This is a genomic window from Microaerobacter geothermalis (genome assembly GCF_021608135.1).
Taxonomy (GTDB): Bacteria; Bacillota; Bacilli; order DSM-22679; family DSM-22679; genus Microaerobacter; species Microaerobacter geothermalis.
The window spans coordinates 1-57386 of record NZ_JAKIHL010000016.1 but is presented as its reverse complement, the minus strand read 5'-3'; the positions used below and the strand labels follow the sequence as shown (position 1 = coordinate 57386).

The following is a 57386-nucleotide window of genomic DNA, read 5'->3' as shown; positions in this document are numbered from 1 at the left end:
GGACCTTCTTACCGAAAGGCGGCGGACACACTAGAAACCCTTCTGGGTTATCGCGTCATCAGCCATGAAGCCATTCGCCAACACCTGTTAAACGTAGAAGCCATCCCAAAAGAGCGACAACCACTAACCCAACCAGTTTTGTTTGTCGAAGTGGACGGGCTGTATCTGAAACGACAAGAAAAAGGGAGAAAGGGGAAAGAAGAGAAAATAGCAGCCGTCCATCAAGGCTGGGAAGTCAACGGAAAACGAGTACATCTGAAGGATAAGCGTCATTACATCCATCGGGGAAAGGAGCCATTTTGGGAGGGATTTGAGACCTTTCTCATGGAAACGTATGACTATGATCCCATGGTGCATCGTCTTGTCATAAATGGGGATGGGGCACCCTGGATTACGGCGTGCCGAGATTACTTTAAGGACCGTGCTTTCTTCTCCATAGATCGATTTCATGTCGCGAGGGATATTCGGAGCATATTTCGCGATCACCCCCGCTATCGGAAGATAAGGAAAGCCCTTGCTGCCTACGATGGAAAGAAACTCATTTTAGAATTGAACAGTGCCGTAGGAACACTGGATACCGAGGCAAAAGAGAAGCGTTTGGAAGAACTCATTAAGCAACTGGAGCAGTATCCCGAAGCGTTGGGAGACTATAGAAAATGGCTCATGGAGAGGGGGGTGGATACGGCGGGAATGCGCCCCATGGGGAGTGCAGAAGCCACCATGAGTGTATTTGCAAAGCGCCTAAAGAATGGGAGGAGCTGGGTGGATAAAGGGGCAAGTGCCATGATGACAGCTATGGTGGCTTTCATTGACAAACTAGCCCTCAAAACGTTATTTGGAAGAGTAGAGAAATGGTCAGTACCGAAAGAAAGTAAACCCCCAAAGTATTATGTGGAAAAGGTTACCAGCACCATAGGTGAAGCTACCAGGGACAACCTCTTGTATCTAAAGCAGAAAATCCATATTCCGATTCATCAAGCTTTAAAGGCGTTGAAAGGTTTTTAAAAAAGATAAATGACTCGAACAAGGAGCACCCTAAAGCATTGAATGCGCTTACAAAATAATGGGAGGAAAATTTCTCCCACAAATACTTGACTCAAACCTCTAAGTACAGCAGAATGAAGTAAAATGGTACGAGGGGGTGAGTTTTTATGAAAAAATTTGTTGCATGTGCTAAAGAGAATTCAATCTGGGTTTACGTTGGTGCGGCAGTTACGGCGTTTATCCTGTTCCTGAAATAGGTAAGATGTTTTTAATATTATGACGGTTCGACAAATTTAATCGCTTCTCAAGGGTGTTTTTTCACCCAAAGATCTTACGAGCCGACCACTTGATGAGTCGCGTATCGGTCAGCGACATACCTGCGTACCGACCATTTATTCGTCGCATGTCGGTCAGCGACAAACTTACCTTACCCATCATTATAACCAAAAACTGGACAGTTTCAAATGGATGCCGACAAAGCCTAATCAGGGGTTGTCCAAGGTTCGAGAACGCAACAATTTTTGAACCAGCGGGAGTAGCAATTCATGTGCGGATGAGATGAGCTTTCTGTTTAATCCATCATAGTTGCCTTGTCTCATTTGAAGATAAATCACTTCTATGCACGCCAGTATACCATGAGCAACATTATCGTCTATTAACCTCGGGCCACTGACGTTTTGCATAGCCGACTGCAACCTGGATGACTGATTCAATTGGGTACGAAAATCTGTGAGATCAGCGTCGCATAGCACCTGAATAAGTTCCAGCAACCTTTTTTCGTGCTGATTTTCATACCGCTCCAGCAACGCTTCCACATATTTTTCTAAAACATGATCATCCCAGCGGGGACACAGCTCTTCAAAGAACAATGCCGCCAAAGTGCGAAAATGATGCGGCACGTCTACCCTTGTTGACGCTTGGATGGCTTGAAACTCGGCGGATGATTGGGGTTCGAAAAACAAAGACTTGACTTTGCCTATTTGGTCATTCATCATCTTGCCATCAATCGTCGGCACTGGCGGATAGCCCCACAAAACATCGCCGCCCTTATCCAATTCAAAATGTTCCACACGGCAATTCACCCCGAACAGGGAAAACAGCCTAAGAAAAAAGACGGTCAGGTCTTCTGCAATCAGGAAATTTTTGTTTTGATCTTCACTGCAAATTGTTCCCGTAACCACGACTGTATTGTCCCGTTCCCCAACCGAGCAATTGACATTACGGACGTAACGACTATGAACAGTATCAATCGGCCGAAAATCAGACACAAGTTTAATGCCCGAGATAATCAGCTTAAATTTGGTTTGAACCCAGTCCACGAAAAGCCCCTTCCCATTCCTTTAAAATGTTTATGTGGTTGAAATAAGGTTTCCAATCATTCTATAATATAATTTATGATAACGCTTTTACATTTGTCATCACACAAATCCTATGAAAAAAGCACCTCCGCCCAACAGAGTCGGTCAGGTGCTTTCAGTATTTTTCTGGAGTAATTTATTTTTTACAAACTTCAGTAACCGTAATATAACCAAGGACAATCCATATTCATCGAACAATTGGCAATGGGAATCCATTCTTCTAGAAACTAGGACGAATTAATTATGTCATGCTCCAACACCATGAACAAATTGATTGACCTCTGGGACAAAATAATATCCGTATTTTTTAAGCTCATTTTTCATTTCTTCCGCATCCAGAAACATATCATCCGCCAGTTCTTCCAATGTATTAAAACGACCTTGTTTCAACTCTGTATTTATAAATTTAACCCTTTTTTCAACGGGAAACCGATAGAACTGATGGCCGTACATCAAACCCCTCCTGTTTTTTATGATGTATACTATCTTTTTAGAATGAGGGGCTTATATTGAATACTCCGTTTTGGTTCGATGATGTCCGAGCTTTATCACACTAAATGAATGAAATCATGCTGAAGGACAGAAAGGTGGATTTGATGGAAAAAGACCACTTGGAGAGCGATTCAAACAAGAAAAGAGGGGTTATCCCTCAATTAAAGGCGGAGGACGTACAAAGCAATTGGGAATCCATCATGGATCAAGTCCAAAACCTCTATCCAATTATCATAGAACGAAGAAAGCAAAATGAATCTCGCACCTTTCTGTTAAATGAAAAACTGGTGCAACAGTTGCTTCAGAGCTATTCATTCACAATGGTGGCATTTCCTGAAGAAGATGATTCAATCACAGTCGGTGTGGACGAACTTGAACTATACGCAAACGGCAAAAATAAAGAAACGGCGGTGGAAAATCTAATAGAGGACATATTTGAATACGCAATAGATTTTTTTGGTCATCCTGAGCGTTATCTTAAGGCTCCGAACCGCCGTCATCATTTTTCTTACCTGTTAAAGGTGTTAATGTGCAAAAATAGCGATCAGATCAAGCAAATGCTCATGGGAGAAGCAAAGTAACACCGCGAACGTCTGAGAAAAAACCTGGGAGAGGATAGTATGTGCAACGGCAAGGAAGAAAAAAACAACATTGCAAAACCAATCGGCTATAAAAAACCTGATTTCTCAAAAATGTCCAAAGAAGACCGCATGCGGTTCATCCGTGAACAAACAAACCGCATTTGTGACCGAAACGATGAAGCTTTAAGGAGGCTTAGCAAAAATTGAACATTGCGTATAGTTATTTTTTGCTTCTGAGTAAATCTCTCTAACCTCTTGGTCAGTGAATTTACCCAGTTCAATGAGCTCACGTATCCATTCGCTCGATTTATTATGTCTTATTGCTAAAATCAACTTTTGACGAATATCCGATCTCACCGTTGCTACGCCTTCTGCAAACTGCTTATACATTTTTCTTTGGACGGCATCCAAATTTTTCAATTCACATATTTCTTCGATTTCTTTTTCCGATAAATTTCCAAACTTGATGAGTATTTTAAAAAGCCTTTCAAATCCATCTTCGTTGGTAGCGTCCATAAGTTCCTCACGTATTCTCGCTGTCAGTGACGCAATGCCCTCCGCAAATCCTTCTGCAAATTTAAAGTTCATTTCTTGACGTATAATATTCATACCTTATACCCATATCTTTGGAAACTGTTTCATCCCTTTTTCCCAAACTTGTTGTCATACATGTTTCGATCCGCTTCCTCGAATAATCGCTCCATGTTTCCTTTGGACGAGCGGGAAAAAGCGTAGCCATAGGACATCTTCATCGGCCAATCCCTGTTATTGTAGCCATTGATGGCTTCATCCATTTTTTCAACCAGCTTTTTCACTTCCGATAATTCCATTTCGATGACCAGGATGGCAAACTCGTCGCCGCCAATTCTCGAAACAAGCACTTTTTCCGACTGAAAATTCATCAGTATTTTGGCGGCTTCCTTGATAAGCCGATCCCCTTCCCTGTGCCCGAAGTGATCATTCACCGTTTTCAGTTCGTCCAGGTCGCATAGGATGATCGCCATAGGAACGTCTACTTCATCGTCGTATCGTTTCATCATCCTCTCAAAAAAATTCCTGCTAAAAGCCCCCGTCAAAGCGTCATGCGAGATCCGATACTCCAGATCTTTTTGAAGCTGGATCCACTCATCGATGTTTCGGAGAATGCCATGCATCGCAATCAGCTCTCCGTTTTCGTAAACTGGCGTGGCCAGCTCTTCAAACCACCGTTCTCGTCCATTTTCATCCAGCCAACATTGAATGATGGGCTTGTCATAGTCGAAATCCCCGCTCCATTTTTTCTGGATGATGTCACGGAAATCAGGGTGCAAACGGCGGTAAAAGTATTCGGGTTGCTCATAGCATTGTTTTACTGAGCCTGGACCGAAATACTGTTCCAAAGCCGCATTGACAAACAACACTTGCGGCTTTGGCTTGACAAGGCAGTAATAAATGATGTCTTTCGATTGCATCACGACCTCTTTAAACTTCGATGTTTCGAAATGATGTTCGGCAGTTTCTTTATCCATTTCCTGAACCTCCTGAATTCGGAAGGGTTGCAAATATCGACCCTTCGTCACATATTGTTTCGAATATCGCACTGTTTTCTTCCAAAGCTCATTCATCTCTTGCTGTAAATCCACTTTCATGAACGGTCGGTTCGTTGGCCCTGTCACCTTGGCATTCCTTTCTCACTCTGTCGGTTTCTGCTGTTCTCCCGCCATGTCTTCGAGACCGATCACTTTCTCCACGATTTGCTCAATCACCACTTTGCCGCCTTCCTGCCTGTAACCGACAATAAGCCGTTCTCCACCAAGAATGGCAAAGGGCTCACCGTCTTCCAGGTCATGCAGTTGATCCTTGACCGTTTGCTTGATTTTTTCTCTCAGCTCTTCAGATACCTGAATATTAAAAACGATCATTTCCCTTTCCCTCCCAATCCACCATGTTCAAGCCCTAAAACAGCAACGACTTGAAAAAAGAGCCAATCACAATGCTAGCACAAAGCATGAGAAAACACGCCAACATTTCCATGCAGACATCTTGAAGCCAATGTTTATCCTGCAGATTCTCCATCATCTTTTTCATTTGCAATCACTCCTTCCAGACCTCATTCTGTTTCAAAGAAAACACAATTAAAAACGCCCAGTCTTTCGACTGAGCGTTGGTTTGGAATTTTATGGTTTTTGTAAAAAATGAACAATTTCATTTTAACTTCTTTCCTTTTTCCAAACATCCAATGGGATGAGATCATCATAACAAATTCTTGCCGCTTTCTCAATGAAAATCGAATCAAGTTGCCTAAGCAATTCCATTGGAGCATGTTCCTTGCGAATGCCCGCTTTTCTGAGCACTTTCCATTCCTGCAATGGTTCGCCTTGCCGTTTCAACTCCTCAATAGCCCACTGAATTTTTCGCCATCGAAACTGTTCTTCACTTTCAACCATTTGCTCCAGATATTGTTTGGTTTCGGGCAGGCGATCCAAATGTTTCTCCAGTAAAGGTCTGACACCAGCAATTGCCCCGATTCTGCTCACTGTCAATCTTTTGGGCTTTCCGTTGGATTCAAGAATTTGACTTGCGGCATGCTGAATTTTCGCCAGCACTTCAAGATCGCGTTGATTCCAATCGACCCGAACGTTCCTGGTCTTCTTATTGTTGGTTTCAGGGGAATGCTTATCGAGCCAAATCCGATCATTTCGATACAAACGGGCGTACAGTGCAGGATTCAGTTTCCGAAGCTCGGTTTTGGATAAATTCGGATGCTGTTGTTGAAGGGACAGCCACTCGATTCGATCCCGTTCCCGTTGTGAATTTCGCCGTCCATCCTTTACTTCCTTTCCCCTGATATGCTTCTTAACGGTCTTGGGATCCGCATGAAGCCGCCGCCCAATTTCTCGCAAACTGAATCCTTCGTTAGCCAACCGCAGGCATTCGCGTTCCCATGTCTCCCCATATTGTTTCACTCTGGATATTTTGTTCGGATCTCTATCTCCAGCTCTTCTTGTATAAACAAAACCACAGGAACAAGAAAATGTCCCAATCACCTCCCTGGTCTTTTCACATGTGCTAAGAACCAAATCTGTGACAACCGCTTGTTGATAATGCTCCGCCGCAGGATTCAAGCAAACCCACGGTCCATCCCCAAACGGCTTGCACTGCTCATCCTGATAAAACATTTCATCAAGCGTGACACCCAAAAAATTCATCAAAAGCAGATGCCGCAAAGGATGAAAGGATTTCCGATGCTTTCTGGCCATCATCGCCAGCCAATTGCTTTCTCCCCGCAAGCTGGACTGTAATCGTTCCAAAAACTCCTTTCTGTAGTATTGAACAAAATCCCGTTGAAGCATTGCTTGATCCACTTTCCCGCTGACAAGGGAAGCATAATGCTTTTGCCGAAGCCTGGCTTCATAATGCCTCTGAAACCAATCGAGCGGCCGATGAGGAAAACGTTGCGTGAGCAAGGCTTCAATGCCGTTGCCTATGGAACGGTAATGCGAAAGCAGTTCCGAATCCGTTATGTACGCAACCTGATCCAAAGGACAAACTTCTTCCGTCGGTTCCGCAAACACATGTTTGTTCATTTGCCACAGGGCAACCTTGCTGTTGTTCAGCCACGTTCCATGTTTGACGCACACATCCCAGCCAGGAATGTGATGCATGCGATGCCAATACAATTCACCGTACCGCTTCAAATCCTCCTGAAAACAAAGGGGGCAGTAGCGAAAGGTTGGCGAGGTGCGAATCGAACTCGCCATGACTCCCGCCTGGGCATAAATCCGTTTGCCGCTTCCGCTGACCATCGCCTCCAAAACCGATCTTGCTTGCTTCGGAGGAAGAAAAGCGGAATAAAAAGGATACATCGTGTGATCCATGACCAATCGTTCCGCCGTTATTTTGGAACCGACGGGAAGCCGAGCGACCAATGCCCCGATATGGGACGGCAAATCCACGGAAGCCAGGACGTTGTTCTTGCCGAACAAATCCTGAAGCAGGTTCTTGGGACTTGAATCTCCTGTCAGCTTGCGATAACGGGCACAGACGGAATACAGGAGTTCATCGGGATAGGGGGCAGGAAAAAATACGAGCACTCGCCTTCACCCCGCACACCACTTGTCGATTCGGATCACGCCTGCCTGTTTCAGAGCATCATAAGCGGTCATTCCCTCATCCTTGCCCTTTTTCACGATCAACCGCAAGTCACGTTCGTCTTCCGCAGGGTTTACCTTCCCGCCCTGTCTGTCCTGTTTCTTTTGAATCGATAATTGAAAAGCCGCCTTGACGACTTCATTGACATCGGAAGCACTCGGTTGCTCGGTTAACACGGCTCTCACCAGTTCCGAAGCTTGTCGTTCGGAAATCCCCAATAACTGCAGTCGAATGATGGCTTCGTCTTTCACCCGCACAATTTGTTCCTGCCTGGATTCGGTTCGTTTTCGGGTTTCCTGGATAAAAGTTTGCACATCGATTTGAATTCGCTCCCTTTGAATAAATTCTTCCACATCGGGAACGACAATGTCCTCATAATCCAGCAACTGCGTTTTTCGTCCATCCTGCAGGGCATCGAGCATGGGGCGGATGATTTTGAATTGTTCCTTCGCCACTTTGCGAATCAACTCGGCGGTGATCTTCTCTTTTCCAGCGACGATTGCCCGCACTTGCGTCATCACGAAAAGTTTCAAGGACAAATCTAGGATCCCTTGTGTCTCCTCGTACATGACATCGGACAATTCCTGTGTCAGCCCCTCCACGTGTCTCGTCCACTGGTATTGCCACAATCCTGACAGAAACAATGCCCAGTTTTCATCTTTTTTCAAACGATCCCACAGAAAACCGCCATGCCCGCTTAAGCTTCGTCGTGCCTGGCGAAATTCCGAGGTAAGCACCTTCAAACTTTTCGGTGTGCCCACCAACAGAACGGGGATTTGGGCTGAGTTGATCAGGGTCGTGAAAAAATTGAGCACTTGGGCGGAACCGCCGCTTCTGAAAAGACTGAGATGTTGAATTTCATCAACGACCAGTATGCCCGCCCCCATATTTTGCAATAATCTGGACAAAATTGGGATCATCACGTTCGTTGACCATTTCCCGTTTCCGTATCTCTCCAGATACTGCGTTCCCAAAAGCGTATCGATGGCGGAAAACAATTGCAAGCATAAAGCCTTTAGGCTCCCGTCATATGGGCCTCCAAACGAATATGCGTGACCTGGTATCTGGGAAAGTCTTGTCCCTGATACTCGGAATGAACGATCACTTGCGGGAAGAGGGCAAGGATTCGGTTCAGCGAGCTGGTTTTCCCCGAACCCGAAATGCCAATCAACGCCATGCTTTTGGCAGTCGAATGCGGCGGATATACATTGCCCCTTTGCCTGTTCTCCATTTGAGATAATCGCCTGATGACGCTCGGCGAAAACGGATTGCGTTCGACATATCCGCCCCGAATCATCGACGAAATCGCGTCATAAAGCACCAGATGTTGTTCCAAAGGTTGAAAGTATTGGGAAAGCCGTTGCGGGATCAGGTGAATGCGAAGATGCGGTTCCAACTGTCTTTCCAACGGATCCATCGGCGGGTAACTGGACAATGCTTCGATCACCTGTTCAGGCGATAAAATGTCGGGCAACGCCTCGATCCACGGATTGCCCGCAAAATCGGGAATGACCTGCTTTCGGTATGTCGCAACAACCGCTTCCGTTCCGTTTGGCAATCTAACGATCTCCATAAAACACATCCTCCTGCTTTTGTTTCAAGATTCTCAAATAGCTTCGTTCTTCCTGAACTTCCTCATCCCGCCGTTCCGAACGTTCACTTGCCGAAGATCTCACCAACGAAAAACTTTCCTGTTTTCTGTTCACTTCTTTCTCTTGCCGCCTGTTCTCCCTTATGTCCCTCAGTTTTTGGGTTTTGGACAGAGAAAGAGATTCAGCACGGGTTTTCCTCCTGGCTTCCTCGACAATCGCTTCAATTTCCGCCGCAAGCGATATCCGCTCTTTCAATTCCAGGTCTTGCGATTCCGCCTGATTCTGCTTCTCCCATGCAAGCAGATAGTTCACATCCTCCAGACTTTGATTCCGATACCGAGCCTGGGACTCCAGTAAATTGCACACATCATATTGGGTTCTGCCCAATCGCAAATAGATTTGGCTGACATTTCTCGGATCATAGGAAACAGCGACTTTAAATATGCCATGCGTACGGGCATGAACAAACCATTTCTCCTTCAACGCTGTAGGGCAACTGTAATAAATGCCTTGAAAACGGATTCCGCCAGGCGTCACCGTCGCCTCCTCCGTCGGCAACAGATTGAAACGCAAAATATCTTCCGACACCTTGCGGAGTCTTCCCGAACGGTGCTGGATGCCAAAGTTCCAAAGTTGAATGGGGATCGGCTGAACATTTTCCGCAATCTGATCAGCATCCCGCTGGTATCCTGTCAAATAATGTCGATTATTGTAGTACAACACGCATTTGATGAGGATTTGCGTGAACTCTGGGATGGTGAGAGCGGCGTTCAGCCGATAATCTTTAGCTCCCCGTTCCTGAAAGTCCTCTTGAATCGCTCCAGGCAAAAACGGTTTTACGTGCGTTTGAATGAGGTCAAAATGTTTTTCCACCACCGCTTTCCAGTCGGGGCGATACGGGGAAGTGTTTTTCACTGCAATTTGCAAATGCTCGATGATGGACAACGCCTTGTCGGAAAGCAGTTCCCCTCTGTCCGCCAGAATCGATTCGGGCAGATATACGCATGGTCAATCTTCTTCGCGGATCTCGATTCCAAATTGACGGCACCAATCCACCTTCGATTCGCACGCATTTTTCAACGCCATCATCGCTCCTTGCCAGCTTGGGCCCTCCAGCCCAACGTATAGACCTGCGATCATTCGGCTGTACCCATCCATCACCAGGTACAGCACAGGACGCCCTATGATCCTTCTTCGGTCAAACGAACTGACGAGATAAACGTCTGCTACTGTAGCGTCTATCTGATAAACCGATCCAGGACCAAACACGTCTTGCTGGGTGGAACCCAAAACAGGTCGGTACCGCTGATGGAACTTTTTCGCACTTTCCCGCAGGGAGATTTCCTTTTTCAAATCCCGCCATTTGCGAAACCAGTAACGGAATTGCGAAAAGGAAGGAATCGCCGTACCGCTTTCCATGACGGGAAGCTCGACTCCGTTGTCCAGCTTGCGATCCACAGCAAAATATTCTTTCAGCATCTGCTCATACGCCCAGCGGAGGGAGGGGCGATTGGCTTTATAGTAATACTTGTCCAAGGCAATCCGAAAAATCTTTTTGACCTCTTCGCCCACGTTCATTTCCGCATAGATGGAATCAAACCGTTTTGGTCTGCCCCGCTTCCTTGCCGCCTGACTCCGTTCTTTTCCCTTGCCGCCACGGTTGGCGAAATCGGGCAACACCTCCAGCTTGGTTTTGCCGCGGCTCCAATACCTTTTGAGGATTCTCCCGATCTGCTTTTCCGACAGCCCAAACCTCTCCGCCGCCTGGCGAACGAGCTTCGACCGTTCGGTTGAAACGAAGATTTGCGGTTCAAAATTTTTGGAAGCAATCGCCTGGACGATCTGCCAATCCGTTTCCCACTTCTCTTTTTCCTTTTCCGACAGCATGTCGGGATCCACAATGCAGGCCCACGGATCGGATTCTTCAATTCCAATCAAGCCTTGCTCGATTCCGTATCGGATTTCCTCCAGCCAACGGCTTTGGGGAAATTGGTTGCCATTGATGTCAATGACAAAGCATGCTTTTTGTTCCGCATCCATCCAAAGGATGCGTTCAAGCGGTTGTTCGCCGACATAGTTGATCACGGTATTAACGCACAGCTCCAAATCTCCTCTCCCCTCCCTGGAGCATATTGACCTTTAGCCCAAGGTCCATGGGTGTCGCAGACAGCTGAATGTCTACGTCCATGTTGACCTGGATGAGTCGGGAAGCGATCAAGTACCTGAACACCAAAAGCCCTGTGCCCGCATCCTCTTTCATCTCCCTTTCAAAGGAAGCCAGGATGGCACGGAGACTTTGGTCAGAGGACAACAGTTGCTCCTGTAGGATCGAGGCATATGTCTGGATTTGCGATATCGAAAATCCGTAATCCTGAACGTTCAAAGCAGACAATACCCATTCAATGTTGCGGCTTCGCTGATATGGAATTTCGTGCTGGGTCACAACGGCAAAATCCACCTGACAGGCTTCCCAAAACCGCCGCTGAATTTCCAACCTCTCCAAAGCTGCCTTTTTCTCCAGTTCGGCGGCATCTTTGATGGCACGGGCATACTGGATTTCTCTGCCTTCATGATCCTTTGCCGTAATCACGAACGTTGTAGTAATCACATGAGGCACTTCCGTTTTGGGATCCTTGAGCCGCTTTAAGAGCGACTCGTCCATTTGATCCACGATGGTCTCTGCATCAAGAAGCGGAAACTGTTCCTTGATATCCAGTATCGATTCATCCCATTCCAGCAGGTAAAAGTATCGAAGTTGCGTATCGGTGAGCAGATGCACCACACGGTTGCACTTTCTTGAAAACACTCGGCTTGCCCTGCCGCGACTGGGAATATCCATTACCGTCAGCCAAGGACGATAGCTTTCGCGTTCACCTTGCCCCCGACCCTCCGCCAAAAATCGTTTCAGCTTTGCTTCTGTCCAGTCTGAGCTTCTTGCCAATTGATTCGCCTCCATTGCCTGAAAAGAAAAAGTGCCAATGCGTCGCACATAGACAACAGCATCCGTTTTTTTTTGAAACGGCTCTGTGCCTGCAACGACTCATGGCACTTGCACTTTTTATATTAAAGTAAGATTGTATGGTTTCATGGGATCAGATTTGCAACCCGTCAACCGCTCTTTGCTTGTCTTCCGCACTGGAGTTCACGTAGAATCGATAAACCAGATCCACCGAACTGTGCCCTGTCAAAAGGCAAACCGTCTTGGGATCGACGCCGCTTTTGATCAGTTGGGAACAAAAGGTGTGACGAGCCGCATGCGGATTAATTTTTATCGATAACTGGGCTTTCCTGCTATATTTCTCCAAAATCTTATTGATGGCCAATCGTGTAAGAGGCCCCCGCTGTCCAATGAGCAATTTATTCGAATCCGTGTTAGGACGCACATTCAAGTATTCCTTAACTGCATTCACCGTTACGGCATTCAGATTCACTTTTCGCGACTTATTCCCTTTGCCGTTGCGAATGAGGATATAGCTGTAATTGTTCTTGCCGTTACGTTCAGTCAGAACAATGTCATCCAGTTCAATATTCACCAACTCCGAACACCTGATTCCCGTTCCAAAGAGCAAATAATATACGCAAATGTCACGCTTGTTATTTTCCGCCTCAATCGTCCTTTTCAACCGATACAAATCCGTTTTTTCCACGACTTTAATTTCTCGATCCAGCTCCGTTGTGTGTTTCAGCAAAACCTTGGACGGATTGATTTCCTCTTTGCAAACGCCTTTTTTCACCAGGAAACGCTGGTATGACATGATGCTTTTCAGTTTCCGATTGATGCTGGTCGGTTTGAGCTTCTTGTGCATATTCAGGTATTGTCTGTACTCTCGCACATCGGTTTCCGTAATGGATTCGCTCTCGTACCCCAGCGTATCCTGAAGCCATGACTGAAATTGTTTGATATCGGTTAAATAGGCTTCTACCGTGAGCCAACTCTTTCCTTCCCGCAACAATTCTTCGCGAAATTGATCCAGATACAAATTCCTCTCCCCTTCTTTGCCAGACAACAAAAAAAGTGCTGTTTCAAATGGGCAACGTTCCGCCTTTTTTTAAAGTCGAAACATCATCCACATGAAAAAGCACTTTTTCGATGGTTATGTGATTAAGGACTATTATATTGAACATATCTCCGCCTTTCAAGCGTCCTCGTCATATTTACGACATGATATAATGAGGAAAATTGCCGATAAATCTCTGGAGGAGAGAAAAAGGAAAGTGGATTTAAATGGTCTGATTTCTACGATTATCACAGCGACAGCCGCACTTGTTGCGATCATTGGCGGATTTCTGGTTAGCAGAGTAATTACTCTTGCAGGTGAAAAGCAATCTATCGAACGAAGATTACAAGAAATAGATAACGATCTAACTATCAAGAAAGAAATGCTGGAAAACATTGAGAAAGTCATTTTCGAAGAAGATATCGATGATTTTATTCAAAACCACTGCGAAGAATTGATTATTGAAGGTAAATCCCTTGAGGAAATCCTTCGTGATGATGATTCTTGCAATTTCAGCGAAGAGGATCTAAAACCATATGTTGAAGAGTTGATTACAATCAGGGATAACACCATAGAAATGATAGAAAAGTCTGAAGACCTTCCCAGTGATTTTACTGAGTTCATCAATGACAACGGGATTCAAATCGAAGGAAAGAAAAGCTGGTATGAATTAGTGTACAAAATAATAAGGAAGAATGTCCTCGGTACAGGATTCTTATATGACCTTGAACCCCCTGTATTGAGCATCATGGATGCACAGACGTATCGTGAGAAAGTAAAGTATAGGGACGAGTTAAGGAATGAAGTATATTTTCTTTCGGTAAGAAAGAATGAACAGCAAAAAATTTTGAATGATTATGTCAAACCTTATGGGTTATGGAGCGGTCTTGCGGTATTGATATATTCCTGTATTGTTGGCATAGCCTACCCCTGCATTCTCCTTCCTTATCCAGAAGAAACTTATAACGATGTAAAAACCAAATGGTTGTTAATTTCACTTTTCTTTAGTGCATTAATCGCCATTTTCATATACTTGGCTGTATCAATGCACAAACTTACACGGAGGAAACAGGATCCTAAACCTGACAAATAACTTGGCAACATAACTCTTCATTATGTGGAGAGTAAAGCTCGTATTCCCGTTCACCTTAATAATTTTGGAGGCATTTTAGAACGAAAAATCTCGCTACATAACTTAATAATGCCATTTTTATCATGGAATCTTATAAAGTATACAACTCCTCATCGCTCACCCTTTAACCTGGCAAGAAGCTCCTGTTTCTCCTTTTCCAGTTCTCGCCAATCGTGGAGATCCACCGCTTCGGGGTGGGCATCCAATTCTTGATCGGTCATGTTAGAGAACAAGAAATAAAAGGAACCACCGAATTTTTTCTCAAATTCGGCGATTTGTTTATTAACATCGTCAAGGCGTTGCTCTGCCGTCTGCTCCCTTGTTCTTTTCAATTGAGCGAGCCACTGCATTTGAAAAGCGACTTCTGGATTTTTCCACGCCTCAAGCAAAAAACGTGGGACTTTTTGATTGTGCTTTTCCCCAACCGTCTCCAGCCCACGGTCAATATATTTGTAAAGAGTGGTGCGGGAAACGCCAAGAGAATCTGCGGCGTCTGAAATATTGACCAACTCTGAGTCGTCGAAAACGTAGTGCAAGCTCCCAGTTTCAGTGGACTCATAAAACCAGGAGTCAAAAAGCAGTTTGGCTTCGATGATATCGATTCTTTGTTGAAGAATCTGTTCTATAGAAGTCAGCAGTTTCCTAAGGGATGAAACATGGGTTTTCCCGAACATGAAGTCTGGGTTCATTTTAAACTGAACCTTTGTCAGCCTAACATACTCAATTTGAGGAAATGCCTCGGGCATGATCATCGCAAAGGAGTTTAGCAAGAATGTCGCTTCTTTTTGCAAAAGAATTGCATCCCGTTCCTCAATCGCTCGACTGATGATTTCCTCTGTCAATCTAAAAATTTCCACATTCATTATCCCTTTCCCCTCACATTCCCTATTCTAATGTTAAGGTTACACTTTTTCAATTTTTGTCCACCGTCTATTATGAAGGGGGCAGGGAACCTATGTACATTGCACCCAAAAGGGTGCTTTACGATCAAAGGATTATGCCGACTGATCCAGTCGCTTGAACATCCCGACCATGATTCGGCGAAGTTCCTGGGCTTTTTCATCCAGCCGCTCGAACGTGTCTCTATCAATGTAGCCCCTTCTGAAAGCCCTTTCAATCCAATAGCGGGTCTCGTTAGCCGATCCGAATGCGATCCCCAAGTGGTACCGCTCACGCCCTGCATACTGCCCGCCATTCGATTCAGCGATGTTTGCACCGATGCTCGTGACACATCGGATGAGCTGATCCACCAGCCGATATTTTTCTTCTTGCGGGAAGCTTCTGACAATCTCGTCGATTTCGTCCTCCAGAGCAATCGCTTTTTGGTACAGCGTCAATGTTTTGAAATCTTTCATGAATAAATTCCTCACCCCCTCCGCCTCTATACTTCGGTTGGTAATGAACCTAAAATTCCTCCACATCAATCCGTACTGAATCCAAATCCTTTAACCGTTCAAGCATAAGCTCTTTCCTCGTCATCAACTCTTGATACCTGCTTTTCAGCATTTTCGACAAGCTCCTTATGACCGAGCCATAGTATATTTCCTCATCATCGAAATGGGCTTCAAATCGAGTTACTTCATGTTGCATCGAATGTTTTCGAGAATCTGGATATTTATGGACAGTGTAAAAACATATGAGTTTCCTGTCTTCCGTCAAAAACAACTCGTTGAATTCCTCTGTTTCTTCACCATTGGCATTGCCCGAATATTCAAGTGAGGAATTGATCAAAAACCCCTTTAGCAATTCTCCGTCCGATCGGTAAAAATATTCTCTTTGCTCCATTCGCGTCCCGAACATTGACGCCTTTTTAAAAATGGGTTCAAATTTCAGGACGTTTTGGGCGATTTCAAATACCTGCTCTATCATCCCTTCACCTGTTTTCTGATTCTCCCTTGTTAATCTTTTCAGTTCCGTTTCTGCAAATTGAATATCTGTCACCAGACTTCGAATTTCATTTAACATGCATTCACGTTCCTTTCGATTTGAGATTTAAACAGGGCTTCACGTTGAAATTACTTGTTCAGCCCTCCCCCTGTTTTGCCTGTCTCTGAATTCATTGTATATATTAAATACAGAGAAATTGTCGCCTGACAGGCAACATAAGAGGAGGCAACAGATGGGTAAATTAGACGCTAATCTGAAACAAAAAATCAAAGAACTAGCCTTTTCCGATGATTTTCTTCAGAAAAACAAAAAATATTCTGCAATCTATGAAAACCAAACTGAGGGCACAACTGTATTTGGGCACAGTTTGAGCAGTTTTCAAGTGAATGCCATCCAATCAAGACTCAGGACTGCACAGAACACCTTATCCCTGGGCAAATACATACGAAAATTAGCCGCTGATAAGGGACGGTTCCATTACAATGAGGCGTTTTTTGGACAGGCTCAAATCACCCGCCAATACTGGTCAAAACTGCTCAACGATAAATATGAAAGACCTTCGAAAGAGGTTATTTTGCGTATTGCCATTCTTTTCAGATGCGACTTGAAACAAACACATGAACTGTTGGCGAAAGCTGGGTATACCTTTTCCGATTGCGATCTAAGGGATCAGATTGTTTTGGGTTGCATCGAATTGGGCGTCTACGATTTCGCGGACATTGAAGAGTTGCTGGAAGATGAAGGATTATCCCTTTTTTGACGCCCTTTCGAAACCACCTGACTTATTGTCCACCTGACCTACTCCTGATGATCCCTCCGCCAAGAATCCCCCTTTTTTTCTCCCCATTGTTTGCTGTCCCCTGTTTTCTACATCACAAAGTTCATCGGCATCCAAGAATCTGTACCATCCCATTTTTACGATTCCTTCTCATCCCCTACTTTTATCCCGCATTTACTTGTTGAAAATAATTGAATTTGGCATGATACGAAAAATCCGATTTTGCATAAGAAATTCCATTCCTTTGTTTTAAGATGACCAGTTCAATAGGGCGAATGGGCTGGGCTTTTAATTGGTTCATATTTTCTCGACGTTTGGTCTCATCCGAAATGGTTGCAAGTTTATCCATACCCTTGAGTTGTAATGCCATGATCACATCGGCTGAATACTCTATGCCTCCCGACTCCTTAAAACTCTCAAAACCAGCGGTATGGTGATAATTCGTTCGATTAAACGATGATACGGCGATAACAGGAATGTCAAAATCTCGGCTGATTAGTTTTAATTGTGTTACATTGAAATCTACAGTCTGTTTGTCGCTTCGATTATTCGGGCTTTGCAAGATTTGCAGATAATCAATAAATACAACGAACTTTTCAAACCTCTGCTTGAACGTTTCCATCTGCTCTCTAATGGCTGATACATGTAAGCAACGACTGCTGTCCTCGATTCTCATTTTTTTTGCTGTGTTCCGATAGGACTCTATCGTGCTAAGCACAATCTCTTCGGGTACCTCCCCCTTTAAAAAATCAATAGCACTGTATGCTTGCCGATGATCACGAACAAACGATTGTCTGGAAAGACTCCTGCTTACCAGCTCTTTTTTGCTCATTTCCAACGTAATGAACATCACGGGAATGCCTTGACTTGCAATATAATCGGCGACCTGAAGGATAAACGATGTTTTCCCCAATGAGCTGACTGCACCCAGGACATACAAACCTGGAATAATTCCGCCCGAAAGTGATGCGTCCAAATCGGGAAATCCTGTGGATATTGGCACAGTAGGAGCATTCCTGATTTCCTTGCAATATATATCGAGATAAGATGCAACGCATTCATCGGAAGAAAATTCCCTTTCTTGAATTCCCTTTACTGTCGCCGTCAACAATTTCTCCAACCCCATCCGATCTTTTTGAAGATATTCATTCACATCTTTATAAGTTTCAGGAAGTTTGCAAATTTCAATGGATAAGCCAATTTTACGAAATCCTTCTTGAACCGTTTGCATCATGTTCTGACCAGCCATATCATTGTCTGGAACCAGAACAAAGGTTTTATCAATGCAAATATCGATCTGTTCTTCGAGAAGTGCGATCAATTTGTTGGCGTTGGTTACGCCATTTAATGCAATGCATGAATACCCGAATTCCTCAATAGACAACGCGTCAAATATGCCTTCCGTTATAAAGAGCAATTTGGTATCTGCTGATTTCAAATACCGATCATTGAACAGTTGTACTGGGATCTGAGGCAGATTAAACGTTTTGCTGGGTTTTGACTCAAAATATTGCGGAACACTGCTTTCATCTATCCTCGGGATAAAATAATGGCACTTCCCTTCTTCGTTCCAAACAGGCAAAAAATATTTGTACATTTGAAGAAAATTGCGGTGATTTTGAAAAAGTTGAAACTGCTGTTGTACTGCATTCAAGCCGTCCTCAGCAAATCCCAGTTTGTATTTTTTGATCGTTTGATCCGACAATCCACGTTCTTTAAAATACGTTGTTTGGGCAACGTTGGCATGCAACTGCTCTATCATTTCCGTAAAATCAAATTGTGGGATCTGGTTTTTCGTTTCTCCGTTTTCCTGGTGCGTTTGACGGCTTTTCTTGGCATAAACGCCAGAAGGCAGTTCCGCCCCCGCAAGATCCAGTATTTTTTTTATGGCTTCCTGTAGAGTTAATTTTTCATATTCCATGAGGAAATCAATGATCGTTCCCGATTTTCCGCAACCAGAAAAGGTGTGGTAAAAATTCTTTTCAGGCACAACGAAGAAATGATTCTTTTTGCCGCAGAAAGGGCAGGGGTCAAAAACATATGATTTAGATCGGCGTTTTGCTTTAACCCCCGTGGCATGTTCTATATAATCCATGAGGTCAATCTTTTGTTTGGCAAGTTCAATTGCGGTTTCGTGACTATTGACAGCCATTGCAATATTCCCCCTTTTTTCTTTTTCTTTTTCCCATTCTTTTTCCCAGGCGATTGGAGAATTTCGTTTATAACCCAGTTTTTCGTTTATAAACGAAAAAGTTAGGCTATAATTGTTCCCCTGCACAGGCAAGAGGGCTGACACTCTTGCCTGTGCATATTAACTTTCATTTAGATTTATTAAATATTATTAGGAGATTGAAAGGGCTGATTTGCCTTGTTACAACTGCACTGAACACATTGCTTTGCCTAGGTTAGTGTATGATTTTCCTGGTTTACCGTATGGTTTTGCCTGGTTTGGTGTATCCTTTTTCCTGGTTTGATGTATGATTTCAGCTGACCTTAGCATGTTCATGGCTTTCTAAATCTTGCCCATCGTTAATTGACTGCATCTTAAATTCGATGACAGATTCCATCATGTTGGTTGCTTCAAGGTTGATTTGATAACCTTCACCACTAAGAATGTGCAACGAACGCTCCAGCAATTGTGTGTAATATTGCTGACCTTGCTTTTTGTATTGTTCATCGGTAATTCCTAAATAATCTGCAATGGTTCCGATTTTTATTTTGTGAGTACCAAGTTTGTTCAATTGGGCAAACTTTAACGACAACAATCCTGCCATCCAATGATGTTTGGGATGATACTGGAAAAATCTTGTATTGAGATATGTGAACACGTTGGGCGTAAGATAATCAATAAAATCGCCCAATGTAACGCAAATTTCTTTTCCCTTTTTTTGATACCCCTTCAATAATGCTCCCGATGCAAGATAGGGTTTATTTTTCTTTTTTCCCGTAATTGAAATACGAATGGATTGCAACACTTCCAGGTCTTCTTGCAATCGGATCACATTTTCGGGTCGTCTGCGGATGCGTCGGACAGCAAAATACCGATTTTCATCCATGGTTATTGGAGAATTGCGGGAAGTTTTCCACAAGTGCAGTAAATAGATGAAAAGTTGAACTTGTGAAAAGCGAATCATTCCCGTAGCTTCCGTTATATCCATTAACCCCATTTTCCAAATATCCAGGCAAAGTTGATTCTCTCCGTGCAGATAACGAACCCACTCATTTGGATTATATGGATTGATCTGCCCATTTCTCAGTTTCATGATTCCTTCGCAAATGAACATCACGCAGTCATTTAATGGAATGGCCACATATTGTTGTGGTGCTCTATCCTTCTGCATTCAATCCACCCCCTCCGTCTGTTTGACCCTATCTTATTTCCTATCACATCTTCAGAAAACCGATTTTGTGTCGAACCACGTTCGAGCCCTGTCGAATCCCTTGATTTTATTGGTTTTTTGCCACTTGACATTGGACTGCCGTAAGACTTGACAAGCTGAAAAACGTTAAATTTAACGTGCGACATGTTCATATTTGATCCGACAAAAAAATGCGACCTGTTCCGATTAAGTCGCACAAAAACTGCATATGATCTAAAAACCATAAAATCTACCAAAAGGGGGAATGTGAATGCACAATCGATTTTTGATTGCCATCGACAGCGGGAAACATTCGACCAAAGCGATCATGAAAGAAGAGGAGGGCTTGCAGAGGGTCAAGTTTCGAACCCTTGTGGAAGAAGTCGAGGATTTCGGGGCTGATATCTCCCCTAATACCGATCTTGTGGAGTTCCAGGGGAAATCTTATTTGGTTGGTGAAATGTTGGATGAAAGCAAGATGGATTATCGGTTGACGAAACACAACCTTATTCACCAGATCTGCATCTACCTTGCGATTGCTAAGTTGTTGCAAAAATCCAAACGTTCCATCGCGTTCGCGAATATTTGCTTGGCGACCAATATACCATTAAGCCTTTATAGGAACGACAAACAGAAAAAAGCATACCAGGAATTTATTCAAAATAGCGGGGAACCGATTTGCAAGAAAGTGAACGGCAAAGCATTTGTTTTTCGGATTCACCAGATTTTCGTGCTCCCAGAAGGCATCGGTCCCGTTTACAGTAATATCAACGAATTTCGACATAAAAGGATTTTGATTATCGATATCGGTTCCTTGAATGTGAACTTTCAAGAATTCACGAACCTGATCCCTTCTTTCCAACAGATGATTACCGCTGACCTTGGAGTCAATCTGCTTCGAAGCAAAATTTCCGACACATTAACCAGCAGATACGGAACTACCATTTCAGACAATGATGTTGAGCGTTTATTTCGGGATAAATACTTGTTTCTTAATGGCGAAAAGCAGGAAGACAGCAAGGAAATCATTGACGGATTAATCGCCAATCATGTAAAGGAAATTTTCAATCACGCCAGAAGCAGGAAGATCTCATTCAACAATACGGAGGTTCACTTCGTCGGAGGAGGGTCTTTGTTGCTTAGGGATTTCATTCTCGATGAATATCCATCATCCATCATTCACACCGATGCCCAGTTTGCCAATACCCTAAGCTTCCTCAAAATATTGGAGGCCAAGCAAAATGGGTAATCGAATGAGGCTCTCGATTTCTTTCAAACAACAATACAGGCATATTTACGAACATTTGAAAACTGTCCCCAATAAAAGCGATTACATCGCACAAGCTTTGGAAACCTATTTGAACAATGAACGCACGGTTACCCATGATCAAATACGAGAAATAGTAATGGAAATCTTTCAGAAAAGTCCAGTTCCTTATGCAAATCAGTCAAATATCGAGCAAAGTGATTTTCTTTCCAAAGAAGATGCCGAACTCCTTAATCAATTGTTTTAATCTGAAAAAATCCTTTCGTCAGCAAAATCAAGGGTTGGGATTATCTTTATAGGGGAAAGGCGAATAAGGCAAAATAACGTAGAAAATTGCAACATCTGCAAAGTTTGATGATCCACTTGCAGGTGTTGCTTGCATTTAGTTTCGTTTTTCCCATCGGGGTAATGCAACCATAAAAGGATTGAAACACGACATAGGATTTTGCATCCACCCCATAGAAGGTTGAAGCGATACCGTAGGAATCAGCAAAAACGCAAAAGCATGTTCTACGATCATGCTTGAATCACACCAGAACAACGGGTTTTCATTATAGTTCATTGGATGAAATTGCATTTTTCACGGACAATAATGCAACCTTGAAGAGGTTTGATTCTTACTCATAACTTGATTAATTAACTTTTTTAGGAACAATAAGGCTACTCTAAAACAATTAGGAGTAGCCTTTTAATATACAAAGCTAAATTTTCATTGGCTCTTCTTTATATGAGTATTTCTTGTTGAAATGTTTCCCTTAATACCGATTGCACTAACAAGTCACTTTCATGCTTGGAAGTACTGATACAACGCTCTAATTCTTCACAAATACTGAATAACCTTTCTATCTTATCAACAATTCGTTTCTGCTCATTTGTGGGTGGCAATGGCATTAAAGTATTGATTATCTTTTCTTTCGATATGTTAGGTTGAGCACCACCAGCCCCTTGATTTTGGAAGAATTCTCGTCTTGACATTAAGTAATAAAAAAGGTATTTGTTATAAATTCCCGAAAATGGTGTACAGGCACAACAAGCTTGATTTGTCGCCGCCTCTATTCCTAAAATCCCCAATTTACCTATAGTAGCTCCATACATCGCAATTAAAACGTCTCCAGGTTTGTTCAACCTAATAGAGTTTTTTTCAAGTGCTAATTCGGTTATTTTTTCTTCAGAATCAAAAATGAAAGCATCATTTAATTCACCCGTTTTCAACCAAGGAATTGATCCATTGTAAAAAAGGGGATTATTCCGATTTGGTGTTGCTCCTGCTCCCCAACTACCTATTTCCCCTAACCTTACCCACTCCCACCCTTTCGGCAACTCATACGGAATCTCTTCAGGCGAGATCGGCGGCAACGGCTTCTCTTTCTTGATTTTCTTTTCTTTGATCAGCCGCTCTTTTTCTTCACGAATTCTCTTTAACAAATCCGCCGCGGGTTCGTCGTTGGGATCTTGTTCAACCAAATGACCTTGAATAGCTTTTTGTAAAATACTTTGACGTAAATTTTCCGTAAGCTGTTTTTGCTCCGTAAGAACCAAGTCAATATTGTTGATAATTTGAACCGCGTCTTGGATCTTCCTGATGATCTGAGCTTGTTCCGAAATATTAGGTAAAGAAATTTCGATTTGTAAAAATTTTGATTCGTTCAAACGAATTCTGTTGGTTGTTCCTGAACTCGCCTGTACACATTGTTCAATAAACCACTCAGATCTGCTCAACCATAACAAGTATTCTGGAAGAATTAAGTCCTTGTTAATGTCGAATGATAAAAAGTCCCCCGTTATGATAGCTCCATCTAATTCTTCGGGAATAAGACCTGAGGCCCCGTTTCTTGCATCAATCTTGGAAACTATAAACTGCCCAGATTTTACAATATACCTACTATCTGATTTAATTTCATGACCGTATACTTCATTACGTAATTGAACACCCTTACCCCACAAACGTACAGTCACTTGCTTGTATTTTTGATTATCCTCTATGCGAATTTGTTTCGTATTCCTCTTTAAAACATCGCCTAGTTTAACAACTTGATAAGTCTTCATTTTTAATACCCCAAAATTTTAATAAGTTCCCCAGTGAGTTGCTCGATCTTACGATTTCCTTGCTGGATTCTCTTCAAGATTTGAGAAACATCCAAATCAATGTCTTCCGCTGATTTATTCGGATTCTTCACATCAAGGTTATAATTGATGCTCCTGATTTCCTCTACAGTCACTTTCCAAGCGTATTCATTTTCAACACGATTTCCCCACCACTGCTTCTCCAGATCAAATTCCTCAATGCGGATCGGTTTTGTCTTGGAATAGGACTTCTGACCTTCGGGGTATGGATGCTCAAAGTACCAAATTTCCTTAGTCGGTTCACCCTTGGTAAAGAACAATAGATTGGTTCGAATACCCGTATACGGAGCAAAGACGCCATTAGGCAAGCGAACAATTGTATGTAAATTGCATTCACTGAGCAATTTTTCTTTAATGCGTGTTTTGACCCCTTCGCCAAAGAGAAAACCATCAGGCAATACAACAGCCGCACGTCCGCCATCTTTCAGTAAGGTTAAAATTAAAACCATAAAGAGATCAGCGGTCTCTTTCGTACGGAAACTGGCAGGGAAATTCGCCTGAATTCCGTCTTCTTCAATTCCCCCAAAAGGTGGATTGGTCAAGATTACGTCGACCTTATCCTTCATGCCGTAGTCACGCAACGGTCGGGATAGCGAATTGTCTCGGCGGATCTTGGGAATATCAATATCATGCAAAATTAAATTCGTCACACTGAGAATATGAGGCAACGGTTTTTTCTCTATACCCAATATAGACGATTGAACCAGTTGCCGATCTTCAACCGTTTTCGCTTGTTTCATCAAATGTTCCAATGCACAGGTCAGAAAACCCCCAGTGCCACAAGCAGGATCCAACACCTTCTCCCCCAATTGCGGATTGGTCATATCTACCATAAATTGTGTGACTGCACGAGGCGTATAGTATTCTCCTGCATTTCCTGCACTCTGGAGATCACGCAAAAAAGTCTCATAAAAGTCATTGAACAAATGGCGATCTTCGGAGCTGTTAAAGTCAATTTCGTTGATTTTGTTAATCACCTGACGCATCAGTGTTCCCGACTTCATGTAATTGTAGCTGTCCTGGAACACTTCTCTTACGAGGTAACCTCGGCTTCCTTCTTCAACATCCGAAAGTTCTTTTAAAGCGGGAAACAGCTCATTGTTTACGAATTCCAACAACTCGTCTCCTGTCATGCCCTCATCGTTTGCCGCCCAGTTACGCCAACGATACTTCTCTGGAATTGGCGAACGATACTCTTCATCTAAAAGCTCCAACTCTGCTTCTTTATCATCAAAGATTTTCAGGAAAATCATCCAGACAAGCTGAGCAATCCGTTGTGCATCGCCATCTACTCCAACGTCTTGCCGCATGATATCCTGAATCGATTTCACGATATTGGCTATTGTCATGTTGTTCCTCCTAGTAGCAAACTAAGCTGATGTGTAGATTTGTTGCTTCAACTCTTTTAACGCTTCCAAATACTTCTGCTTGCCCCCGAAAAATTTGACAATCTCAATAAGAGATCCGTACTGATCAAAGGGATGAAGTTTTAACACTTCCATGCTTTCAATATTTTCAATGCCTTCATCCGCATACTTGTCCAGCAAGGCTTCCAATACAGCCCTTGCTTTTTCTCCATATTTGGTAAAGTAATTCCGTTTTTTCACATTCATCGCCCGTTCTCGACGAGTGAGCGGCTTCATATCGAAGGCTACGTGACAGATGAGATCAAAAGGATCGAAGTATTTTCCCACTTCTTGCTGTAATTCATCCAGGAGCACACCCTGTTCAAGCAACTCTTCTATTATAGCATCCTTACGTTCGGCGGCGTTCCATTTTTGCAGAAACTCGTCAAGCGAGGCGTAATTTTGATTGACTCTTTTTTTGGTATAGTCCTTCAAAGACTCTGTGATCAACTTTCCTTCCTCATTGATGTATTGAACCCTCTCGTTGATCACTTTCACCTTGACATTATCGACGTAATACGTTCGCGATCGCTCGCGGATCACGTCATCTCCTTCGTATCCATCCTCCTTGTCACCGCCGTATAAGTCATCCGAGAAGCCTGCTTCTTCTTCATCGTCTTCTTCCACTACTTCTGGCGGAATGGAAGGATCCCCCTCTTTGGGTTCATAGATTTGTACAGGTTCTCCGTCAAACGCGGGGTCGGCAAACAAGTTGGTAACATTACGAAAATCGATGATGGTGAACGAATATTTGCCGTATTCTTCGTTTACACGAGTGCCCCGACCAATGATCTGTTTAAATTCTGTCATGGAATTAATGTTGGCATCCAGCACAATGAGCTTGCACGTTTGGACATCGACGCCAGTCGTTAACAACTTGGACGTCACTGCGATCACGGGGTATGTACTGGCTGGATCGATAAAGTTGTCCAGCTCCTCCTTCCCCTCCTCATTATCCCCCGTTATTCGTACAATGTATTTTGGATTTTGAGCCGCCAAATCGGCATTTTCGTTTACCAATGCCTGACGCATTCGTTCAGCATGCGGTATGTCTACACAAAAAACAATGGTTTTCTGAAAACGATCCGTTTTCTTTAGATACTCCGTGATTTTTTTGGCGACCAGGGCAGTACGTTCATCAATAATTAATGTGCGATCAAAGTCTTTGACGTTATAAATCCGATCTTCGATGATTTGTCCGTATTTATCTCTCTGTCCTTCTTCTGGCCGCCAGCCTTCCACGTCTTTATCAATGGTGTATCGAATGACCCGATAAGGAGCCAGGAATCCATCGTTGATCCCTTGTTTCAAACTGTATGTGTAAATTGGCTCCCCAAAGTAATGAATGTTCGAAACGTCTTTCGTTTCTTTAGGGGTTGCCGTGAGTCCAACCTGAGTCGCTGACGAGAAATATTCCAAAATCTCCCGCCATGCGGAATCTTCTTTGGCACTACCACGATGGCACTCATCCACGATAATCAGGTCAAAGAAATCAGGAGAAAATTCTTTGTAGATGTTTTTCCATTCCTCGGCACCCGACACTCCTTGGTACAGTGCTAAATAAATTTCATATGACTTATCCACCTTGCGATTCCTGATTTTGGTCATCTTATCGCCAAAATGCTTAAAATCATTTGCCATCGTCTGATCAACCAAGATGTTACGGTCGGCAAGAAACAGGATTCTTTTCTTCGTTCTGGACTTCCATAATCTCCAAATCAACTGAAAGGCAATGAGCGTTTTGCCCGTTCCCGTGGCAAGGACCAGCAGAAGTCGATTTTGTCCTTTGGCAATCGCTTCTACTGCACGATTAATGGCAATTCGTTGGTAGTAACGCGGCGTTTTTCCGCTTCCATCCGAAAAATAGTCTTGCGTAATGATTCTTTCCTGCTCTTCCGTAATGCCCTTCCATTGCTTATACCTTTCCCACAATTGTTCAGGAGACGGAAACTCATCAAGCCCAATTTCCCTTTCAACATAATCCGACATGCCTGTTCGATCGTGTTCTAAAAACGCTTTTCCGTTTGAACTGAAAACAAAGGGAATATCGAGGATATCGGCATATTGCAAAGCTTGTTGCATTCCGTCTCCAACGGAATGTGTGTCATCTTTTGCTTCGATAATGGCCAGCGGCAGGTTAGATTTGTAATAAAGAATATAGTCCGCTCGCTTCGCCTTTCTTCTGGTGTGCATCTTCCCTTTTACAATAATACGTCCCGCCGTAAATGTTACTTCTTCCCGAATTTGCTTATGTATATCCCATCCTGCCTTAATTAAAGCGGGAGTAATAAACTTTGTACAAATATCCCGTTCCGAATATTTGGGCATTACCATTACCCCCTTTTCGTGCCATAATTCCATTCGCCCAAGCGGTTGTTTCCATTAGTTACTACAATTTTACCAGAATTTTTGTGTCGTTCGTAGCTTGAAAGATACATCGAGGCACAAAGAACAGGACGGAAAGTCCTCCAAAAACAAAACCGCCACAAAGGCGGTTCAATGGACGGGTTTAGAAACGGTGGATAAGATACTCCGATATCCGTTCCTGTTGGGCTAAAAACGCCCGTTCATCCGTGACTTCTTCCAACAAAATCTCCGCCATTCTTGGGTCAATCATCGACGATCTCCACCAATCTTTGTCGATTTCCATGATTTGTTCAACAACCTGCCCCTGCGGACCTTGAATTCTTTTTTTTTCATAAGCCTCGCCAGGGAAATCATCTGGAAACTCCCCAATTGAACCTTGCAAGTATGGCGAGAAAAATTGGATCATCTTCAGCTGTTTTATCACTTCAGGGTGCAGTTCTACGCCGTAAACATTCACGTATTTCTGCGGATTGGCTTTCAGAAATGCTTTGACCGCAGACAGATGTGCTGTGTCAAAACGTTGAGCCGTCCAGACTACTATGCCCTCTTGCAAACTCTGCAAAATAGGCATGATTTTTTCTTTCAAATGTGCTACATCCGACTGTGTCAATTGGTTCTCTACAAAAACCTCTACCCGTTTGTCTCTGGAGACGGCATAAAAATCAATTTTCTTCCGACCATACGGAATTTCCAGTTCAATCTGTGCCAGGTCAACACCAAGAATCCCTTCCAACACTTCGGGATACTTCTTCAAGTACAAGTTAAAAATAAACTCTTTTTCCGAACGTTGTTTCGGCAATGTACTCCCACCTTTTCATCATGACTGAGAAGGGAGAGACATTCCCCGTCCCTCCCATCCGAAATGTTTTCAAACCGCGAGTTTGAATTGATCTACCAGCTCTGCCAAGACGAAAATGTCACGGACTTTCGTGTCCGAGTTCCAGTGGCACTGGGCAATGTGCTCGACAATTTTCAGCAGTTTCTCCTTTGCCTCCTTGCTCAGTTCTTCTCCATTGAGCAGAAATTCATGCTTGATCAGTAGTTCGGAAAAAGTGATTTTTTCAGAAGTCTGTGGCTCTTTGATGTTAATCGCCGCTAACAGTACCGAACTATTGATATCCAACACCCCTGCCAATCGCAATATAACGGAAATACTCGGGGATCTCCTTTCTCCCCTCTCGAGTCTGTTAATGTAAGAAGCCGACACTCCGCACAGATTTTCTAACTCCTTTAAAGAAAGATTTTTCAATTTCCTATAATGCTTCAACATAATCCCGAAATTGTCGGATACCGTGAGAGAGCCTTCTGCCTCCTCTTCCGTCTCATCCAACAAATCCACGTCTTTCAGCATGTCTTCATTCATGATACATTTCTCCTTCCATTCCATCTGATTCCCAGTCGGGAAACCTGTTATTTTGGGTATCGACATATTCTAAGCGTTGCCAGCCTTGTCAATCATGTCAGCCCCATAAGCCTCACACCGCCCTCTACCCTATATCGCACAACTCCTGAAACGCACACCTGCGGCAGATCGCCCGATTTTTCGTTTGTTCAAACCTCTCCATCTCCAGCGGCACATTTTGTTCTGGAACACGCAAGTAGGCCTTCATTTCCTTCACGCTGGTTTGAATCAACGACTGCACGTACTCCAGATCAGTTTGTCTAGGCGTGAAGGAAGTGTATTTCCCTTGTGCCAAATATTCATTCCGCAATTCCATTTGATCCAGCGTAGGGAGGTTAAACGCTTCTTTAAGGAATAAAGCATAAAGTAGCAACTGCACCCTGTCACTGGATGAGGGTTTCCCCGTTTTGAAATCGACGACAACAAATTTTCCGCTTTCCAGGTCTTGAAACACCAGATCCAAGACCACCCACGCTTTAACGCCTTCCATCTCAAATAATCGGAACCGCTCGTATGTGATCAGCTTAATCCTTTTTCCCTTTCCGTCAAAAATGTCCATGAATGTTTGACTTGACAGCAAATGGTTGGCAATGACGGTCATCCGCTCCCGATATTCTTCGATTTTATGTTCGGGAAGCTCTCCGTTGTAATACATTTCATGCAACATGTTGAAGTCACTGGGATGTTCATACCATTGCTCCTTTTTGTGTATGGATTCCCAATACGCCTTGTTCAACGCTTTTTGAACGGATGCATTAAATGCTTCGACGGTCATCTTTTGAGACACGTCAATCATCCGATGAATCTGGTTGTGTACCGAAATCCCGAACAATTGGTCAAGCGTAACAAGCCGCTTTAGGCGGTAGGCATGCCTGGAGAGATTGGACGCCTTACGCCGCCAGCCTCCCCAGGAGCTATAATAGGCATGGAAATACCATCGTTTGCAATTCAGAAACGTTTGGTTTCTTGTCCATGACCAACTTAGCTCTGGAAAGGGTTGAGCCGCATTCACAGTCAACCTACCTCCATCCACTCCAGCTCGATTGGCATTGAAAATGACCGTTCCAGTTTGTAGGTTTTATTGCGTCCATATATCCCCCGTTTTCGCTTCTCCACGCCAACCACCGTGATGAGAACAAGCCGATTTCCCATCCCATTGACAACGATTTCGATACCATTTTGCAGTCTCCACTTTGCGATCCCCTGGATTTTTGGCATCTCTTCTTTCAGGCAACTGGTTATGTCCTTGGGATCGAGATTCTGTTCTTTGCAACGTTTCAAAAAATGCCTGGTGCATTGGATCTCCATTCCGATCTCCCTCCATCGAATAAAGTTATGTTCTTAATTCGATTGAAAAAATTGAAGGGCATCGACTCCAACCATTCATGGAGTGATGCCCTTGGGAAAAACAAGTATTGAATTTGGCATTAGCAAAAATAATATTCGCATTTCTATCCGCTCCTCATCAGAACGAATGTTTGTATGATGTTTTAATATCAGTTTATCTGGCCTATTGCAGGTTTTCAACGCTTGCTTTTATTAAATTTTCCCGCCGAAGTTGCTTTGTAGGCAAAAAGTTTAAAGGGGAAAGGGAGTCTTATATACAATTTATCCACAAAACCGCCTGTTTATTTTGTGGATAATTTCTCCATGTTCCTGAGCTTGCATATCTTTTATGAAGGATCTGCATAAATTTTTAATATCCTTTTCATAAATTTTGCATACTTGTAGCCGTAATTTTGCCGAAATGTCCAATAAACTTATGAAGTTTATATAAAACTGTTCAATAATTGCTTCATACCTTTTATGCATTTATGGTCGCTTCCAAGTTGCTTTCTTCAGAGGCACTTGTGCGTAATTTCACCCCTCTTACAGGTCTGGTTACCATCCTCGATATTTCCATCTATTGATAAGTCCCGTCAACCTATATTTCCTAACCGTTTTTCAAATGGATCTGTCACCCAATATTTCAGTAGCACAATATCTTTCATTTAACCAGCAACCTCTCAATATTTTCACTATATATAGTGAGAACAAACGTTTGACACACAATATATAGTGTTATATAATCAAGTCAAATGATAAGATCTGGAAAGGGGGGTACTGAATGGCAACCAAAGGTCATAACAAAGTGTCTTCTGACAAGATGGCGGCACTAGCATCTAAGGTTTTGAAGAGTGACAGGTACAGTGATACAACCAAGAAGCTTGCTGGTTCTGTTTTGTCACAGTCAAAAAAAGGTAAAAACTAGATTTGAACATGGGGGTCTGCCTAATGGCTAAAGTGAAAATCAAACTTACGTCATCCATGTCAAAAGCCCGTATCAAAAGCGAACTCAACCGTGCCGTCAGAAAAATACATCAGGAACTGGAACGCGAAATCAAAAGAAAACTGAAGTAACTACTTGAAAACTTTCCTTCATAACACTCTCCTCCTCCAGATACCATCACGTATCTGGATTTTTTGCCCTGCTAGTCCCCTTGGCATGAACAACTCTGTTCATTATTGATAATTTCCAAGGCTTCTCTTGCCATTATTTTGTTCCTGTTCATCCCTGTGCAACCTTCAACCCTTTTCAACTATCAGGCAACTGTACCATCAGGTCGGGAAACAACCACGAGTTGTCTGTTTCCTGGTATGCCCCTTCATTTAGTACATACTTCCTAACCGTTGTTTCAAATGGATCTGCGATCCAATATTCAGGAACCTCACATCGGGCATATGTATCCTTCTTTTTGTCCAGCAGTTTGTCACGATGGCTTGGATTCGACACGATTTCAACCACCAAATCAGGCACGCCGCAAATCCTGTTTTTCTGGATGATTCCGCTTCTTGCTCTCTTTACGAAGACGATATCGGGAATGACCGCAACTTCCTTCTCCTCGATATAAACCAGCGTTCGCGGCAAAACCGTTCCCGACTGGTTCTCCCTGGCATAGCGAGTCAACTCAGTTAACAGGTGCACAAACGCCAAGTCTTTCAAACTCATGCCCTTCGATTCCTTTCAACTTTCATCCCTTAACAGCCTTTCAAGCTCGTTCCTTGATTCATTGGGGAGGATGTTGATCAGTTTTCTTAACCCGATTTGGCCGACCAGCATGAGAATGACTTTTTTTATTTCATCATCAGAGAAAAAAATCTCTCCACCTATCCATTCCCATCTTCCTTCGTTTGGAATCGATTCCTCAAACACCTGAAACGGAATTTTCTGCGGCTCAGCCTTAGGTATCATCTCCATGTATACTTTCCCCCTTTTGCATTTTAATTTAAGGATAAGCTGATCAAACAATCACCTTGTTCCCTTTATTTCCAGTATATCATCAGAGAAAAAAAGGAGCCGCATCGCTCCTCTTCACCTTTATACATCTTCCCGATGCCTTTCATAGGACTGTCTGATCAGAAACATCGCATAGTCAATTTCATCTAAAGAAGAAACCCCAAATTCAACGTCTCCGTTCCCCCAACGCCCGACGTTGCTCACATCCTTACAAATGCCTTTCGGATCCTGAATTTCATCGAAGGGCATATTTAAGCTTAACCGCAGTCTGCTTTTCTGCGGCACAATATCGACGAAATTTGTGGATGTTTTAAAAGCAATGTATAATTTTTTGAATTCCATGCGGACAGAACTGTCCAGGTTACAGATTCGTTTGCTCAATTCTTCGAATAACGCCAACATATCCCCCTGTAATTCAGGGTGATCGGCAATCGTATAAGTCACACTTTCATGTTCGGAGCCTTTCTTTCGGTATTTAGCCAGAATATCCTCAGAAAGCTGTGGATATTCCCACACTTTTAACGCCAAATTTGCAAGAAGCTCTGCACGTTTAAGGATTTCCTCCTCATTCCAAGTTTCAAGTTTGGCCAGTTCTCTGTTTAACCTCAACGGACTGTCGGCAAACCCGCCCTCCATATCCCGTTTTTCCTTAAACGGCCGATCACTGAGCTCGGAATTATATCGGGTCAATGTCAGATTGCCCAGCGTATGAAGATACGTTTTGTGCACTTCTTCCCAATTTGGCCCCAAATCCCGCCGCCATTCTGGAGACAAGTTTGGATTTTGCGGCATGATGTGTTCAATCGTATAGGCTTCGATATCAATAATCTCTTTCCGATTGAAATTTTCCAGCTTCCGAAGCAAGTAATTTCGATTACGGAAATTATACACATCCTTAATCATGAGTTCCCACCTGAACTCCTCATCGGTCGGAAACCGTTTATAGGAATCTTTGAGCAAAAACGCCGCCCGCACGCTTTCCAAATAATTTGCTTTGTCGATCTCTTTGCTGAGGGTCGCAAACGTTTTGTTCAATGAATTGGTGGGAACCCCGCAAACCGCTCGGCGGAAAACATACGCTTCAACAAGCTTTAGGATTTCGATAAATTCCGATTTGGATATCATTTGACGCTCGTAGTCGTCATATACCTCAAGCAAGAACGGATACGAGACATCGACTTTAAGCGTATTGATATCCGTCAGCACTTCATTGATTTCTTTATCTTTTTCCGTCTGGAAGGCGAGCTTCACAAAATATTGGGAATATCGATAAATGTCCTCGACAATTTGCTGGACACTCCGTTCACTGTGCTCAAATACATACGCCTTGAAACTGGAGTAAACTTCTTGAATGTTTGGAATTCGTCCTGTCTTCACCGTTAGGTAATCACGCATAAATCGGTCAAACAAAGCGGAATTTGTCAGATTCCCGAAGCTTTTTTCCATCGGATACCAGTATTCCCTGTACAGTTCCGCTTGCTCTTTTGGCTCCAGTTTCATCAAAACGAAGTTTCGGATCAAGTCGGCTTGCGACAGATCAAGCCCCGTTGAGTTCAGACTTTCAAAAATCAACTGCGGATTATCATGGTCGCGATCCAACGAAATATCTACAATAATCAGCTTGGAGATTCCCTGATACAGCTTGTTCAGATCGATACCGCTGTTTTTGATGGATTCCGCAAAAAAATGATAGTTCTCGTACACCCTCGGGGAGTATTCCTCGGGGAGTTTTTTGTCTAAAATCAAGTTGATCAGCGTGTCCTTATCGCTCTGCGTCAAGATGAGTTTGTGATACAGCTCCCCCTCTTCTTCGCTGTTGACCAGATAGTAATTCATGATCTTCTTTTTCGTAATTTCCAAGGTTTGTCCGCTCTCCTCAATGGCTTTGCCCAACGCGAGCAACAGTAACGTCAACGTGGTCAATCGTTGCTGTCCATCAATGACGAGCAGTTGCGGTACAGATGATACTTGATATAACCCTTGTTCGATATAGACAATCGAGCCAACAAAGTGGCCCTTGATCTTTTCGTCTTCCGCCGCTCTCACAATATCGTTCCAAAGCTGGCGACACTGCTTTATCGTCCAGCTATATTTTCGCTGATAAATCGGGATGATGAATTGTTTTGTGCCTTGCATAAATTTCAATAAATTGGTTTCTACCGCCTTCACTTGACCCTCTCCTCATAAAAGAATTCCTTTCAATCATTTTACGACGACCTGAGTACCTCTTCCAAGTCTTTGAAACTCCATGGTTTGGATCACTGTTTTTGTGGTCGAAGGTATCAGGTGCGGGTATGCCTGCTGGACGGTTGCGATATTAGATCTGCTTCCCTGAAAACAACCGAAAGATGGTCGCATTGGATTACGTTTGGGTTATTTTTCCCACGCCTTTCTCCAGATGGTGTTGTGTTCCAAACAAAATAGGGTTGATTTAAGAACTTCAAGGAAACGAATTATAGCAAAAAATATATAATTCTTGTTGTTTTTATATTTCTTATTTGGTAAGATAAAAACAAACGAAAGGAGAGATCAACTTGAGCCGATCCTATACCTATTTCTACTTTGACTTGAAACTCAAATCACCGAGTGAAACCGCTCTTGAAACAGGATTGGATCGCTATGCGGAAGACACCTATATGGCGGCTGAGTTTTTTAATCAACGTTTTCAGGGGATCAAGAAAATCACCATCCTTGAAGTAGAGGGGATTGCGGTTCGTTTAATGCTTGTCTATGAACGAAGCACTCCTGAAAAAGTAACCGCAAAAGAATTAACCGTTTTTAGCCGATACCTATACAATGAACGGGGTTGGGACAAGTTTACAAAAGAGCCGACAAAACTGTTTATCCCCACTAAAATTGTCCCTATGGAATGGCATGAAGCTCATTTTACCATTACTGCAGATTTTGAAAGAGATCCCGACGATGAACTAATTCAACGATATCCTTCTCTTTGGCCAGACTGGGCAGATTTCGGTTTTGAACCAGAAGATGACGTAGTGGTTAGTTGCGAGGAAGATGATGATCTTTCTTCATACGAAGAGGAATTGTCGGATGAACAATTGATCGCCGTCTTGAACAGTATCCTGGCGACACAAAACATGGGTTCCCACAAAGCAAAAGAAGCAAAGAAATCCGTCATTAAACAAATCAAAAAACTGATCACACCATGGGCCATTTATGGTTAACGATGGGAGGAGAAATGAATAATGCCCGCTGAAGCATCTTTGCAAGAATTGCAGTTGGTTTATTCTGTAATTCAATCCATGAAGGAGAGCCATCCACAGTTTTATGACAAATTGCTTATCCTGCTATACAAAACCGAGCGTTATAAAATTCCTTTCGGTTATTTATGTCAACAGATTAGGGGCGTAGAAATCAAGGAACGCTATTTGAACGGAATTCGACATCAAAGCAAACTCACGGAGATTCATCAAGACCTCTTTGTTTTAAAAACGGAATACTATGAAGGCTATCAACATTTTTCAAATCTCCTACATAAGCATAACTGGACGGGTTATAATAACATTTGTCGGATGATCCTTGGAGAAACGCCAGAGGATTTAAAGAAGGGAAAATGCGGATGAGTGAAAAATCAGTTTTATCAACGGGATAACGGTAAGAAAAAGAGGAGGAAATGTTGCCTCCTCTTTACGCTTCACGCCATGTATTCATTAAAGTTCGATCATCTTCAACAAATCCTGCTCAACAGCCACCTTCACAACTTTTTCCTTGATCAATCTTACAGCACCTTTCGATCGTTCTCCCAGACTCGTGCCCTCCGTGATGAAATCGTTGATTTCTTTAAAATATCCGATGATCTCGTTCGCATCGGAATTATCGTTGACATTCAACTCGTCGAGCAACCCAATTTCTTTATGAATAAATGCTTTCGCTTCGGTTGTGAAAGGTTTTTCCCTATAGCCGTCAACATAACGTGCTAATGAGAATGCCTTTTGTAGAGTTTTTCCTAGAACCTCACTAGCCCTCTCCAAGATCATCGCTTGTGAGAACGAATGGTGCTCTATCCAGACTGATTTTGAAACTGTCTCGGAACTGGGTTTTGGAAGGAATCCTCTTTTTTATTTTGTTCCATTCTTCTTCATTGCATCCCGTTACATTGCAGTACAAGGAACGAAACTCTTCAACCATGTTATCGTACTGGTCAACAAGTTCATCCCTTAATCCATAGAACTTTTGTTCATACTGCTTAAATGCGATCAAAAAATCCTCATACATGGCTTTCGTCATACTGACGACGCGGTGAGCAATCACTTCTTCCCTGTCTTCATCTTCTTGAGATTCAACTGCCCCCCTGCTTTCAAAATCAGTTATGATTTGTTCTGCAAGCCGATTTAGTATCTCCCTCTTGGATTTCGGAATGACATACATCGGATCAAGTTCTATATGACCGTCCAATTTCTTAAGCATTTTTTGATCAATGCCCAGCTTTGAAGGGTCGTTGATCGGAATTGCCATAGGGTTTCTCTCCATGCGAAGTGATGCCAGCACCAGTTCTTTTGCCATCTTTTTCTCCTCCTGATTCGCAATCAAAAGTTGAACGTAATCGCTCTCCATTTCAAATATCGACGTTTTATTATAGATTTCTTAAGTGCCAATATTCTTGACAGCCAGGAGCGTAATGGGGGAAGGGTTCGCTAAAACAACAAAATTAGGACACTACCCCTTCGTCCAATGAAATTCCAGGATCGTTGTCATTTATCCGCAATTCAGTTCGAAAAAAACTCAGGAAACTCATTTCGAATAAGTTGAAAACATTCGTCGCACACGACATAATGCCTATCCCCCGCTCCGACAAACTTAGCCCTCAACTGATAATTCACATTCGGTTTTAACTCCGCAGGCAAAAAACTGGTACTGCAAGAGCCGCAACAACCATGAAATTTCAAGTAGCATTCCATACAAAGCAGACCGATGTCGTGAATCATGTGCGAAAACAGCATTTGCGAGCGTTGTGAACAAAACGAGCAAGTCATCATATTCCTCATCTCCATTCATTGTTTTTTTAAAAGCAAAAAACCGCAGACGAACCCTATGGGTTATCTGCGGTGCTTCCGCTTTCACAACAATCGTTTTTATGCAATTCTGACCATTATTTTACATGACAATGCCTCAACGGTCAATGAATGGTTTGCTTGCCGATTAATCTTCCCACAACTGTTCCATTAGCCCTTTAATCCTTTCTACCCTGTCTTTCGTCTCCATTTCATCCGTTATCCACTTTCCGTTTTTCAAAACCACGCAATCGCCTGCCTTCACCTTTGCATCAACGTCATCCCTCGGGATGTCTTTTGTAATCCCATCAATTTCAATAACCACGAAGTTTCCCTCAAAACGGTCAACGATGCCTTTCAACACGATCCCCCTTTCCTCATTCGCAAGCCACGCCATCGCCGTCTCTGTCGAGTTTTCGGCTGTAGCCAGGATCGCCGCGATATAGCGGTGCTTTTCCCGCTTGCCGCACTTCCGTGCAATTTTTATAAACCACGGTTTCTGTCGTTTCTTTTGCCTGTGTTGCCTGTGTTCCCTGTTTTTCCCGTGTTTCCTCCTGCGTTCGGCTCGCGGCAGTTGCTTCTTCCTTGCCATCTTTCGTGTGGCTTGCCTTGATGTTCTTTCCATCCGTAACAAACACAATGTCCCCATGCAAATCGTTCCTGTAAACCTTAACGCCTCTCTTATTTAGCCGCTCCAAGATCTCAGGAGCGGGATGCCCATAATTATTTTCCCCCACCTGAATAACCCCGTAAGACGGCTGTACGGCATCAAGAAACGCCTCTGTCGTCGATGACTTGGAGCCATGGTGGGCGACTAAAAGGACATCCGATTTTAAATCCACTTTGGAATTTATCATATCGTGTTCGGATTTGGATTCCGCATCGCCCGTAAACAGGAATGATATTTCTCCAAACGTTAGTTTTAGCACAGCACTCATGTCATTATCATCATTGTACTCTCTTACAGGTGCAATCATTTGCACTTTGGCGTCTGGCTCCCAATCCAGGGTGACTCCCGCCTTCGCGGTGGAAACCTTTAGCCCTTTTCGTTGTATTGCCAGCAAGACATCCTCAAAGGTTTTCGTGTTCGATTGCACTTTGGGCATATAGATTTTGCCGATTTCGAAGTTATCGATTACCGCGTCCAATCCGCCAATATGATCCGCATCAGGATGAGTTCCAACGAGGATATCGATTTTTTGAATGCCGTTTTTCCGCAAATAAGCAACGATTTCTTCCTCTTGGATGTTGTTCCCCGCATCAATCAGAATGGTTTTCCCTGATGAACCGATGAGTAACTGGGAAGCTCCCTGACCCACATCAATGAAATGCACTTGCAATTCGCCGCGTACGTCATTGTTTTGCTGGGTTGTTGCTTGAACCTGGGACGTTGCTGTCACCTGGTGGTTGTCCTGAATATTCTCATGTTGGGTTTCAACGACCGCACTTGCCTGCGTTGCCTGATTCGTATTTTGTGTCACATGTTCCTGGCTTTCCTGATTCGTCTCAGCGGATGTGCATCCTGCAAAAATCAATACTGACAGGAGAATTGTCCAAATAAGCCCTGTGATCCGATACTTCATTCCCTTTTCCCCTTTTTCCATCCATTCTGTAAACGTTATTTCAACTTTTCAGGATGCTTCACTTTTATGGATACAACCTCTCCGCAATCAAGACAAACCGTGTAAATTTTCTCTGAACCTATGGCCATTTTTTTATTGATCGGTCGCAGGTTCACATAATCCGTAGCTTGGACAAATGAAGTGCCTCCGCAATTTCGGCAACTCTCTTTCACAGTCATTCATGTCATCCCCTCAGCGAATATTTTCCATTCAGTCCTTCAATCCCAGTATACCACCGTTCAAAAGAAAAAGAGGAGTCCGCAATCACTCCTCTTCGCCTTTTATTCATCTTCCTGATGTTAACCGTTCGATTCGTTCTTCAATCTCGTCCCGCACGCGGCGGAACACCGCCAGTTTTTCTTCCTCCGTACCAGTCGCCTTGGCGGGGTCGTCAAAGCCCCAATGCCAGCGTGTCACGTGCGGAGGTGTCATCGGGCATCGGTCGTTGGCGTCCCCGCAGAGCGTAATCACATAATTCGCCTTGTTTAACAGCTCGGGATCGATCACATCAGAAGTCTGGCTGGAAATGTCAATGCCCACCTCCCGCATCACTTGAACCGCATACGGATTGAGACCGTGGGCCTCGATTCCAGCACTGTACACGTCAAAACGGTCGCCGAGATATTTTTTCCCGAATCCTTCCGCCATTTGACTGCGGCAGGAATTGCCTGTGCAAAGGAAATAGATGATCGGTTTCTCCGCCATTTTGTCAGCCTCCTTGAGTTAAAAAAATTTGCGTTGGAAATAGAGTGACAGCTTTACCAGAGCCAGCATCACGGGCACTTCCACCAATGGACCGATGACCGCCACAAACGCTGCCCCCGAATGAATGCCGAACACGCCGACCGCCACCGCAATCGCCAGTTCAAAATTGTTGCTTGCGGCGGTAAAGGAAAGTGTCGTGCAGACGGGGTAGCCTGCTCCCGCTTTTTTGCTGAGCAGAAACGACACCACAAACATGACGACAAAGTAGATGAGAAGCGGGATCGCGACCCTGAGCACATCCATGGGAAGTTCAAGGATGACTTCCCCTTTGAGGGAGAACATGACTACAATGGTGAACAGCAGGGCGACCAAGGTCAGCGGGCTGATCTTTGGAATGAATACCCGCTCGTACCATGCTTTCCCCTTGGTTTTCACCAGTGCATATCGGGTGATCATCCCCGCAAGGAAGGGAATGCCCAGGTAGATAAACACGCTTTTGGCGACCTCGGCCATCGTGATCTCGATGACCACGCTTTCCAATCCGAGCCACTGCGGCAAAATCGTGACGAACACGAATGCGTAGAACGAATAAAACAAAACCTGAAAGATGGAATTGAACGCCACCAAGCCCGCCGCGTACTCAGTGTCCCCCTTGGAAAGATCGTTCCAGACGATGACCATAGCGATGCAACGGGCAAGACCGATCAGAATCAAGCCGACCATGTACTCGGGATAGCCCCGCAAGAAAATGATTGCCAACACGAACATGAGGAGCGGCCCGATGACCCAGTTCTGCACCAGGGACAAGCCCAGCACTTTCACGTTGCGGAACACATGGCCCAGTTCCTCGTATCGCACTTTCGCCAGCGGCGGATACATCATCAGGATCAACCCGATGGCAATGGGAATGGAGGTGGTGCCGACCTGTAAAGCATTCAAGTTGTCCACCATGTTGGGAAACAGGTAACCGCAACCGATGCCAACGACCATGGCCAGAAAAATCCACACCGTCAAATACCGATCCAGAAACGAAAGACTTTTGATGTTTTGTCTGCTCATGCGATGCTCTCCTTCTTATTCACAGCAAACATGGACCAACAGTCCCTGTTGTTCAAGCTCTTTCAATTCATCCGACATGTCGGGTAACTGCCGCAATGCCAATCCAACCTGTTCAAGAACTTCACGGTTCAGCGAGTAAAACACCCACTGCCCTTTGCGGCTCTCCTTGACCAACCCCGCTGTTTTCAATCGCCTCAAATGTTTGGAAACCGCAGGTTGGGAGATCTTAAACACAGGAACAAATTCGCATACGCAATAATCCCGATGCTGTAGTATGGCCAACATTTTCAAACGGGTGGGATCGGCCAATGCTTTCAACATTTCTGCCAATTTTTCGATGTCCACATCCCTTCACCTTCCTTCATAATAAATTTACCATATAACTATATGATTATGCAAAATAAACTTGTTTGGAAATGCGAATTGTTCCCTTCGGATCAAGACCGCGGACCCCACAACATGACGGAAACTCCCGCCAGGCAAATCACCGCTCCGATCCAGTCGTAGAGATCGGGCGTTTTCCTGTCCACGAACCATCCCCAGAAGACCGCCAAAATAATAAAGACCCCGCCGTAGGCGGCATATACTCGGCCAAAGTTCGGGAAGCTTTGCATGGTGGGAATGATCCCGTACAGTACAAGGATTATCCCTCCCAGCACGCCGACCCAGAGGGGCTTGGATTCCCTCAGCCACAGCCAGACCAGGTACCCGCCCCCGATTTCCGCCAATCCTGCCGCCAGAAACAAAACCATCGCCTTTGCCATCGTTCCCCCCCCTTTGCTATCACGACCGCTTAAATTTCAACAGGTCACTTCCCGTTCACCTGTCGGATAAACGCCGCCACGTTCCCCATGCAACAAGCCCCCTGGGGGTTGTTCACTTCACAACCGCAACGCCCCGCCTTGACATGGGCTTTGATTTCCTGAAGCGGCTCTCCTCCGTTCCTCACGGCTTGTTCGATGCGTTCCCGCGTCCAGTCAAAACAGTAACAAACGGGGACATCCATGTCCGAATCCTTTTGAAACACGGGCACTTTCAAGTCTCCCGCGGCAAAGGTCAGCGAACCGTCCCACGCAAAATAGACCGTTTCGCAGGACGGGTTCGGGCAAAAGGCGTAATCACGGTCAGGTTCAAGCATCGCCAAAGCCGCAGGTTTTAGCAATGACTTGAGCGTGATTAGCGGCACACGTCTTCCGTTTTGTCCGCAGTTCGGGCAATTCGTTTTGTTTGTTCCTTCTCGGTTCGTCAGAGCACAACAGTCCATGTTGACCATGCCTTTCGTAAGGTTTTCATTTTTTCCGATGGTCAATACCATTTATTATTTTACCCATGTATCACGTGCTTTGGCGTTCAGAAATGACCGACATAAAAGTCAATTTTTTGGATAAAACTTCTAAAACATCTGAAACGTAATTTTTTGCGACTCAGCCTTTGGTATAGTTTTCATATTGCTCGCCCCTCTTTCGTTATATATTCATCAACTGGTGACAAAAACATAGAAAACTGCATTCCGAGTTTGCTACTCTTGGTAGCTATTGAAATAGATCTTCTAAAATTCGAAATCGGTAAAGTAAAGAGTTGAAGATGCCTGATATTCTTAGCAACTAAATCTGGAACAATAGCTATTCCCATCCCAGCCATTACATAACCATATATAAAATCGCCAAAAACAACCTCACTAACGATGTTAGGCTTGTATCCAAGCAACTCCATTTGTGAAATAATATGCTCCCTTGTATCACATGGAGCTTGATGAACAATTAGCGGTTCCTTGCAGAGTTCAGCAAGTTCTACCGTTTTTTTTGATCGAAATCGATTGTCTAAAGGAAATACAGCACAGTAAGATTCCGTAAACAATTCACAACTCCACAACGACTCATCTGTATAAAATGTATTTACAAAAGCTACATCAAGTCTTCCTTCTTGTAATGATTGTATGAGTTCCCTAGAAGTGTTTTGAATCATTAAAGTATAAGGTCGATTTAATGCTTGAAGTTCCTTTATTTTTGAAGGCAAGAAGTAGGTAGCTAGACTTGGAAGACTTCCTATCGCTATGGGATTATTTCTGCAATATTGACGTAATTCTTGACGAATCGCAGTTAGATCAGAAATAACTGGCATTATTCTAGTGTAGAAGCGTTCGCCTGCTTCGGTAAGTTCGATTCCACCAGACGTTCTATAAAACAATTGTACACCCAGATCATTTTCCAGATTACGAATATGTTTACTTAATGCTGGTTGAGAAAGATTAATGGCTTTTGATGCTTTGGAAAAACTTTTTAACTTAGCGGCTGCAGCAAAACTATTTAACCATTCCATATTCATTTCTTTAATCCCTCTTCTTTATAACGATATGTTATGGACATATAGAATAATGGTTGTTCTTTATATGTCGAATATATGGTATTTTATCAAGAGATTAGCCCCTTCATTATCATAACATAATATTATAGCAACTTGTCTAATATAAGGTTTTGTTCATACTATGTATCCAAACATAAACCAGATCGAAGTAAAAAGGTAAAAGGTGAATATCCATGAAGAAAGTTATAATTCTTACAATAGGCATGTTTGGTCTTGGATTTGATGCCTATGTTGTAGCAGGTTTGTTGCCTGAAATTGGTGCAACATTTAACATAAATGATTCACATACTGGACAAGCAGTCAGCGTTTTTACTCTTTGTTATGCACTAGCAGCTCCGATATTTGCAACATTGCTAGCTGGAAAATCCATTCGCAATATTTTAGTTTTTGCACTTGGTGTATTCTCTTTGGCAAATGGAGCTAGTGCTATAGCCCCTAATTTTTCATTGTTTCTTATTTCACGTGCAATGGCAGGAATGGGAGCTGGGCTTTTTTCTCCCTTGGTCTCTGTTGCTGCAGCATCCCTCGTTTCCGAACAAAAACGTGGACGTGCTCTAGGTATGACACTGGGAGGTATGAGTATGGGGACTGTTGTAGGGGTTCCACTTGGTTTAATAATCGCTGAACAAATAGGATGGCAGGGAACTCTTTGGTTAGTCGCCATAAATGGTTTTATAGCCATGGTTGGGATCATTATTTTATTTCCTAACATCCCAGCTGAAGCCCCGCCATCAATATGTCAACGTATTGCAATGATGACTAATAAACGTGTTTTAGCAATCGTTGGAATCACATTTGTAACTAGCACTGCCAGTTTAGGCCTCTATACGTATATTGCATTAATTTTACAGAGCCTTGAAGATGTTAAAAATATAACCTTATATTTATGGGCATGGGGGATTGGTGGTGTTGTGGGAAGTTTTTCAATCGGGACTCTAATTGATCGAACAAAACGTCCTGCATTGCTCATGGCTGGTATCTTGGCAATAATGGCATTAGCAATGTTTAGTCTACCATCTACACTAAGATATCCTGTGTTACCGTTTCTACCTATTTTCTTTTGGGGAGCAATGGGCTGGGCTTCTCAACCACCACAACAACATGCACTGCTCCTCTCACAACGTGATCACGCTGAAACTGTAGTTGCATTAAACAGCTCTGCAAATTATTTAGGCAGTGCAGTGGGCTCAATGATTGGAGGTTTTGCACTGTTCGCAGGTTTAAGACCTTCTCAACTTCCTTTTGCTGCTGGTTGCCTTGTATTAGTAGCATTTTTCGGACAGTTAATGCTAATGCTAACAAAGAAAAAGGAAAGTAAAACGAGTCATATTGATGACTAAAGAGCGAGGTCGTCTTCCATTTTTCCCGCAGTTCGGGCAACTCGTTTTCATCGTTTCCTCAATTCCCGTTGGGGAAATTCGAGGATGAAATAATACTTTTTCTTTCATAAGTGTTTCAGTAATGGCCTTTAAATCACGCTCATCTACAATGCATGTAAACATTCACTTCGCCCGTTATTTATTTTTTGACCATTTTATATACTTTTGTTGTACCCTACTTTCTTACACATTTTATATCACATGCCAGGCATTGAAATTGAAATGTACTTCGTGCTATTCCATGCTTTTCAGAACTTCCTTTCCCCTGCCCCTCTAAGCAAACAAAACGAACTGAACGTCAACATCCCATTTTGATTTCCCTACTATGTCAAGAGACAATAATTCATGTCCATCCCACTCAAGCCCCACCAAAGCCTCCAATCCCTTGCCGCACAAAGGGTTTCAGGTTTTGAGGAGCCAGTTGGTACAAAATACCAGGAAAATAAAAAGTGTCCGCCAAATTGGAAGAAATTAGTCGAAAGGGCGGCAGGGAGCACGAAAATGGAACGTTGGGAAATGTCCAGGGAAATAATTTGAGTGAACAAATGGAGAAGCTCAATCGGTATATAGCGGGAGGGGGTATATTGGGAAACTGCTTGATAAATCAGACGCCGTTCCTATCCCCTCTCCCCTGTACCTGCTCAAAAAAGAGAAAGCCGAACAGGCGATCGGGTAAGAGCCCTAACACCGCTCGGCTTCTTGGACATGATTTATTGTCCCTGGACAGATTTTATTACCCCAGGACGGGATTTATTTGATATTAACAACAACCGCTATATAATCTTTTCCCCTACTCCACTGTTACACTCTTGGCCAGGTTCCGTGGTTTATCCACGTCATTTCCTCTGGCGAGGGATGTGTAGTAGGCAAGGAGTTGTAATGGAATGACGGATAAGGCTGGAGAGAGCAAGGGATGAGTTCTGGGAATGGTGATTACCTGATCAACGGATTTGCCAATTTCCGTGTTGTCTTCGTAGGCAATTCCCAATACCTTGGCTCCTCTGGCCTTTACTTCTGTGATATTGCTTACGGTTTTATCCAATAGGGATTCCTGGGTGGCCAGGGCAATGACCGGTATGTTTTCCTCAATAAGAGCCAATGTCCCGTGCTTTAATTCTCCGGCGGCATAGGCTTCTGAGTGAATATAGGAGATTTCTTTCAGCTTCAGGGAGCCTTCCAAAGAAACAGCATAATCCAAACCGCGCCCAATGAAGAAAAGGTGCTCCTTTTCTTTGATTCCTTCGGCAAATTGCTTGATTTCTTCTGTGTTTGCCAATATTTGCTCGGCTTTCTCCGGCAGTTTCACTAACTCTTCCACCAGCTGCTGGAGCAAGGCGGAGTCTTGAGTCCCCAGTTCCTGTGCCAGGTAAATGGCGAACAAATACAAGGCAATCAGTTGGGATGTATAAGCCTTGGTTGAGGCTACGGCAATTTCCGGTCCGGCCCAGGTATAAATCACCTGATCAGCTTCTCTGGCTACGGAGCTGCCCACCACGTTGGTGATGGCAAATACCTTCGCCCCCAAACGCTGGCTTTCACGAAGGGCAGCCAGAGTATCCGCCGTTTCACCGGACTGGCTGATCACCATTACCATAGTCCGTTCATTGATAATCGGATTCTTGTATCTATACTCGGAAGCCACTTCCACCTCTACTGGAATGCGAAGCAATTGCTCTATAATATTCTTGCCTATTAATCCCGCATGATAGGCCGTTCCACAGGCCACAATGTACAAGCGGTCAACCTGTTGGATCTCGTCTTTGGTTAGCTGAAGCTCCGGAAACACCACTTTGCCCGACTGGGAATCAATGCGGCTTCCCATGGTATTGCGAAATGCCTTGGGCTGTTCATAGATTTCCTTTAACATAAAGTGGTCATATCCGCCTTTTTCGGCTGTTTCAATATCCCAATCGACCTTTAACGGCTCCCTTTGCAAATTCTCTCCCGTCAAGGTAGTGACTTGAACAGAATCCTGAGTTAAGATGGCCATTTCTCCATCATTAAGTATGATCACATCTCGAGTATGTTCAAGGATGGCAGGAATGTCTGATGCGAGGAAGTTTTCCCCTTTTCCCAAGCCAATGATGAGCGGGCTGGCTAAACGGACCGCCACCAATTTATCCGGTTCATTCTTGTAGATGATTCCCAAGGCATAGGCGCCGGACATTTTAGCGACCGCCTTTCTTACGGTAGAGATCAAATCTCCGTCAAAAAGATCAGACAAAAGATGGGCGATCACTTCCGTATCTGTTTCGGAAACAAATTGATGTCCCTTCTGAATTAATTCTTCTTTCAAAGTTAAATAGTTTTCAATAATCCCATTGTGAACCACGACAAAATTGCCGCTTTGTTCCGTATGGGGATGGGCATTCTCATCCGATGGTTTGCCGTGGGTGGCCCATCGGGTATGGCCGATTCCCAGATTTCCTTCCAGCGGTTCAGCCATCAATTTCTCTTCCAATACGGCCAAACGTCCCTTTGCTTTTTTCACTTGAATGGACCCGTTTAATACAGAGATTCCCGCCGAATCATACCCTCTGTACTCCAGTTTCTTTAGCCCCTCAACCAAAATGGATGGAGCCTGTTTCGGGCCAATATATCCTACAATACCGCACATATTCTTGTTTTCCCCCTCAAGTTGGACAGGGGGTGAATTTCCTTCCGTCCTGCGGGGGATTCACCCCCCGTCATTCCATGTTTAGTTTGGGCCATCCTCTAGATGTTTGTTCACCAAGTCGCCTTGATGGTTTTCACCCGGAGGGCACAGTGCTGGGTCCCAGGGCACCGGGAGGCATCCGCCGAATCCTTCGATAACCTCCAACCTCGTCAACTGCCTTCTGCAGTCCTGGCGCTTTATTAAGTAAATATTCTCACGGCCCTCCTTTCCCTTCTTGAATGGATACACATGTACTTTACCATATTTACAGAGAACAGACAATTGACATTCGTACCCCATGTTGCCTTCTTTGGTATTCATATGCAAAAAACCGGCGGATGGTGTGCCGGTTTTTATCTGTGGATGTGATACCTTGTGGCGAGTAGTTTACGACAATTCTTCTTTGATCACTTGAGCCAAGTGATCCAAATATGCAGTGATGACCGCTTCATCGGGGCCTTCAGCCATGAGCCGGATTATCGATTCTGTTCCGGAAGGTCTGACCAGTAATCGTCCTTCATCGGATAACAGGGATTCGATCTTTCCGATTTCTTCCTGAATCCGCGGATTGACATCCCAGCCCTTTTTCTCCTTGACGGGAACATTCACCAATTTCTGAGGGTACTTTGTCATTTCTTTAGCCAAAGAAGAGAGGGCTTTTCCTTTATCCGTCATCACCTGAATCAACTGAAGTGCCGTTAGCATCCCGTCACCAGTAGTATTATGCTGTAGGAAAATAATATGTCCCGATTGTTCTCCGCCAAGGACATAATCATTCTTGCGCATCTCTTCCACCACATAGCGGTCTCCCACAGAGGTATAGACCGTGTGAATTCCGTGTTCTTCCATTTTCTTGCGGAATCCAATGTTGCTCATCACGGTGGAGACCACGGTCTGGTTCTTTAATTTCCCTTTTTCTTTCAGCCATGTTCCGCATATATACAAAATATGATCCCCGTCAATCAGATTTCCCTTTTCATCCACAGCAATCAAGCGGTCCGCATCTCCGTCAAAAGCCAGCCCGATATCTGCTTTTCTGCTCAACACCTCTTCCCTGAGATTTTCAGGATGGGTTGAACCGCAGTTCTGATTAATATTGGTGCCGTTGGGATTGGCATATAGGGTTGTTACTTTGGCTCCAAGATCGGCAAACAGTTTGGGGGCCCAACTGGATGCTGCACCATTGGCACAATCCAGCACAATATGAAGATCTGAAAAGGTTTCTTTCACGGTACTTTTTAAATATTGGATATACTTTTGGCCGCCTTCAAAAAAGTCCATGACTTGGCCCACTTTTTCCCCTGTTGGCCTGGGAAGGTTGTCAGCTTCCAAATCAATATACGATTCGATTTGCTGCTCCATGTCATCGCCTAGTTTAAAACCGTCTGCACCAAAAAATTTGATCCCGTTATCCTGAACAGGATTATGGGATGCAGAAATCATGATCCCGGCATCGGCTCCCATTGCCTTTGTGAGATAAGCCACCCCAGGAGTCGTGATGACTCCCAGCCTTAAGACTTCCACGCCAATAGAAAGAAGTCCAGCCATCAGAGCCCCTTCCAGCAACTGACCAGAAATCCGCGTATCTCTACCGATCAATACCTTTGGGTGCTCTTTTTGCCTGGTCAAAGCATATCCGCCGCAACGTCCAATTTTAAAGGCCAGCTCAGGTGTTAACTCTAGATTGGCAATTCCCCTAACTCCGTCTGTACCAAAATACTTACCCATATAATCCTCCTCATTCCACCATTAGAAAAACTTGGCTTATCGCCAAGTCCTTAATAGCGAAAGCCTTAGTTTTTCTTATACTTTATTCTTCTTAAAGAAGTTAAACTTTCTTAAATGTATAAAAAGTGTCTATTATCATGTATACGGTTCTGTCTATTGATTCGTTACTGATCCCCCGCATCAGCTGAATCAGTTTGTGTTACTGGCTGTTCCGGCTGTTTTTCAGGATTTTGCTCTGTTCCTGACTGCCTGTTTTGTTCAGAAATCATGACGGTTACTTTTTGCAGATCCATATTCTTGACCTCAACAAAATTCGGCAGATTAAAGGTAATCGGAATGTCATACGTTCCTGGCAGCATATTGCTAACATCAACAAAGGCCTGGATATCTTCCTTTTCCACATCCTTTAGTAACTCTTTTGCTCCCAGTAAGGTGACATCTATTTGATCCATTTCCGGATTTGCGAGGGATACATTCATATCTTCCCTTTTTCCGTTAATGGAAAGGGGAATGCCTTTAATCAGCTTTTCCTCAGTTGGAACTATTTTAACAAGGATCTCAATAAAATCAGGTTCTATTTTTGTCACTCCATCCATCATTGGAATTTTAAGCTGCAGAAACCGATCAGATGTATACCCAGTTAAATCGATCTGTGGTCCCGGATAGTAATCAATAGACTTTAATACATTTAAGGGTCCAAAAACCGCGATTTCTTCAAAACTTGGCTTTATGGATTGTACGCTGTATCCTGAAGCCGGACGATTGATAACATCCAGCTTAATCGGTATCGTAATAAAAGGGCTGGTGATAGGGACCGTTACATCAGCCACGGCCGGATTTACATCCACCTTCAATTCGTTCCCTTGTGCATCCAAGACCTTTAATGGTACCGTTTTTGTAATTGGGCCATTCACACCGTCCACATTTACGACCGCTTTGACCAGTGCAACTTTTTCCAATTGGCTTTCCGGTGCCATGACCAAGGCTCTAATCGGTTTTACGATGGCCTGGCCAGGAATATATCCCTCCTGAGTACTTCCGATTAATTCAACGGTGATTGGCATTTCCTTTCGCTGCTTCTCCTCTATGGTGACGGAAACGGTGCCAGGGACGATTTGAACTTTCACTCCTTCGGGAAAACCACTGTAGCTGACGGGCACATCAAAGGTTCCGGAACCCAGTTGGGTCACATCGATAAACACCTGATATTTCCCAGCCATAATTTGTTGTTGGTTTAGCAACGATTTTTTCCCCTGCAAAATCACGTCAACTGAATCCGGTTTGTTGACAATGGAAAACCGGTCTTTATCATATTTCACGCCCAAATTAACGGCTTTGATTGTGGTAGATGTTTCCTGTGGTGTAGGAGGTTCTGATGCAGCAGGCGGTTTCTCCAGGTTTACCACCATCCAAAGCATAACTGCCAAAAGTAACGAAACCACTTTGACAAATGTATTACTTTTCAGCCATTTATCCATGACGACTACCCTTTCTATACCATGGTCCGTTTGAGGGCTTTACCGCAGGCTTTAATTCTTTAACTAACCATTCTTCTAATTGAGTATCTGAAATATTTCGTTCCATCTCCCCATTTTTAGCAATTGAAACTTGTCCCGTTTCTTCCGAAACAATGACACTAAGACTATCAGACACTTCTGTGATTCCTATTCCTGCCCGGTGCCTTGTCCCCAATTCCTTGTTGATAAACGGATTTTCAGATAAAGGTAAATAGCAGCTGGCAGCCATGACAGCGTCCTTCCTGAGAATGACCGCCCCGTCATGCAACGGGGTATTGGGAATAAAGATATTGATTAGTAGTTCAGAGCTAACTTTCCCATTGATTTCAATTCCCGTTTCGATATAATCATTGATCCCCGTATCCCTTTCAATGACAATCAAGGCACCAATTCTTCGCTTCTCCATGTATTGGACCGCTTTAACAATTTCATGGACGATATCCTCCACTTCATCGTCTTCCTGGTGGGAGCTTAGGCTAAAAATGCGGTTCCTTCCCAGACGTTCCAATGCTCTTCTCAGTTCAGGCTGAAATATAATCAAAATGGCGAAAACTCCATAGGTAAATGCTTGAGACATGAGCCATTGGAGGGTATTTAATTGAAAATAAATACTGAGAAGCCATACAATCACGATGACCGTGATTCCCTTTAATAGCTGAATGGCCCTGGTTCCGCGTATAAATAAAATAAATTTATAAATAATGTAGGTGACAATTAGTATATCAACTACGTCCCCTAAATACTGGACAACATTCCTTAGGGAATCCATTCATCGTTCCTCCATTTTATCCGCTCTTACACGATAGTATCTGCTATCCATTAATTCGTCAATCCACCATTGATTTCCTGCTTCATTCTTTCCCTTTTACCCAGTTCCATCCCTTTTCCCATTGAAAACTCAGCCATTCAAAAAACTCGTCAATCTCCTTCGTTTGTCCGGTGATGTATGCGGTAGATGCCAGGTATACCTTACCATCGATAGCGACGACATTCCCTTCTACCCGACCCCTTACTTCAATATCCCCATTTTTTACGATCAAGTCTCCCGAAACAACTTCCCCTTCAGGTACAATAATTTTCTCATGATTAATAATCAGCTGCTGTGGCTTTGGGGATGAAAAGGAGAATCCTTCCTGGTCAGCATTCCAGGCAGATACGATACTACCTAGCATTAAGATCAGGAAAAGAGAAGCCGCTGTGACAAAAGGATGGTTTCTAAACCAGCGTCCAATTCTTTTGCTCTTATGTTCTACCGGCAATTTCTCCAAAACTTTCGCGGTAAATTGTGGGGAAATCGTCATCGGTGATAGGTTATACAAGAGAGCCTCGGTTTTTTCCAATTCTTTTAAATGCCTGGCGCAGTCTTTACATTCCTTTATGTGCTCTCTTAGCTTGCGAAGAGATGATGCTTGGATCTCCTTATCCAAATAATCATGTATCAATTTTCGTGAAGTGGAACAATCCATATCAATCCGTCCTCTCAATAACGATGTCAGACATGTTGAAGTTTTTTCCGCAAAGCTTCTCTTCCCCGATGAATCCGGGTTTTCACTGTAGGAACAGGTATGTCTAGAATTTCGCTAATCTCTTGTATAGACAAATCATTGACATATCTTAAGATAATCACATTTTTATACTTGGGCGGCAGTTGATGAATCGCATCCTGGATGACACCCTGAAGTTCACTGGTCAGTATTTCTTCTTCTGGTCCTTTTCTCTGGTCAGAGATTTGGGAATACATATCCAGTCCATCCGTCCCTTCTACCTCTGCATCAAGAGAATAGACCTGTCTCCTCTTCCGCAAGCGGTCTATGCATAAATTCGTAGCGATCCGGTATATCCAGGTGGAAAACTTGTATCCTTCATCATATCTGGCCAAATTGGAATATACTCTAAGAAATGTTTCTTGCCCGATATCTTCAGCTTCCTGGGTATTTCCCAACATGCGGTATGCCAAATGATAGACCTTATCTTTATATATATCCACAAGCTCAGCGAATGCTTGCCTGTCTCCTTTTTTTGCTAACTGAGCCAATCTTTTTTCTACAAATTCCATGTGTCAACCCTCTCCATCAGAGGTTATTTATAATACGGGGGAGCTAATAAAAGGTTTCACTATTTTCATACGGTTATTGTCACTATAAAAAAAGCTGCAGGTTATGCAGCTTTAAGTTTATCATAAAATAAGTTGTATTGAAGTTAAAGAAGTTTTTCACCAAAGGCAGAACCAATCAAGGCGACAGCCACTTTAGCCGTGTTATTTTGAATATCCAATATAGGATTTACCTCTACAAACTCAGCGGAGGTCATGACTTGAGCCTCAGCCAATATTTCCATAGCTAAATGACTTTCTCGATAGGTAATTCCACCAATAACCGGAGTTCCAACTCCAGGTGCATCATGGGGATCCAGTCCATCCAAATCCAGACTTAAATGAACCCCATCGGTTCCGTTCGTAACAATCTCTAGGGTTTTTTCCATCACTTTGGTCATTCCCAATCGGTCAATTTCATGCATGGTAAACACATGGATTCCCATATCCTTGATCAGCTTTCTTTCCCCTGCATCTAAATCACGAGCCCCAATGATTACCACATTTTCAGGGTGTACTTTGGCATGATTTCCGCCAATTGAAGTGAGTACAGGATGCCCTAAACCCAAGCTGACGGCCAGAGACATTCCATGAATATTCCCTGATGGAGAGGTTTCACCGGTATTTAAATCTCCATGGGCATCAAACCAAATGACACCCAGTTTCATTTTGTGCTGACAAATACCGGCGATAGTGCCAATGGCGATACTGTGGTCTCCTCCAATCACCAAAGGAAAAGAACCATCTGCCATTACCTGTGATACAATTTTGGACAGTTCTTCATTGGCTTCAGCCACTTCTTCTAAATATTTAAGATTGTGATTTGGAACCGTTTCCAGTTTTTTGGGGCGGGGAACTGTAATATCTCCCAAGTCTTCAACTATATAACCTAAGTTGATTAATCGCTTTTCAACTCCAGCATACCGAATGGCGCTGGGACCCATATCTACTCCTCTTCGGTCAGCACCTAAATCCATCGGCACTCCAATGAGCGCTATGTTTTTCTTCAATTGCTCCACCCTCCTTATATGATATGAACAGTTTCTTTGCCAACAGTCTTATTGTATATGGTTCCCCAGCAGTGACTCAACTGAACAAACCTTTGTATATTTATAATTAAAGCCCATTATCTTCCTAAAAATCGGAAAAATAATGGGCTATAGGATCTACTCTATTTTGAGTGAATTTACTCCTGAATTATTAGAGTTTGCCACCTTCAACAACAAAATCATCAGGATTTAAGTCAGAGCCAAGTTGATCTTTTAGATATTCATCATATAGCTTGTGCATGTATTGCTCTTCCCCTAACTTCTCAAGGGTTTGATTAATCCATTCTTTTAATTCGGTATTCCCTTCTTTTACAGCGGGCGCCCATGGAGTAGGGTCCACTTGTTCATCCAGAATACGGAAACCTCCGTTATTGCGCGCCCAATAGTACAGCATTACATTATCCTGCATGTAGGCATCCCCGCGGCCATCCTTTAATGCCTGCAAGGCCTCCGTATTATTTCCTAATTTCAATAATTCTGCATCGGGAACTAGTTTCGTCATATTGATATCGCCTGTTGAACCTTTTACGACAATGACTTTTTTCCCAGCCAAATCTTTAATTGCTTGGATATCGCTATCTGCTCTTACAATAACGGCTGAAGAAGTTTTAAAATGAGGGTTGGTAAAGTCAACCACTTTTTCCCTGTCTTCTGTCACTGACATGGTAGCCAGAATGATATCCACTTTATCTGATTGGAGATAAGGAACGCGGTTTGGCCCGGTAACCGGAACAAGTTCTACTTTTGACTCGTCGCCAAACAACTCCTTGGCAAAACGCTTGGCCAGGGCCACTTCAAAACCGGTAATGTCACCTTTTTCATCTACATACCCGAAAGGCGGAAAATCTGTTTTTACTCCTATGATGAGCCTTCCTCTTTCTTTAATGGATTCAATGGTTCCTTTTCCATTTTCCCCTGCTTTTTCCTCCTGGGTTTGGCTGCTGCAGCCAACCAAAACCAAACCAAAAACGAAGCCAACCAACAAGAACCACATGGTGATTTTTTTCATATCCTTCACTTCTCTCCTCTCCAAGATTTATCTAGTTGATTTTTGAAAAGATGAATTTAATACGTCCTTTTCACTTCCAATCTTCTGGACCATTCGGACAGTGGATAACATAATAAAAAATAAAATACCAATATCATGCCATAAATGATGATAGGCTGACCCGTCCTTTGGGTAATATCCTGTCCCACCTTCATCACTTCCGTTACTCCGATCAAAACTGAGATGGACGTGGTTTTGATAATCCGAGTATACATATTCATTGTTGGGGGAATCATGCGACGAACCGCCTGTGGAACAAGAATATATTGGTATATTTGCCTCATCGTCATTCCCAGAGATTTGCCCGCTTCCTCCTGCCCCTTGGGCAATGACTGCAGTGCACCGCGGGCAATTTCTCCAATTTCCGCGATTCCCCATAACGAGAGAGCAGTCACTGCTGCTACTTTGCTAGGAACATCCATTCCAAAAAAAATAGGAAGCCCAAAGAAGAAGAAAAACATGGTAACCAGAACAGGAATGGCTCGGAAAATTTCCACGTAAGTTCTTGAAATAAAGCGAACCCATTTTACTCTAATCGTTCTGATTACCCCGAAAACGACCCCTCCAACTGTGCTGATCACCAGAGAATAGACAGCAATCAATATGGTATGAAGAAGCCCTTTCATTAATAAAGGAACAGATTGGATCAAAACATCAATCGGCGAACTGCTCACGGTTTACCCTCCTTTCCACCATGGATAGCAAGGCAGATAAAGGAAGAATTAAAAACAGGTAGGAAAGGGCCAATAGAGCAAACATCTCAAATGTCTTATAGTATGTGGCGATGATATCTGTGGCTGTATATAACAGTTCCTGTACTCCAATAGCCGAAACGATGGAAGTTTCCTTTAAAAGGAAAATAACATTCCCAATAAACGCGGCCATAGCTATCTTTAATGCCTGCGGAATCACCACAAAGCAATAAGTTTGCCATTTAGACATTCCAAGTGCCAGACCTGCTTCAATTTGCCCTCTTGGTACCGCCTCAATTCCTGATCGAAAAATTTCCGTTGTGTACCCACCGCCAAGGAAAGTCATGCCTACGATCGCTGTGGTAAATGGAGACATTTTTATACCCAATGACGGTAAGGCGAAAAACAGAAAAAATATCTGAACCAATAGGGGCGTATTACGTGAGAATTCTACATACCATCGGATGAATATCCGAATCCCCTTCCATCGAAAAAATAAAATGGTTGCGTTGATAAACCCGATAACCGTTGAAGTAATCATTACAATCAACCCAACCGCTAAAGTCATCAAAGCCCCATCTATAAAGCGAGGAATTTGATCTATCATAAAGGGTACATCAAAAGTCATCTCTTACCCCCAATATCTATCAATAAAATTATTAAACCACAAATCATATAAGATAACTATGATTTAAAACTATGAAGTATAGTATACTATATATCTGTTAATTTTCAAGTATTTTATATATAAAAAAAGTCACTAATCCTAGTGACTTACTTTCAATTACAGTTTATGGTGGAGCATAGCGGGATCGAACCGCTGACCTCTACACTGCCAGTGTAGCGCTCTCCCAGCTGAGCTAATGCCCCATATGTCTATGGAGCGGGTGATGGGAATCGAACCCACGCATTCGGCTTGGAAGGCCGATGTTCTACCATTGAACTACACCCGCAAATGATAATAAAGTTACTGATTATCCTAAATAAAAAATCCCCCTATCGAGGATCCTTTTTTATGAATGTTTCAAGTGGTGTTCCATGTCCCCTCCGCCTGTTCCAGGCTGGTTTCGAATCCCCTTGACTTAATTCCGGGGATGTTTATTCAATGATGGAGCGGAAGACGGGATTCGAACCCGCGACCCTCGCCTTGGCAAGGCGATGCTCTACCCCTGAGCCACTTCCGCGTATGGTGCGGGTGGAGGGACTTGAACCCCCACGCACGAGGCGCTAGATCCTAAGTCTAGTGCGTCTGCCAATTCCGCCACACCCGCAATTAAGATGGTGAGCCATGAAGGACTCGAACCTTCGACACCCTGATTAAAAGTCAGGTGCTCTACCAACTGAGCTAATGGCTCACTAAAATGGCTGGGCATCCTGGATTCGAACCAGGGAATCACGGAGTCAAAGTCCGTTGCCTTACCGCTTGGCTAATGCCCATCAATCAACTCATGGTGGAGGGGGTAGGATTCGAACCTACGAAGGCGATGCCAACGGATTTACAGTCCGCCCCATTTGGCCACTTTGGTACCCCTCCGCACTAGAATATATCTCACATCTCTTACTCCTAAAATGGTGCCGGCGAGAGGACTTGAACCCCCAACCTACTGATTACAAGTCAGTTGCTCTACCAATTGAGCTACACCGGCAATCTTAGAAATCAGTCAAAACTTTGCTTTTTACCAAGAGTATTCCTTCGAGTCTGTGAAAAAAATGGTGGACGGTGACGGGATCGAACCGCCGACCCCCTGCTTGTAAGGCAGGTGCTCTCCCAGCTGAGCTAACCGTCCATAGTTTATGAAATCTACTCAGTAGATATTTATGAAAGTGGTGACCCGTAGGGGATACACTCCTTCGTCGTGACTCCAACATCTGTTCACTGCGTCCCTTACGGTCCTTGTTCACAGTGTTTCCGACGAACCCTTAGGGGTTCTCATCTCCCTACTCAGTAGATATTTATGAAAGTGGTGACCCGTAGGGGATTCGAACCCCTGTTACCGCCGTGAAAGGGCGGTGTCTTAACCACTTGACCAACGGGCCACTTATATGGTGCTCCCGACAGGAATCGAACCTGCGACCTCTTCCTTACCATGGAAGCGCTCTGCCGACTGAGCTACAGGAGCATGGCTCCGCAGGCAGGACTCGAACCTGCAACCTACCGGTTAACAGCCGGGTGCTCCACCATTGAGCTACTGCGGATCATTTGCCTGGCAACGTCCTACTCTCCCAGGACCTCCCGGTCCAAGTACCATCGGCGCTGGAGGGCTTAACGGTCGTGTTCGGGATGGGTACGCGTGTATCCCCTCCGCCATCATCACCAGACTTCTATAC

Annotated in this window: 62 protein-coding genes, 12 tRNA genes and 1 rRNA gene; 12 read left to right on the top strand and 63 right to left on the bottom strand. The window is 43.7% G+C overall.

What is annotated here, in order from left to right; genetic code table 11:
* The coding region (locus tag L1765_RS08070) for an ISLre2 family transposase (RefSeq protein WP_236406202.1) at positions 1–1005 on the top strand (1005 nt) is incomplete at its 5' end.
* A 464-nt stretch (positions 1006–1469) separates the two neighbouring features.
* On the opposite strand, the gene L1765_RS08065 is transcribed toward L1765_RS08070, so the two are convergent.
* Positions 1470–2303: a hypothetical protein gene (locus L1765_RS08065; RefSeq protein WP_236406201.1), complete on the bottom strand. Its 834-nt coding sequence runs from the start codon at positions 2301–2303 to the stop codon at positions 1470–1472.
* A gap of 285 nt (positions 2304–2588) precedes the next feature.
* Complete coding sequence (locus L1765_RS08060) at positions 2589–2795, bottom strand: DUF4250 family protein (RefSeq protein ID WP_236406200.1); 207 nt, start codon at positions 2793–2795, stop codon at positions 2589–2591.
* Between the two features lie 104 nt (positions 2796–2899).
* On the opposite strand from L1765_RS08060, the gene L1765_RS08055 reads away from it, so the two are divergent.
* Positions 2900–3415 carry a hypothetical protein gene (locus L1765_RS08055; protein ID WP_236406199.1) on the top strand — a complete coding sequence of 172 codons (516 nt, stop codon included), beginning with the start codon at positions 2900–2902 and terminating at the stop codon, positions 3413–3415.
* 183 nt (positions 3416–3598) lie between these two features.
* On the opposite strand, the gene L1765_RS08050 is transcribed toward L1765_RS08055, so the two are convergent.
* The 10 genes from L1765_RS08050 to L1765_RS08005 all read right to left on the bottom strand — a co-directional run bounded on the left by L1765_RS08050 (position 3599) and on the right by L1765_RS08005 (position 13148).
* Complete coding sequence (locus tag L1765_RS08050) at positions 3599–4024, bottom strand: hypothetical protein (RefSeq protein ID WP_236406198.1); 426 nt, start codon at positions 4022–4024, stop codon at positions 3599–3601.
* Between the two features lie 29 nt (positions 4025–4053).
* The gene (locus L1765_RS08045) at positions 4054–4923 is read right to left on the bottom strand and encodes a sensor domain-containing diguanylate cyclase (protein ID WP_236406196.1); all 870 of its coding nucleotides are present in this window, start codon (positions 4921–4923) and stop codon (positions 4054–4056) included.
* A 162-nt stretch (positions 4924–5085) separates the two neighbouring features.
* Positions 5086–5316 (bottom strand): hypothetical protein, encoded by a 231-nt coding sequence (locus L1765_RS08040; RefSeq protein ID WP_236406194.1) that lies wholly within the window; start codon positions 5314–5316, stop codon positions 5086–5088.
* A 288-nt stretch (positions 5317–5604) separates the two neighbouring features.
* Positions 5605–7488, bottom strand: a complete 1884-nt coding sequence (locus L1765_RS08035; RefSeq protein WP_236406193.1) for a TnsD family transposase — start codon at positions 7486–7488, stop codon at positions 5605–5607.
* 6 nt (positions 7489–7494) lie between these two features.
* Positions 7495–8520, bottom strand: coding sequence for an AAA family ATPase (locus L1765_RS08030; protein ID WP_236406205.1), 1026 nt, complete (start codon positions 8518–8520; stop codon positions 7495–7497).
* Positions 8521–8561: 41 nt separating this feature from the next.
* A complete protein-coding gene (locus L1765_RS08025) occupies positions 8562–9119 on the bottom strand; it encodes an ATP-binding protein (RefSeq protein WP_236406191.1) in 558 nt (185 codons plus the stop codon).
* Complete coding sequence (locus L1765_RS08020) at positions 9106–10083, bottom strand: Mu transposase C-terminal domain-containing protein (protein WP_236406189.1); 978 nt, start codon at positions 10081–10083, stop codon at positions 9106–9108. Before L1765_RS08020 ends, L1765_RS08025 begins: the two co-directional genes overlap by 14 nt.
* Before the next feature lie 63 nt (positions 10084–10146).
* Positions 10147–11244 carry a hypothetical protein gene (locus tag L1765_RS08015; RefSeq protein ID WP_236406188.1) on the bottom strand — a complete coding sequence of 366 codons (1098 nt, stop codon included), beginning with the start codon at positions 11242–11244 and terminating at the stop codon, positions 10147–10149.
* Positions 11228–12079: a TnsA endonuclease C-terminal domain-containing protein gene (locus L1765_RS08010; protein WP_236406187.1), complete on the bottom strand. Its 852-nt coding sequence runs from the start codon at positions 12077–12079 to the stop codon at positions 11228–11230. The genes L1765_RS08015 and L1765_RS08010 overlap by 17 nt, the downstream gene beginning before the upstream one ends.
* A gap of 151 nt (positions 12080–12230) precedes the next feature.
* On the bottom strand, positions 12231–13148 hold the full coding sequence (locus L1765_RS08005; protein ID WP_236406186.1) for a tyrosine-type recombinase/integrase: 918 nt from the start codon (positions 13146–13148) through the stop codon (positions 12231–12233).
* A gap of 160 nt (positions 13149–13308) precedes the next feature.
* On the opposite strand from L1765_RS08005, the gene L1765_RS08000 reads away from it, so the two are divergent.
* Complete coding sequence (locus L1765_RS08000; protein ID WP_236406185.1) at positions 13309–14229, top strand: hypothetical protein; 921 nt, start codon at positions 13309–13311, stop codon at positions 14227–14229.
* Positions 14230–14378: 149 nt separating this feature from the next.
* Here the strand turns inward: L1765_RS08000 and L1765_RS07995 are convergent, their stop codons facing one another.
* The 3 genes from L1765_RS07995 to L1765_RS07985 form a co-directional block, all read right to left on the bottom strand.
* On the bottom strand, positions 14379–15131 hold the full coding sequence (locus L1765_RS07995) for a helix-turn-helix domain-containing protein (RefSeq protein ID WP_236406184.1): 753 nt from the start codon (positions 15129–15131) through the stop codon (positions 14379–14381).
* Positions 15132–15263: 132 nt separating this feature from the next.
* Positions 15264–15623: a four helix bundle protein gene (locus tag L1765_RS07990; RefSeq protein ID WP_236406183.1), complete on the bottom strand. Its 360-nt coding sequence runs from the start codon at positions 15621–15623 to the stop codon at positions 15264–15266.
* 49 nt (positions 15624–15672) lie between these two features.
* A complete protein-coding gene (locus tag L1765_RS07985) occupies positions 15673–16233 on the bottom strand; it encodes a hypothetical protein (protein WP_236406182.1) in 561 nt (186 codons plus the stop codon).
* Between the two features lie 154 nt (positions 16234–16387).
* On the opposite strand from L1765_RS07985, the gene L1765_RS07980 reads away from it, so the two are divergent.
* A complete protein-coding gene (locus L1765_RS07980) occupies positions 16388–16915 on the top strand; it encodes a hypothetical protein (RefSeq protein WP_236406181.1) in 528 nt (175 codons plus the stop codon).
* Here the strand turns inward: L1765_RS07980 and L1765_RS07975 are convergent.
* From L1765_RS07975 to L1765_RS07965, 3 genes are all read right to left on the bottom strand, one after another.
* Entirely contained in the window at positions 16901–17068 is a 168-nt protein-coding gene (locus L1765_RS07975; protein ID WP_236406180.1) for a hypothetical protein, read from the bottom strand. The two genes, L1765_RS07980 and L1765_RS07975, sit on opposite strands and share 15 nt — an antisense overlap.
* Positions 17069–17096: 28 nt before the next feature.
* Positions 17097–19085: a DnaB-like helicase C-terminal domain-containing protein gene (locus L1765_RS07970; protein ID WP_236406179.1), complete on the bottom strand. Its 1989-nt coding sequence runs from the start codon at positions 19083–19085 to the stop codon at positions 17097–17099.
* Between the two features lie 331 nt (positions 19086–19416).
* Entirely contained in the window at positions 19417–20274 is an 858-nt protein-coding gene (locus tag L1765_RS07965; protein WP_236406178.1) for a hypothetical protein, read from the bottom strand.
* A gap of 289 nt (positions 20275–20563) precedes the next feature.
* Here L1765_RS07965 and L1765_RS07960 point away from each other — a divergent pair, with 289 nt between their 5' ends.
* Positions 20564–21541: a ParM/StbA family protein gene (locus L1765_RS07960; RefSeq protein WP_236406177.1), complete on the top strand. Its 978-nt coding sequence runs from the start codon at positions 20564–20566 to the stop codon at positions 21539–21541.
* Entirely contained in the window at positions 21534–21806 is a 273-nt protein-coding gene (locus L1765_RS07955; protein WP_236406176.1) for a hypothetical protein, read from the top strand. The genes L1765_RS07960 and L1765_RS07955 overlap by 8 nt, the downstream gene beginning before the upstream one ends.
* A gap of 476 nt (positions 21807–22282) precedes the next feature.
* Here the strand turns inward: L1765_RS07955 and L1765_RS07950 are convergent, their stop codons facing one another.
* The 7 genes from L1765_RS07950 to L1765_RS07920 all read right to left on the bottom strand — a co-directional run bounded on the left by L1765_RS07950 (position 22283) and on the right by L1765_RS07920 (position 30166).
* Complete coding sequence (locus tag L1765_RS07950) at positions 22283–23605, bottom strand: restriction endonuclease subunit S (RefSeq protein ID WP_236406175.1); 1323 nt, start codon at positions 23603–23605, stop codon at positions 22283–22285.
* Positions 23606–23607: 2 nt separating this feature from the next.
* On the bottom strand, positions 23608–25032 hold the full coding sequence (locus L1765_RS07945) for a type I restriction-modification system subunit M (protein WP_236406174.1): 1425 nt from the start codon (positions 25030–25032) through the stop codon (positions 23608–23610).
* Positions 25033–25053: 21 nt separating this feature from the next.
* A complete protein-coding gene (gene hsdR / locus L1765_RS07940) occupies positions 25054–27417 on the bottom strand; it encodes an EcoAI/FtnUII family type I restriction enzme subunit R (protein WP_236406172.1) in 2364 nt (787 codons plus the stop codon).
* A 181-nt stretch (positions 27418–27598) separates the two neighbouring features.
* A complete protein-coding gene (locus L1765_RS07935; protein WP_236406171.1) occupies positions 27599–28255 on the bottom strand; it encodes a hypothetical protein in 657 nt (218 codons plus the stop codon).
* A 69-nt stretch (positions 28256–28324) separates the two neighbouring features.
* On the bottom strand, positions 28325–28819 hold the full coding sequence (locus L1765_RS07930; protein ID WP_236406170.1) for a helix-turn-helix domain-containing protein: 495 nt from the start codon (positions 28817–28819) through the stop codon (positions 28325–28327).
* A gap of 124 nt (positions 28820–28943) precedes the next feature.
* Positions 28944–29870, bottom strand: a complete 927-nt coding sequence (locus L1765_RS07925) for a PD-(D/E)XK nuclease family protein (protein WP_236406168.1) — start codon at positions 29868–29870, stop codon at positions 28944–28946.
* A gap of 2 nt (positions 29871–29872) precedes the next feature.
* Positions 29873–30166 (bottom strand): hypothetical protein, encoded by a 294-nt coding sequence (locus L1765_RS07920; RefSeq protein WP_236406166.1) that lies wholly within the window; start codon positions 30164–30166, stop codon positions 29873–29875.
* Positions 30167–30965: 799 nt separating this feature from the next.
* Here L1765_RS07920 and L1765_RS07915 point away from each other — a divergent pair.
* Together L1765_RS07915 and L1765_RS15945 are read left to right on the top strand one after the other, a co-directional pair.
* Positions 30966–31109 (top strand): hypothetical protein, encoded by a 144-nt coding sequence (locus L1765_RS07915; RefSeq protein ID WP_236406164.1) that lies wholly within the window; start codon positions 30966–30968, stop codon positions 31107–31109.
* A 23-nt stretch (positions 31110–31132) separates the two neighbouring features.
* The gene (locus tag L1765_RS15945; RefSeq protein WP_268928778.1) at positions 31133–31258 is read left to right on the top strand and encodes a hypothetical protein; all 126 of its coding nucleotides are present in this window, start codon (positions 31133–31135) and stop codon (positions 31256–31258) included.
* Positions 31259–31433: 175 nt separating this feature from the next.
* Here the strand turns inward: L1765_RS15945 and L1765_RS07910 are convergent, their stop codons facing one another.
* The 3 genes from L1765_RS07910 to L1765_RS07900 form a co-directional block, all read right to left on the bottom strand.
* On the bottom strand, positions 31434–31847 hold the full coding sequence (locus tag L1765_RS07910) for a Uma2 family endonuclease (RefSeq protein ID WP_236406162.1): 414 nt from the start codon (positions 31845–31847) through the stop codon (positions 31434–31436).
* Positions 31848–31862: 15 nt separating this feature from the next.
* Positions 31863–32096: a hypothetical protein gene (locus L1765_RS07905; protein ID WP_236406160.1), complete on the bottom strand. Its 234-nt coding sequence runs from the start codon at positions 32094–32096 to the stop codon at positions 31863–31865.
* Between the two features lie 120 nt (positions 32097–32216).
* Complete coding sequence (locus L1765_RS07900) at positions 32217–34304, bottom strand: DUF262 and DUF1524 domain-containing protein (protein ID WP_236406159.1); 2088 nt, start codon at positions 34302–34304, stop codon at positions 32217–32219.
* Positions 34305–34669: 365 nt separating this feature from the next.
* Here L1765_RS07900 and L1765_RS07895 point away from each other — a divergent pair, with 365 nt between their 5' ends.
* Together L1765_RS07895 and L1765_RS07890 are read left to right on the top strand one after the other, a co-directional pair.
* The gene (locus L1765_RS07895) at positions 34670–35320 is read left to right on the top strand and encodes a hypothetical protein (protein ID WP_236406158.1); all 651 of its coding nucleotides are present in this window, start codon (positions 34670–34672) and stop codon (positions 35318–35320) included.
* Between the two features lie 21 nt (positions 35321–35341).
* The gene (locus tag L1765_RS07890) at positions 35342–35719 is read left to right on the top strand and encodes a hypothetical protein (protein WP_236406157.1); all 378 of its coding nucleotides are present in this window, start codon (positions 35342–35344) and stop codon (positions 35717–35719) included.
* Positions 35720–35806: 87 nt separating this feature from the next.
* On the opposite strand, the gene L1765_RS07885 is transcribed toward L1765_RS07890, so the two are convergent.
* The 12 genes from L1765_RS07885 to L1765_RS07830 form a co-directional block, all read right to left on the bottom strand.
* Positions 35807–36133, bottom strand: coding sequence for a hypothetical protein (locus L1765_RS07885; protein WP_236406156.1), 327 nt, complete (start codon positions 36131–36133; stop codon positions 35807–35809).
* Positions 36114–36659, bottom strand: coding sequence for a hypothetical protein (locus tag L1765_RS07880; RefSeq protein WP_236406155.1), 546 nt, complete (start codon positions 36657–36659; stop codon positions 36114–36116). Before L1765_RS07880 ends, L1765_RS07885 begins: the two co-directional genes overlap by 20 nt.
* 294 nt (positions 36660–36953) lie before the next feature.
* Complete coding sequence (locus L1765_RS07875; protein ID WP_236406154.1) at positions 36954–37217, bottom strand: hypothetical protein; 264 nt, start codon at positions 37215–37217, stop codon at positions 36954–36956.
* 78 nt (positions 37218–37295) lie between these two features.
* Positions 37296–37511, bottom strand: coding sequence for a DUF3006 domain-containing protein (locus L1765_RS07870; RefSeq protein WP_236406153.1), 216 nt, complete (start codon positions 37509–37511; stop codon positions 37296–37298).
* Between the two features lie 13 nt (positions 37512–37524).
* Positions 37525–38751, bottom strand: a complete 1227-nt coding sequence (locus tag L1765_RS07865; RefSeq protein WP_236406152.1) for an MBL fold metallo-hydrolase — start codon at positions 38749–38751, stop codon at positions 37525–37527.
* A 14-nt stretch (positions 38752–38765) separates the two neighbouring features.
* Entirely contained in the window at positions 38766–38948 is a 183-nt protein-coding gene (locus tag L1765_RS07860) for a hypothetical protein (RefSeq protein ID WP_236406150.1), read from the bottom strand.
* A gap of 106 nt (positions 38949–39054) precedes the next feature.
* Positions 39055–39474, bottom strand: a complete 420-nt coding sequence (gene arsC, locus L1765_RS07855; RefSeq protein ID WP_236406149.1) for an arsenate reductase (thioredoxin) — start codon at positions 39472–39474, stop codon at positions 39055–39057.
* A gap of 18 nt (positions 39475–39492) precedes the next feature.
* Positions 39493–40518, bottom strand: coding sequence for an ACR3 family arsenite efflux transporter (arsB, locus tag L1765_RS07850; protein ID WP_236406204.1), 1026 nt, complete (start codon positions 40516–40518; stop codon positions 39493–39495).
* Positions 40519–40548: 30 nt separating this feature from the next.
* Positions 40549–40878, bottom strand: a complete 330-nt coding sequence (locus L1765_RS07845) for an ArsR/SmtB family transcription factor (protein WP_236406148.1) — start codon at positions 40876–40878, stop codon at positions 40549–40551.
* Between the two features lie 92 nt (positions 40879–40970).
* A complete protein-coding gene (locus tag L1765_RS07840) occupies positions 40971–41297 on the bottom strand; it encodes a YnfA family protein (protein ID WP_236406147.1) in 327 nt (108 codons plus the stop codon).
* Between the two features lie 44 nt (positions 41298–41341).
* Positions 41342–41797 (bottom strand): putative iron-sulfur cluster-binding metallochaperone, encoded by a 456-nt coding sequence (locus tag L1765_RS07835; RefSeq protein ID WP_407942228.1) that lies wholly within the window; start codon positions 41795–41797, stop codon positions 41342–41344.
* A 179-nt stretch (positions 41798–41976) separates the two neighbouring features.
* On the bottom strand, positions 41977–42858 hold the full coding sequence (locus L1765_RS07830; protein WP_236406145.1) for a LysR family transcriptional regulator: 882 nt from the start codon (positions 42856–42858) through the stop codon (positions 41977–41979).
* A 212-nt stretch (positions 42859–43070) separates the two neighbouring features.
* On the opposite strand from L1765_RS07830, the gene L1765_RS07825 reads away from it, so the two are divergent.
* Positions 43071–44237 carry an MFS transporter gene (locus L1765_RS07825; RefSeq protein WP_236406144.1) on the top strand — a complete coding sequence of 389 codons (1167 nt, stop codon included), beginning with the start codon at positions 43071–43073 and terminating at the stop codon, positions 44235–44237.
* 384 nt (positions 44238–44621) lie between these two features.
* On the top strand, positions 44622–44813 hold the full coding sequence (locus tag L1765_RS07820) for a hypothetical protein (RefSeq protein WP_236406143.1): 192 nt from the start codon (positions 44622–44624) through the stop codon (positions 44811–44813).
* A 253-nt stretch (positions 44814–45066) separates the two neighbouring features.
* Here L1765_RS07820 and glmS read toward each other — a convergent pair whose 3' ends face one another.
* From glmS to rrf, 23 genes are all read right to left on the bottom strand, one after another.
* Positions 45067–46893 carry a glutamine--fructose-6-phosphate transaminase (isomerizing) gene (gene glmS / locus L1765_RS07815; protein ID WP_236406142.1) on the bottom strand — a complete coding sequence of 609 codons (1827 nt, stop codon included), beginning with the start codon at positions 46891–46893 and terminating at the stop codon, positions 45067–45069.
* A gap of 426 nt (positions 46894–47319) precedes the next feature.
* Entirely contained in the window at positions 47320–48660 is a 1341-nt protein-coding gene (gene glmM, locus L1765_RS07810; protein WP_236406141.1) for a phosphoglucosamine mutase, read from the bottom strand.
* A 164-nt stretch (positions 48661–48824) separates the two neighbouring features.
* Positions 48825–50138, bottom strand: a complete 1314-nt coding sequence (locus L1765_RS07805; RefSeq protein ID WP_236406140.1) for a CdaR family protein — start codon at positions 50136–50138, stop codon at positions 48825–48827.
* Positions 50131–50946, bottom strand: a complete 816-nt coding sequence (gene cdaA / locus L1765_RS07800; RefSeq protein ID WP_236406139.1) for a diadenylate cyclase CdaA — start codon at positions 50944–50946, stop codon at positions 50131–50133. Before cdaA ends, L1765_RS07805 begins: the two co-directional genes overlap by 8 nt.
* A gap of 82 nt (positions 50947–51028) precedes the next feature.
* On the bottom strand, positions 51029–51643 hold the full coding sequence (locus tag L1765_RS07795) for a zf-HC2 domain-containing protein (RefSeq protein ID WP_236406138.1): 615 nt from the start codon (positions 51641–51643) through the stop codon (positions 51029–51031).
* A 26-nt stretch (positions 51644–51669) separates the two neighbouring features.
* Entirely contained in the window at positions 51670–52233 is a 564-nt protein-coding gene (sigW, locus tag L1765_RS07790) for an RNA polymerase sigma factor SigW (protein WP_236406137.1), read from the bottom strand.
* Positions 52234–52376: 143 nt separating this feature from the next.
* Positions 52377–53279, bottom strand: coding sequence for an arginase (gene rocF, locus L1765_RS07785; RefSeq protein ID WP_236406135.1), 903 nt, complete (start codon positions 53277–53279; stop codon positions 52377–52379).
* Positions 53280–53469: 190 nt separating this feature from the next.
* Complete coding sequence (locus L1765_RS07780) at positions 53470–54327, bottom strand: transporter substrate-binding domain-containing protein (RefSeq protein ID WP_236406203.1); 858 nt, start codon at positions 54325–54327, stop codon at positions 53470–53472.
* A 56-nt stretch (positions 54328–54383) separates the two neighbouring features.
* On the bottom strand, positions 54384–55040 hold the full coding sequence (locus tag L1765_RS07775) for an amino acid ABC transporter permease (RefSeq protein WP_236406133.1): 657 nt from the start codon (positions 55038–55040) through the stop codon (positions 54384–54386).
* Entirely contained in the window at positions 55021–55686 is a 666-nt protein-coding gene (locus L1765_RS07770) for an amino acid ABC transporter permease (RefSeq protein WP_236406131.1), read from the bottom strand. The genes L1765_RS07775 and L1765_RS07770 overlap by 20 nt, the downstream gene beginning before the upstream one ends.
* 166 nt (positions 55687–55852) lie before the next feature.
* Positions 55853–55928 (bottom strand) — tRNA-Ala (locus L1765_RS07765).
* A 9-nt stretch (positions 55929–55937) separates the two neighbouring features.
* A tRNA-Gly gene (locus L1765_RS07760) sits at positions 55938–56011 on the bottom strand.
* A gap of 156 nt (positions 56012–56167) precedes the next feature.
* Positions 56168–56242, bottom strand: a tRNA-Gly gene (locus L1765_RS07755).
* Positions 56243–56245: 3 nt separating this feature from the next.
* Positions 56246–56329 (bottom strand) — tRNA-Leu (locus L1765_RS07750).
* An 8-nt stretch (positions 56330–56337) separates the two neighbouring features.
* Positions 56338–56413, bottom strand: a tRNA-Lys gene (locus tag L1765_RS07745).
* 7 nt (positions 56414–56420) lie between these two features.
* Positions 56421–56495 (bottom strand) — tRNA-Gln (locus L1765_RS07740).
* Positions 56496–56507: 12 nt separating this feature from the next.
* Positions 56508–56592 (bottom strand) — tRNA-Tyr (locus tag L1765_RS07735).
* 36 nt (positions 56593–56628) lie between these two features.
* Positions 56629–56704, bottom strand: a tRNA-Thr gene (locus L1765_RS07730).
* Positions 56705–56769: 65 nt separating this feature from the next.
* Positions 56770–56845 (bottom strand) — tRNA-Val (locus L1765_RS07725).
* Positions 56846–57020: 175 nt separating this feature from the next.
* Positions 57021–57095: transfer RNA gene (locus tag L1765_RS07720), tRNA-Glu, on the bottom strand.
* Positions 57096–57102: 7 nt separating this feature from the next.
* Positions 57103–57178: transfer RNA gene (locus L1765_RS07715), tRNA-Thr, on the bottom strand.
* Between the two features lies 1 nt (position 57179).
* Positions 57180–57254, bottom strand: a tRNA-Asn gene (locus L1765_RS07710).
* A 6-nt stretch (positions 57255–57260) separates the two neighbouring features.
* Positions 57261–57377: ribosomal RNA gene (rrf, locus tag L1765_RS07705) — 5S ribosomal RNA — on the bottom strand.
* Between the last annotated feature and the right edge of the window lie 9 nt (positions 57378–57386).

Coding starts and splice junctions, on each gene's coding strand:
- L1765_RS08060 (WP_236406200.1), bottom strand. CDS start 2,795: ATGTACGGCCATCAGTTCTATCGGTTTCCCGTTGAAAAAAGGGTTAAA.
- L1765_RS08055 (WP_236406199.1), top strand. CDS start 2,900: ATGAATGAAATCATGCTGAAGGACAGAAAGGTGGATTTGATGGAAAAA.
- L1765_RS08050 (WP_236406198.1), bottom strand. CDS start 4,024: ATGAATATTATACGTCAAGAAATGAACTTTAAATTTGCAGAAGGATTT.
- L1765_RS08045 (WP_236406196.1), bottom strand. CDS start 4,923: ATGGATAAAGAAACTGCCGAACATCATTTCGAAACATCGAAGTTTAAA.
- L1765_RS08040 (WP_236406194.1), bottom strand. CDS start 5,316: ATGATCGTTTTTAATATTCAGGTATCTGAAGAGCTGAGAGAAAAAATC.
- L1765_RS08025 (WP_236406191.1), bottom strand. CDS start 9,119: ATGGAGATCGTTAGATTGCCAAACGGAACGGAAGCGGTTGTTGCGACA.
- L1765_RS08000 (WP_236406185.1), top strand. CDS start 13,309: ATGAGGAAAATTGCCGATAAATCTCTGGAGGAGAGAAAAAGGAAAGTG.
- L1765_RS07995 (WP_236406184.1), bottom strand. CDS start 15,131: ATGAATGTGGAAATTTTTAGATTGACAGAGGAAATCATCAGTCGAGCG.
- L1765_RS07990 (WP_236406183.1), bottom strand. CDS start 15,623: ATGAAAGATTTCAAAACATTGACGCTGTACCAAAAAGCGATTGCTCTG.
- L1765_RS07985 (WP_236406182.1), bottom strand. CDS start 16,233: ATGTTAAATGAAATTCGAAGTCTGGTGACAGATATTCAATTTGCAGAA.
- L1765_RS07980 (WP_236406181.1), top strand. CDS start 16,388: ATGGGTAAATTAGACGCTAATCTGAAACAAAAAATCAAAGAACTAGCC.
- L1765_RS07975 (WP_236406180.1), bottom strand. CDS start 17,068: ATGGGATGGTACAGATTCTTGGATGCCGATGAACTTTGTGATGTAGAA.
- L1765_RS07970 (WP_236406179.1), bottom strand. CDS start 19,085: ATGGCTGTCAATAGTCACGAAACCGCAATTGAACTTGCCAAACAAAAG.
- L1765_RS07965 (WP_236406178.1), bottom strand. CDS start 20,274: ATGCAGAAGGATAGAGCACCACAACAATATGTGGCCATTCCATTAAAT.
- L1765_RS07960 (WP_236406177.1), top strand. CDS start 20,564: ATGCACAATCGATTTTTGATTGCCATCGACAGCGGGAAACATTCGACC.
- L1765_RS07955 (WP_236406176.1), top strand. CDS start 21,534: ATGGGTAATCGAATGAGGCTCTCGATTTCTTTCAAACAACAATACAGG.
- L1765_RS07950 (WP_236406175.1), bottom strand. CDS start 23,605: ATGAAGACTTATCAAGTTGTTAAACTAGGCGATGTTTTAAAGAGGAAT.
- L1765_RS07945 (WP_236406174.1), bottom strand. CDS start 25,032: ATGACAATAGCCAATATCGTGAAATCGATTCAGGATATCATGCGGCAA.
- hsdR (WP_236406172.1), bottom strand. CDS start 27,417: ATGCCCAAATATTCGGAACGGGATATTTGTACAAAGTTTATTACTCCC.
- L1765_RS07930 (WP_236406170.1), bottom strand. CDS start 28,819: ATGAATGAAGACATGCTGAAAGACGTGGATTTGTTGGATGAGACGGAA.
- L1765_RS07920 (WP_236406166.1), bottom strand. CDS start 30,166: ATGGAGATCCAATGCACCAGGCATTTTTTGAAACGTTGCAAAGAACAG.
- L1765_RS07915 (WP_236406164.1), top strand. CDS start 30,966: ATGGCAACCAAAGGTCATAACAAAGTGTCTTCTGACAAGATGGCGGCA.
- L1765_RS15945 (WP_268928778.1), top strand. CDS start 31,133: ATGGCTAAAGTGAAAATCAAACTTACGTCATCCATGTCAAAAGCCCGT.
- L1765_RS07910 (WP_236406162.1), bottom strand. CDS start 31,847: ATGAGTTTGAAAGACTTGGCGTTTGTGCACCTGTTAACTGAGTTGACT.
- L1765_RS07905 (WP_236406160.1), bottom strand. CDS start 32,096: ATGGAGATGATACCTAAGGCTGAGCCGCAGAAAATTCCGTTTCAGGTG.
- L1765_RS07890 (WP_236406157.1), top strand. CDS start 35,342: ATGCCCGCTGAAGCATCTTTGCAAGAATTGCAGTTGGTTTATTCTGTA.
- L1765_RS07885 (WP_236406156.1), bottom strand. CDS start 36,133: ATGATCTTGGAGAGGGCTAGTGAGGTTCTAGGAAAAACTCTACAAAAG.
- L1765_RS07880 (WP_236406155.1), bottom strand. CDS start 36,659: ATGGCAAAAGAACTGGTGCTGGCATCACTTCGCATGGAGAGAAACCCT.
- L1765_RS07865 (WP_236406152.1), bottom strand. CDS start 38,751: ATGGAAAAAGGGGAAAAGGGAATGAAGTATCGGATCACAGGGCTTATT.
- L1765_RS07860 (WP_236406150.1), bottom strand. CDS start 38,948: ATGACTGTGAAAGAGAGTTGCCGAAATTGCGGAGGCACTTCATTTGTC.
- arsC (WP_236406149.1), bottom strand. CDS start 39,474: ATGGCGGAGAAACCGATCATCTATTTCCTTTGCACAGGCAATTCCTGC.
- L1765_RS07840 (WP_236406147.1), bottom strand. CDS start 41,297: ATGGCAAAGGCGATGGTTTTGTTTCTGGCGGCAGGATTGGCGGAAATC.
- L1765_RS07835 (WP_407942228.1), bottom strand. CDS start 41,797: ATGGACTGTTGTGCTCTGACGAACCGAGAAGGAACAAACAAAACGAAT.
- L1765_RS07830 (WP_236406145.1), bottom strand. CDS start 42,858: ATGAATATGGAATGGTTAAATAGTTTTGCTGCAGCCGCTAAGTTAAAA.
- L1765_RS07825 (WP_236406144.1), top strand. CDS start 43,071: ATGAAGAAAGTTATAATTCTTACAATAGGCATGTTTGGTCTTGGATTT.
- L1765_RS07820 (WP_236406143.1), top strand. CDS start 44,622: ATGTCCATCCCACTCAAGCCCCACCAAAGCCTCCAATCCCTTGCCGCA.
- glmS (WP_236406142.1), bottom strand. CDS start 46,893: ATGTGCGGTATTGTAGGATATATTGGCCCGAAACAGGCTCCATCCATT.
- glmM (WP_236406141.1), bottom strand. CDS start 48,660: ATGGGTAAGTATTTTGGTACAGACGGAGTTAGGGGAATTGCCAATCTA.
- L1765_RS07805 (WP_236406140.1), bottom strand. CDS start 50,138: ATGGATAAATGGCTGAAAAGTAATACATTTGTCAAAGTGGTTTCGTTA.
- cdaA (WP_236406139.1), bottom strand. CDS start 50,946: ATGGATTCCCTAAGGAATGTTGTCCAGTATTTAGGGGACGTAGTTGAT.
- L1765_RS07795 (WP_236406138.1), bottom strand. CDS start 51,643: ATGGATTGTTCCACTTCACGAAAATTGATACATGATTATTTGGATAAG.
- sigW (WP_236406137.1), bottom strand. CDS start 52,233: ATGGAATTTGTAGAAAAAAGATTGGCTCAGTTAGCAAAAAAAGGAGAC.
- L1765_RS07780 (WP_236406203.1), bottom strand. CDS start 54,327: ATGAAAAAAATCACCATGTGGTTCTTGTTGGTTGGCTTCGTTTTTGGT.
- L1765_RS07770 (WP_236406131.1), bottom strand. CDS start 55,686: ATGACTTTTGATGTACCCTTTATGATAGATCAAATTCCTCGCTTTATA.